This window comes from uncultured Deefgea sp. (assembly GCF_947072475.1).
In the GTDB taxonomy this organism is placed as follows: domain Bacteria; phylum Pseudomonadota; class Gammaproteobacteria; order Burkholderiales; family Chitinibacteraceae; genus Deefgea.
In genome coordinates, this window is record NZ_CAMTIA010000002.1 from 57,672 (window position 1) to 114,885 (window position 57,214).

Annotated in this window: 60 protein-coding genes and 1 other RNA gene (2 of these 61 only partly in view); 27 read left to right on the forward strand and 34 right to left on the reverse strand. The window is 46.6% G+C overall.

Annotated features, from left to right (window positions below; genetic code table 11):
- Together Q0V82_RS01475 and Q0V82_RS01480 are read right to left on the reverse strand one after the other, a co-directional pair.
- Positions 1–482, reverse strand: the 5' portion of a protein-coding gene (locus Q0V82_RS01475) for a Tim44 domain-containing protein (protein ID WP_297572095.1). 448 nt of this gene lie to the left of the window's left edge; 482 of the gene's 930 nt are visible here — the first part of the coding sequence; the start codon lies at positions 480–482; the stop codon falls past the left edge of the window.
- A gap of 153 nt (positions 483–635) precedes the next feature.
- On the reverse strand, positions 636–992 hold the full coding sequence (locus Q0V82_RS01480; RefSeq protein ID WP_182076633.1) for a dihydroneopterin aldolase: 357 nt from the start codon (positions 990–992) through the stop codon (positions 636–638).
- A 92-nt stretch (positions 993–1,084) separates the two neighbouring features.
- On the opposite strand from Q0V82_RS01480, the gene plsY reads away from it, so the two are divergent.
- Positions 1,085–1,717, forward strand: coding sequence for a glycerol-3-phosphate 1-O-acyltransferase PlsY (plsY, locus tag Q0V82_RS01485; protein ID WP_297572096.1), 633 nt, complete (start codon positions 1,085–1,087; stop codon positions 1,715–1,717).
- Between the two features lie 67 nt (positions 1,718–1,784).
- Here plsY and smpB read toward each other — a convergent pair whose 3' ends face one another.
- Positions 1,785–2,240 (reverse strand): SsrA-binding protein SmpB, encoded by a 456-nt coding sequence (gene smpB, locus Q0V82_RS01490; RefSeq protein WP_221022451.1) that lies wholly within the window; start codon positions 2,238–2,240, stop codon positions 1,785–1,787.
- A gap of 38 nt (positions 2,241–2,278) precedes the next feature.
- Between smpB and Q0V82_RS01495 the strand changes: the two genes are divergently transcribed.
- From Q0V82_RS01495 to Q0V82_RS01520, 6 genes are all read left to right on the forward strand, one after another.
- A complete protein-coding gene (locus Q0V82_RS01495) occupies positions 2,279–3,256 on the forward strand; it encodes an asparaginase (protein ID WP_297572097.1) in 978 nt (325 codons plus the stop codon).
- 39 nt (positions 3,257–3,295) lie between these two features.
- Positions 3,296–3,393: signal recognition particle sRNA small type (gene ffs, locus Q0V82_RS01500), an RNA gene on the forward strand.
- A gap of 229 nt (positions 3,394–3,622) precedes the next feature.
- Positions 3,623–4,165, forward strand: a complete 543-nt coding sequence (locus Q0V82_RS01505) for a septation protein A (RefSeq protein WP_297572098.1) — start codon at positions 3,623–3,625, stop codon at positions 4,163–4,165.
- Between the two features lie 25 nt (positions 4,166–4,190).
- Complete coding sequence (locus Q0V82_RS01510) at positions 4,191–4,493, forward strand: YciI family protein (protein ID WP_226763571.1); 303 nt, start codon at positions 4,191–4,193, stop codon at positions 4,491–4,493.
- 9 nt (positions 4,494–4,502) lie between these two features.
- Positions 4,503–4,769 (forward strand): BolA family transcriptional regulator, encoded by a 267-nt coding sequence (locus Q0V82_RS01515; protein ID WP_297572099.1) that lies wholly within the window; start codon positions 4,503–4,505, stop codon positions 4,767–4,769.
- A gap of 36 nt (positions 4,770–4,805) precedes the next feature.
- On the forward strand, positions 4,806–5,594 hold the full coding sequence (locus tag Q0V82_RS01520) for a peptidylprolyl isomerase (protein ID WP_297572100.1): 789 nt from the start codon (positions 4,806–4,808) through the stop codon (positions 5,592–5,594).
- Between the two features lie 57 nt (positions 5,595–5,651).
- Here the strand turns inward: Q0V82_RS01520 and Q0V82_RS01525 are convergent, their stop codons facing one another.
- Positions 5,652–5,996: a helix-hairpin-helix domain-containing protein gene (locus Q0V82_RS01525; RefSeq protein ID WP_297572102.1), complete on the reverse strand. Its 345-nt coding sequence runs from the start codon at positions 5,994–5,996 to the stop codon at positions 5,652–5,654.
- Between the two features lie 119 nt (positions 5,997–6,115).
- On the opposite strand from Q0V82_RS01525, the gene hpnC reads away from it, so the two are divergent.
- The 4 genes from hpnC (at position 6,116) to Q0V82_RS01545 (ending at position 10,272) form a co-directional block, all read left to right on the forward strand.
- Positions 6,116–6,970 carry a squalene synthase HpnC gene (hpnC, locus tag Q0V82_RS01530; RefSeq protein WP_297572104.1) on the forward strand — a complete coding sequence of 285 codons (855 nt, stop codon included), beginning with the start codon at positions 6,116–6,118 and terminating at the stop codon, positions 6,968–6,970.
- Positions 6,967–7,551, forward strand: coding sequence for a thermonuclease family protein (locus Q0V82_RS01535; RefSeq protein ID WP_297572105.1), 585 nt, complete (start codon positions 6,967–6,969; stop codon positions 7,549–7,551). The genes hpnC and Q0V82_RS01535 overlap by 4 nt, the downstream gene beginning before the upstream one ends.
- A 304-nt stretch (positions 7,552–7,855) precedes the next feature.
- Positions 7,856–8,989: a tetratricopeptide repeat protein gene (locus Q0V82_RS01540; RefSeq protein WP_297572107.1), complete on the forward strand. Its 1,134-nt coding sequence runs from the start codon at positions 7,856–7,858 to the stop codon at positions 8,987–8,989.
- Positions 8,990–8,997: 8 nt separating this feature from the next.
- Positions 8,998–10,272, forward strand: a complete 1,275-nt coding sequence (locus Q0V82_RS01545) for a murein L,D-transpeptidase family protein (RefSeq protein WP_297572108.1) — start codon at positions 8,998–9,000, stop codon at positions 10,270–10,272.
- A gap of 117 nt (positions 10,273–10,389) precedes the next feature.
- Here the strand turns inward: Q0V82_RS01545 and fabG are convergent, their stop codons facing one another.
- Together fabG and Q0V82_RS01555 are read right to left on the reverse strand one after the other, a co-directional pair.
- Complete coding sequence (fabG, locus tag Q0V82_RS01550) at positions 10,390–11,130, reverse strand: 3-oxoacyl-ACP reductase FabG (RefSeq protein WP_297572109.1); 741 nt, start codon at positions 11,128–11,130, stop codon at positions 10,390–10,392.
- Between the two features lie 103 nt (positions 11,131–11,233).
- Positions 11,234–11,533 (reverse strand): DUF3579 domain-containing protein, encoded by a 300-nt coding sequence (locus tag Q0V82_RS01555; protein WP_374758513.1) that lies wholly within the window; start codon positions 11,531–11,533, stop codon positions 11,234–11,236.
- 210 nt (positions 11,534–11,743) lie between these two features.
- Between Q0V82_RS01555 and argF the strand changes: the two genes are divergently transcribed.
- The 7 genes from argF to Q0V82_RS01590 all read left to right on the forward strand — a co-directional run bounded on the left by argF (position 11,744) and on the right by Q0V82_RS01590 (position 16,123).
- Positions 11,744–12,658 carry an ornithine carbamoyltransferase gene (argF, locus tag Q0V82_RS01560; protein WP_297572110.1) on the forward strand — a complete coding sequence of 305 codons (915 nt, stop codon included), beginning with the start codon at positions 11,744–11,746 and terminating at the stop codon, positions 12,656–12,658.
- Positions 12,659–13,282, forward strand: a complete 624-nt coding sequence (gene leuE / locus Q0V82_RS01565) for a leucine efflux protein LeuE (protein WP_297572111.1) — start codon at positions 12,659–12,661, stop codon at positions 13,280–13,282.
- Between the two features lie 43 nt (positions 13,283–13,325).
- Positions 13,326–14,549, forward strand: coding sequence for an argininosuccinate synthase (locus Q0V82_RS01570; RefSeq protein ID WP_297572112.1), 1,224 nt, complete (start codon positions 13,326–13,328; stop codon positions 14,547–14,549).
- Positions 14,550–14,711: 162 nt separating this feature from the next.
- Positions 14,712–14,912, forward strand: coding sequence for a DUF2788 domain-containing protein (locus Q0V82_RS01575; protein ID WP_297572165.1), 201 nt, complete (start codon positions 14,712–14,714; stop codon positions 14,910–14,912).
- 22 nt (positions 14,913–14,934) lie between these two features.
- Positions 14,935–15,246: a pyrimidine/purine nucleoside phosphorylase gene (locus Q0V82_RS01580; RefSeq protein ID WP_297572113.1), complete on the forward strand. Its 312-nt coding sequence runs from the start codon at positions 14,935–14,937 to the stop codon at positions 15,244–15,246.
- 86 nt (positions 15,247–15,332) lie between these two features.
- Positions 15,333–15,827 carry a YajQ family cyclic di-GMP-binding protein gene (locus Q0V82_RS01585; RefSeq protein WP_297572114.1) on the forward strand — a complete coding sequence of 165 codons (495 nt, stop codon included), beginning with the start codon at positions 15,333–15,335 and terminating at the stop codon, positions 15,825–15,827.
- A 131-nt stretch (positions 15,828–15,958) separates the two neighbouring features.
- On the forward strand, positions 15,959–16,123 hold the full coding sequence (locus tag Q0V82_RS01590; RefSeq protein ID WP_297572115.1) for a DUF3149 domain-containing protein: 165 nt from the start codon (positions 15,959–15,961) through the stop codon (positions 16,121–16,123).
- A 97-nt stretch (positions 16,124–16,220) separates the two neighbouring features.
- On the opposite strand, the gene Q0V82_RS01595 is transcribed toward Q0V82_RS01590, so the two are convergent.
- The 18 genes from Q0V82_RS01595 to Q0V82_RS01680 form a co-directional block, all read right to left on the reverse strand.
- Positions 16,221–17,846 (reverse strand): glycosyltransferase family 39 protein, encoded by a 1,626-nt coding sequence (locus tag Q0V82_RS01595; RefSeq protein WP_297572116.1) that lies wholly within the window; start codon positions 17,844–17,846, stop codon positions 16,221–16,223.
- A 92-nt stretch (positions 17,847–17,938) separates the two neighbouring features.
- Positions 17,939–18,148 (reverse strand): 50S ribosomal protein L31, encoded by a 210-nt coding sequence (rpmE, locus tag Q0V82_RS01600; RefSeq protein ID WP_173533498.1) that lies wholly within the window; start codon positions 18,146–18,148, stop codon positions 17,939–17,941.
- An 88-nt stretch (positions 18,149–18,236) separates the two neighbouring features.
- Entirely contained in the window at positions 18,237–19,493 is a 1,257-nt protein-coding gene (gene rho / locus Q0V82_RS01605) for a transcription termination factor Rho (protein ID WP_297572118.1), read from the reverse strand.
- A 130-nt stretch (positions 19,494–19,623) separates the two neighbouring features.
- Entirely contained in the window at positions 19,624–19,950 is a 327-nt protein-coding gene (trxA, locus tag Q0V82_RS01610; protein WP_297572119.1) for a thioredoxin TrxA, read from the reverse strand.
- Positions 19,951–20,060: 110 nt separating this feature from the next.
- Entirely contained in the window at positions 20,061–21,416 is a 1,356-nt protein-coding gene (radA, locus tag Q0V82_RS01615) for a DNA repair protein RadA (protein WP_297572120.1), read from the reverse strand.
- A gap of 61 nt (positions 21,417–21,477) precedes the next feature.
- Complete coding sequence (gene flgL, locus Q0V82_RS01620; RefSeq protein WP_297572121.1) at positions 21,478–22,821, reverse strand: flagellar hook-associated protein FlgL; 1,344 nt, start codon at positions 22,819–22,821, stop codon at positions 21,478–21,480.
- Between the two features lie 24 nt (positions 22,822–22,845).
- Positions 22,846–24,867, reverse strand: coding sequence for a flagellar hook-associated protein FlgK (flgK, locus tag Q0V82_RS01625; protein ID WP_297572122.1), 2,022 nt, complete (start codon positions 24,865–24,867; stop codon positions 22,846–22,848).
- Positions 24,868–24,897: 30 nt separating this feature from the next.
- A complete protein-coding gene (flgJ, locus tag Q0V82_RS01630) occupies positions 24,898–25,845 on the reverse strand; it encodes a flagellar assembly peptidoglycan hydrolase FlgJ (RefSeq protein WP_297572123.1) in 948 nt (315 codons plus the stop codon).
- A 289-nt stretch (positions 25,846–26,134) separates the two neighbouring features.
- Complete coding sequence (locus Q0V82_RS01635; protein WP_297572124.1) at positions 26,135–27,223, reverse strand: flagellar basal body P-ring protein FlgI; 1,089 nt, start codon at positions 27,221–27,223, stop codon at positions 26,135–26,137.
- Between the two features lie 19 nt (positions 27,224–27,242).
- Positions 27,243–27,926 (reverse strand): flagellar basal body L-ring protein FlgH, encoded by a 684-nt coding sequence (locus Q0V82_RS01640; RefSeq protein WP_297572125.1) that lies wholly within the window; start codon positions 27,924–27,926, stop codon positions 27,243–27,245.
- A gap of 10 nt (positions 27,927–27,936) precedes the next feature.
- Positions 27,937–28,722, reverse strand: coding sequence for a flagellar basal-body rod protein FlgG (flgG, locus tag Q0V82_RS01645; RefSeq protein WP_297572126.1), 786 nt, complete (start codon positions 28,720–28,722; stop codon positions 27,937–27,939).
- A 24-nt stretch (positions 28,723–28,746) separates the two neighbouring features.
- Positions 28,747–29,487 carry a flagellar basal-body rod protein FlgF gene (gene flgF, locus Q0V82_RS01650; RefSeq protein ID WP_297572127.1) on the reverse strand — a complete coding sequence of 247 codons (741 nt, stop codon included), beginning with the start codon at positions 29,485–29,487 and terminating at the stop codon, positions 28,747–28,749.
- A gap of 9 nt (positions 29,488–29,496) precedes the next feature.
- Positions 29,497–31,014: a flagellar hook protein FlgE gene (locus Q0V82_RS01655; protein WP_297572128.1), complete on the reverse strand. Its 1,518-nt coding sequence runs from the start codon at positions 31,012–31,014 to the stop codon at positions 29,497–29,499.
- Positions 31,015–31,029: 15 nt separating this feature from the next.
- Positions 31,030–31,722, reverse strand: a complete 693-nt coding sequence (locus tag Q0V82_RS01660; RefSeq protein ID WP_297572129.1) for a flagellar hook assembly protein FlgD — start codon at positions 31,720–31,722, stop codon at positions 31,030–31,032.
- 11 nt (positions 31,723–31,733) lie between these two features.
- The gene (gene flgC / locus Q0V82_RS01665; RefSeq protein WP_226763544.1) at positions 31,734–32,147 is read right to left on the reverse strand and encodes a flagellar basal body rod protein FlgC; all 414 of its coding nucleotides are present in this window, start codon (positions 32,145–32,147) and stop codon (positions 31,734–31,736) included.
- Positions 32,148–32,158: 11 nt separating this feature from the next.
- Entirely contained in the window at positions 32,159–32,563 is a 405-nt protein-coding gene (gene flgB / locus Q0V82_RS01670; RefSeq protein WP_297572131.1) for a flagellar basal body rod protein FlgB, read from the reverse strand.
- A 211-nt stretch (positions 32,564–32,774) separates the two neighbouring features.
- The gene (locus Q0V82_RS01675; RefSeq protein WP_221022426.1) at positions 32,775–32,993 is read right to left on the reverse strand and encodes a hypothetical protein; all 219 of its coding nucleotides are present in this window, start codon (positions 32,991–32,993) and stop codon (positions 32,775–32,777) included.
- 337 nt (positions 32,994–33,330) lie between these two features.
- Positions 33,331–36,021 carry a bifunctional acetate--CoA ligase family protein/GNAT family N-acetyltransferase gene (locus Q0V82_RS01680; protein WP_297572132.1) on the reverse strand — a complete coding sequence of 897 codons (2,691 nt, stop codon included), beginning with the start codon at positions 36,019–36,021 and terminating at the stop codon, positions 33,331–33,333.
- A 261-nt stretch (positions 36,022–36,282) separates the two neighbouring features.
- On the opposite strand from Q0V82_RS01680, the gene ppa reads away from it, so the two are divergent.
- The gene (ppa, locus tag Q0V82_RS01685; RefSeq protein ID WP_226763541.1) at positions 36,283–36,813 is read left to right on the forward strand and encodes an inorganic diphosphatase; all 531 of its coding nucleotides are present in this window, start codon (positions 36,283–36,285) and stop codon (positions 36,811–36,813) included.
- Between the two features lie 457 nt (positions 36,814–37,270).
- Here ppa and Q0V82_RS01690 read toward each other — a convergent pair whose 3' ends face one another.
- The 6 genes from Q0V82_RS01690 to Q0V82_RS01715 all read right to left on the reverse strand — a co-directional run bounded on the left by Q0V82_RS01690 (position 37,271) and on the right by Q0V82_RS01715 (position 40,991).
- Entirely contained in the window at positions 37,271–37,759 is a 489-nt protein-coding gene (locus tag Q0V82_RS01690; RefSeq protein ID WP_297572133.1) for a dihydrofolate reductase, read from the reverse strand.
- A gap of 101 nt (positions 37,760–37,860) precedes the next feature.
- Positions 37,861–38,538 (reverse strand): murein hydrolase activator EnvC, encoded by a 678-nt coding sequence (locus Q0V82_RS01695; protein WP_297572134.1) that lies wholly within the window; start codon positions 38,536–38,538, stop codon positions 37,861–37,863.
- Positions 38,538–39,089 (reverse strand): DUF1415 domain-containing protein, encoded by a 552-nt coding sequence (locus Q0V82_RS01700; protein WP_297572135.1) that lies wholly within the window; start codon positions 39,087–39,089, stop codon positions 38,538–38,540. The genes Q0V82_RS01695 and Q0V82_RS01700 overlap by 1 nt, the downstream gene beginning before the upstream one ends.
- 256 nt (positions 39,090–39,345) lie before the next feature.
- Positions 39,346–40,164 carry a flagellin gene (locus tag Q0V82_RS01705; RefSeq protein WP_297572137.1) on the reverse strand — a complete coding sequence of 273 codons (819 nt, stop codon included), beginning with the start codon at positions 40,162–40,164 and terminating at the stop codon, positions 39,346–39,348.
- Between the two features lie 120 nt (positions 40,165–40,284).
- Positions 40,285–40,452: a hypothetical protein gene (locus tag Q0V82_RS01710; RefSeq protein WP_297572138.1), complete on the reverse strand. Its 168-nt coding sequence runs from the start codon at positions 40,450–40,452 to the stop codon at positions 40,285–40,287.
- Complete coding sequence (locus Q0V82_RS01715) at positions 40,449–40,991, reverse strand: hypothetical protein (protein ID WP_297572139.1); 543 nt, start codon at positions 40,989–40,991, stop codon at positions 40,449–40,451. The genes Q0V82_RS01710 and Q0V82_RS01715 overlap by 4 nt, the downstream gene beginning before the upstream one ends.
- A gap of 237 nt (positions 40,992–41,228) precedes the next feature.
- Between Q0V82_RS01715 and Q0V82_RS01720 the strand changes: the two genes are divergently transcribed.
- Positions 41,229–41,834, forward strand: coding sequence for a YitT family protein (locus Q0V82_RS01720; protein WP_288842311.1), 606 nt, complete (start codon positions 41,229–41,231; stop codon positions 41,832–41,834).
- Positions 41,835–41,899: 65 nt separating this feature from the next.
- On the opposite strand, the gene panC is transcribed toward Q0V82_RS01720, so the two are convergent.
- The 4 genes from panC to pcnB all read right to left on the reverse strand — a co-directional run bounded on the left by panC (position 41,900) and on the right by pcnB (position 45,671).
- On the reverse strand, positions 41,900–42,742 hold the full coding sequence (gene panC / locus Q0V82_RS01725; protein WP_297572140.1) for a pantoate--beta-alanine ligase: 843 nt from the start codon (positions 42,740–42,742) through the stop codon (positions 41,900–41,902).
- Between the two features lie 163 nt (positions 42,743–42,905).
- Complete coding sequence (gene panB / locus Q0V82_RS01730; protein WP_297572141.1) at positions 42,906–43,697, reverse strand: 3-methyl-2-oxobutanoate hydroxymethyltransferase; 792 nt, start codon at positions 43,695–43,697, stop codon at positions 42,906–42,908.
- A gap of 128 nt (positions 43,698–43,825) precedes the next feature.
- Positions 43,826–44,323 carry a 2-amino-4-hydroxy-6-hydroxymethyldihydropteridine diphosphokinase gene (gene folK, locus Q0V82_RS01735; RefSeq protein ID WP_297572142.1) on the reverse strand — a complete coding sequence of 166 codons (498 nt, stop codon included), beginning with the start codon at positions 44,321–44,323 and terminating at the stop codon, positions 43,826–43,828.
- A gap of 4 nt (positions 44,324–44,327) precedes the next feature.
- Positions 44,328–45,671 carry a polynucleotide adenylyltransferase PcnB gene (gene pcnB / locus Q0V82_RS01740; RefSeq protein WP_297572143.1) on the reverse strand — a complete coding sequence of 448 codons (1,344 nt, stop codon included), beginning with the start codon at positions 45,669–45,671 and terminating at the stop codon, positions 44,328–44,330.
- 212 nt (positions 45,672–45,883) lie between these two features.
- On the opposite strand from pcnB, the gene Q0V82_RS01745 reads away from it, so the two are divergent.
- From Q0V82_RS01745 to Q0V82_RS01775, 7 genes are all read left to right on the forward strand, one after another.
- Positions 45,884–46,708 carry a PhzF family phenazine biosynthesis protein gene (locus tag Q0V82_RS01745; protein ID WP_297572144.1) on the forward strand — a complete coding sequence of 275 codons (825 nt, stop codon included), beginning with the start codon at positions 45,884–45,886 and terminating at the stop codon, positions 46,706–46,708.
- 621 nt (positions 46,709–47,329) lie between these two features.
- Positions 47,330–48,724, forward strand: coding sequence for a glutamate decarboxylase (locus Q0V82_RS01750; protein WP_297572145.1), 1,395 nt, complete (start codon positions 47,330–47,332; stop codon positions 48,722–48,724).
- Between the two features lie 132 nt (positions 48,725–48,856).
- Positions 48,857–50,128: a carbohydrate porin gene (locus Q0V82_RS01755; RefSeq protein ID WP_297572146.1), complete on the forward strand. Its 1,272-nt coding sequence runs from the start codon at positions 48,857–48,859 to the stop codon at positions 50,126–50,128.
- 70 nt (positions 50,129–50,198) lie between these two features.
- Positions 50,199–51,743: a putative glutamine/gamma-aminobutyrate antiporter GadC gene (gene gadC / locus Q0V82_RS01760; protein ID WP_297572147.1), complete on the forward strand. Its 1,545-nt coding sequence runs from the start codon at positions 50,199–50,201 to the stop codon at positions 51,741–51,743.
- Positions 51,740–52,678, forward strand: a complete 939-nt coding sequence (glsA, locus tag Q0V82_RS01765; RefSeq protein ID WP_297572148.1) for a glutaminase A — start codon at positions 51,740–51,742, stop codon at positions 52,676–52,678. Before gadC ends, glsA begins: the two co-directional genes overlap by 4 nt.
- A gap of 150 nt (positions 52,679–52,828) precedes the next feature.
- On the forward strand, positions 52,829–54,034 hold the full coding sequence (locus Q0V82_RS01770; protein ID WP_226763525.1) for an efflux RND transporter periplasmic adaptor subunit: 1,206 nt from the start codon (positions 52,829–52,831) through the stop codon (positions 54,032–54,034).
- A 12-nt stretch (positions 54,035–54,046) separates the two neighbouring features.
- On the forward strand, positions 54,047–57,214 hold the 5' portion of the coding sequence (locus Q0V82_RS01775) for an efflux RND transporter permease subunit (RefSeq protein ID WP_297572149.1). 6 nt of this gene lie beyond the right edge of the window; 3,168 of the gene's 3,174 nt are visible here — the first part of the coding sequence; its start codon is at positions 54,047–54,049; its stop codon lies off the right edge, out of view.

The following is a 57,214-nucleotide window of genomic DNA, read 5'->3' on the forward strand; positions in this document are numbered from 1 at the left end:
CGATCTTGCTCAACAGGTGCAGTCGGTGCCGCTGGCATTGGAGACATGCCGGCATAATTCATCGCGTTCGGACGTACCGCTTGCGCTTGAGCCTGTTGACGACGACGCATCCACATCACACCACCAGCAGTTAATGCTCCAAGCAGCAACAATGTGCCCCACGGAATACCGCCATCACCTTGGGCAGAACCCGAGGCGTTACCGCTGTTACCAAACATATAACCCAATAATGAGCCCGCAGCCAAACCACCTAATACGCCGCCCATCATGCCCATGCCGCCTGATTTTTGTTGGGCGGGTGCGGCCTGCTGCTGTCTTGGTGCTTGTTGCTGTTGCATATTATTGCGCTGTGGCGCTGGCGCGGCTTGACGCTGCATACCACCAGAGCGGCCACCGCCAACCCGTTTTGCTTCTGCCATATTGGCAGTAAACAAAGCCGTACTCATCATGACGACCATTAAAGTGTTCGCAAAACGCGCCATTTTAAAATCCTTAGTTAATTAGTAACTTTGTTTAGTTAGTTGGGGCAAAGTGCAATAAGTTCAATCTATTTAAAAATATTTACTGAAAAAACAAAGTCTATTGCCAAAAAATCAAAGTGTTATCTTCAATGCTAGTTACTTTCAACTGACCACTTAAGCACGCTGCCCACGCTCAATCGTGACGCCAACGCGAGCGACTTCTTGCAAAATACCTAATTTGGTCACCGAAACTTTAATCCACGGGGCACCAAAATCATTCAGTACAATATTAGCAATATGCTCGGCTAAAGCTTCAAGCAAAAGAAAATGTTTTTCGGTTAAATCTTGCCGAATCTGCGTGACCACTTTATCGTAATCAATCGTGTCGTTTAAATGATCAGAAACACAAGCTCGTGCCGAAGGCAGGCCGATTTCTAAATCGAGTTCGACCACTTGTGACTGTGTGCGCTCCCAGTCGTACCAACCCAAAACGGTGCTGGCACGCACTTGCTGCAAATAAATAATATCCATGTAATCTGTTTACCGTCGGTGTACGTAACCGGTTTGAGGATGAAGCCGGTTTAGCTTAGAATCAAAACCCCTCAATTGTAGTGGAAATTTAGATGTCGCTGCCAATGTCATTGCTGATTATCGCCGCCTATTTACTCGGATCGTTGTCTTTTGCCGTGATTGTATCTAAAACCATGGGCTTGGCTGATCCACGCACCTATGGTTCAAACAATCCAGGCGCTACCAATGTTTTACGTTCCGGCAATAAAAAAGCGGCTGCGCTCACTCTGCTCGGTGATGCGCTTAAAGGTTGGGTCGCTGTTTTTGCCGCACAATCAATTGCGCCGCTCATCGGACTTGGAGATGCCGGCTCGCCCAGTTACACCCTCGCCATCGCCGCAGTGATGATTGCGGTGACGGTAGGTCATATGTGGCCGATTTTCTTTAAGTTTAAAGGTGGCAAAGGCGTTGCCACTGCGGCGGGTATTTTATTGGCGCTCAACCTCTGGCTCGGGTTGGCCACACTCGCAATTTGGGTCTTTGTGGCTAAAGTCTTGAAAATCTCATCGTTGTCAGCATTGATTGCTGCTGCTGCAACACCTTTACTCACGGCTTTACTATTACCCAATCAAACGGTTTATCTGGCTGCCGTCACGGTGATTGCTGTTTTATTAATCCAGCGACACAAACAAAACATCATTGGCCTAATGAAGGGAAAAGAAAGCAAAATCGGCGGCAACCAGTAAAACTTAAGTACGCAAAAAGCTAAAAAGCCGAATATGTACATTCGGCTTTTTAGTTTCTCAAAGTCAATCAGCCTTGTTTGGTCGCATCACGGACAATCCTGGCTTTTTCTCGTACCCATTCACGATCTTTTTCTGCTTGGCGTTTATCGTGTTGTTTTTTACCTTTTGCTAAACCGATCTCCACTTTGATAAAGCCATTTTTAAGGTGCATATTGATCGGCACCACGGTATAACCTGAGCGATCCACTTTCATCGCCAGCTTATCGATTTCGCGTTGCTTGAGTAATAATTTGCGCGTACGGACTACATCCGGAACAACATGCGATGACGCATTCAGTAGCGGTGAAATATGGCAACCAAACAAATAAAAATCGCCATTTTTATGGATCACATAAGCTTCTTTGATTTGCACGCGGCCAGCTCGAATGGATTTCACTTCCCATCCTTCGAGCATAATGCCCGCTTCTAGCTTTTCTTCAATAAAGAAGTCGTGAAACGCCTTACGATTATCGACGATAACCATGATGCGTCTCCTGTACGGAAAAAAGAAAGGATTCTAGCATGCCCGCGCAACACAAAGCACCTCAACGCATTCTTTGCCTCTATACCGGCGGCACCATAGGCTGCGTGCCGACGCCTTTAGGTTTAGCACCTAAAGCAGGTATTTTACGCCCAGTGATTGCCGACTTACTTACGCAAGAGAACAACCTAGGCATTACACTGACTTTACGCGAATACGCTGAGGCGCTCGACTCATCGAGCATGCAACCGGCGGATTGGCTAAGAATCGCCCAAGATATTAACGCGGCCTACCATCAATTTGATGGATTCATTATTTTGCATGGCACGGATACTTTAGCCTGGACCGCGGCAGCATTGCACTGGCAACTGAGTCAAATCGACAAACCCGTGGTCATCACCGGTTCACAGCGCCCGTGGCTTGAAATGGGGAGCGATGCACCGACTAATTTTCAACGGGCACTTGAGGCAGTACAAAGTCAACGCCACGCGGTGATGGTGGCATTTGACGAATTCTTACTTCCGGCCTACGCCGTAAAAAAACTCGACGCCGATGCCGATGCCGCATTTGCCGCCCCCAATTGGCAAGGGGAGTGGCCAAGCATTAAGCCCGGTAAATATCAGTTTTGCCCAGTCGATCCAAGCTTAAACATTCTCAGCATTAAGCTTTACCCAGGCTGTGAGACTTGGTTAGCTTCCAGCATAAATACGCAGGTATTTGCTGCTATCGCCATAGAAACCTATGGCAGTGGCAATATACCCAATCATTTTTTATTAAAAAGCGCCCTAAAAAATGCGGTTCAAGCAAACAGCCTAATTATAAATTGCAGCCAGTGTATTCAAGGTCAAGTGCGCCAAGGGCATTACGCCGCAGGTAGTTTCTTACAAGAAATCAACGCATTAGCTGCAGGTCGTTTAACCATAGAGGCCGCTACAACTTGGCTTTACACAGCACTAGCAAAAAAAACAGACCATGATTCATTGCGTCAGGCATGGCAAACTGCAACACATATGGTATAGTTGCGCCCTATCGTTATTTTGCATGCCAAAATACTCGACGGCGGGCCTCCCCGCATAGCTAGAAGGTGAACTTGGTCAGGTCCGGAAGGAAGCAGCCACAGCTTTTGATGCTAGTGCCGGGGGTCGGGCTCGCCACCTCACCCATACGCTTTTGCCAAATTAACAATCAAAGTCCGCCAGACTTTGATCGACATCAACGCACGCCTTTACGAAAAAAAACATAATGGGTTTCGCAAGCTGATGCTTCGTGTATCTCCAGTGGTATTTTAGCGCCATTCACCAAAAACGGTTGAATGGCGTTTTTTTCACCTTGAATCCCTGCCCACTCCCCTGCATAATCGCGCAAATCCATTTTGGGCGCACAGCATGAAATTTCTTTTTGATCTATTTCCTATCCTGTTGTTTTTCGGCGCTTATAGCTACACCAACGATATTTTTCTCGCCACGGGTGTCACCATTGCCGCCACTTTTGCACAAGTAGCCTACAGCTGGATTCGTCATCGACATGTCGACAAAATGCTGTGGATGAGCTTGGTATTGATTACCGTCATGGGCGGCCTCACCATCGTCTTTCACAACAAACAATTTATTATGTGGAAGCCAACCGTTTTATATTGGTTATTTACTCTGGTACTCGTTGGCGCTTGGCATCTGAAGCAAAACAATTTAATTGAAAAACTGATGGGCGCACAAATGAATTTACCGCGTCCGATTTGGACGCGATTAATGTACGCTTGGGCCTTGTTTTTTCTCGCGATGGGCGCACTTAATATCTTCGTATTTCATAGCTTTGACGAAGCCATTTGGGTTAAATTTAAAGTGTTTGGCACCTTGGTACTCACGCTGGTTTTTGTCGTGGCACAAAGTGTTTATTTGTCCAAACATATTCAGCCCGAAGAAAAAGATTAATTAAGCCACCGCAAGGATTGTTTAAATGCCTTTATACGCCATCATCGGAACCGACAAAGCGGACTCACTCGCCGATCGACTTGCCGTTCGGCCAGCGCATTTAGCACGCATGGAATTACTTAAAGCTGAAGGTCGTTTAGTCCTCGCAGGTCCATTCCCCGCCATTGACAGTGTGGATCCGGGACCCGCAGGCTTTAGTGGCAGCTTAATTGTGGCTGAGTTTGAATGCCTGACAGATGCCAAAACATGGGCGTCAGCTGATCCATATGTAACGAATGGAATTTTTACCGACGTGTCAGTGAAACCCTTCCGACATGTACTACCCTAAGAGTCTGGTATGATAAGCATTACCGAAGAAATCCGCCTGCGTTTAGCTGTGCTAGAGCCCGAAAACCTTGATATTTTCGACGATAGTTCAGCGCATGCAGGACATGCCGGAGCCGCCAATGGCGGCGGTCATTTTGAAGTGACCATCGTTTCACCTGTATTTGCGGGTAAGAAATCGCTACAGAGGCACCGTATGGTGTACCAGTATTTAGCTGACTTAATTCCAACACAAATACATGCACTCAGTATTCGAGCGTTAACGCCGGATGAATTTTAAAATAGAATTAGCCGACTCATAGAGGAAACACTGCACATGTTTAAAGTAAACCGTTTGGTTTTGGCAATTGCCGCAGCCACTCTAAGCACTAGCGTTTTTGCCGCGCCTGCCGGCACTTTAGCCACAGTGAATGGCGTTGCTATTCCAAACAGCAAAGCGGAGCTATTCATTAAAGAATTAACCGCGCGTGGCCAAAAAGACACGCCAGAATTGCGTGCGCAAGTGAAAGATGAACTCATTAAAAATGAAGTAATCTATCAAAATGCATTGAAAAAAGATCTGGCAAAAAACCCAGAAGTTCAAACGCAAATGGATATGATGAAACAGCGGATTTTGATCGGCGCTGATATTAATGCATTCGTGAAAGCCAACCCAATCACAGACTCTGAATTACGCAAAGAATACGACAAAATTAAAGTCAATTTTGCTAGCAAAGAATTCAAAGCACGCCATATCTTGGTACCCACTGAAGCCGAAGCCAATGCCATTGTTGCTGACTTGAAAAAAGGCAAAAAATTCGATGAATTGGCTAAAGCCAAATCAATCGACAAAGGCAGCGCAACCAATGGCGGCGATTTAGGCTGGGCTAACCCAAACAATTTCGTTAAAGAATTTGGTACGGCATTAGCGGCTTTGCCAAAAGGCAAAATGACTGACAAACCTGTTAAAACCCAATTTGGTTACCACATCATCAAGCTGGATGATGTGCGTGAAGCCAAGGGCCCAAGCTTTGAAGAAGCCAAAGGCGAGTTGATGCAGCAAATGCAAGCACAACAAGTGCAAAACTATGTCAACGAATTGGTTAAAAAAGCCAAAGTCGATTAAGCATTGAAAGGCAAAAAAAAACCGGATCAATGATCCGGTTTTTTATTTATCGTGAATTTATTTTTTAACTGGCGCACTGGCTTTCATTGGCATACTGGCTTTCATGGTTTTATCCATTTTAGCGGGTGCAGCAGGCGCGGCCATTTTGCCACCAACTGAAATCTCACCTTTGATTTTAGTGTAAGTGCCTTCTTTAATACCAGGCACTTTCATCACGTCTTCTGCTGCTTTAAAAGGCCCATTTTTAGTACGAAAATCAATAATGTCCTTGGCTTTACTCGGGCCAATTCCTGTTAATGCTTCCAATTGCGCTTGGTTTGCCGTATTTAAATCAACCGCTGCCAAAGCCATGCTCATCAAAGCAAAACTAGCCAATACCGCAAGAATAAGTTTTTTCAGCATCATCTAATCCCAATCAAGTTTAAAAAATACCAACATTGCGTATCATGCGATACGTGTGGCAACTATAGCAGGCCATCTCAATAATTCCATATTTTGTCAGCCAGCAACAAGGAAACCGTATGAAGGGCATCACCTCGCAACACACCGTTGAGCATTATGAGAATTTCCCAGTGGGTTCTTTTTTGCTACCAAAGCAATATCGCCCGGCGGTGGCGGTGGTGTATCACGTGGCCCGTTATGCGGATGATCTGGCCGATGAAGGCCATGCCAGTGCCAGCGAGCGCCTCGCTGCGCTTGATGAATGCAGTGCAGAACTACAGCGAATTGAACGCGGCGAGACGGCGCTGACGGCACGATTTCAAGCGCTCGCCCCAGTCGCACAGCGCTACCGAATTCCATTACAACTGTTTGAAGACTTGTTTTGTGCTTTTCGCCAAGATGTGGTTAAAAATCGCTACCAAAATTTTGGTGAAGTCATCGATTACTGCCGCCGCTCAGCCAATCCAGTCGGGCGTATCTTGCTGCATATTTTTGATCAAACTGATGCACGCCAATTGGCTTTGTCTGACGGAATTTGTTCGGCACTGCAGCTGGTCAATTTTTGGCAAGACGTGGCCATTGATTGGCAAAAAGATCGAGTTTATTTACCGCAAGACGACTTACTTCGCTTTGCCGTGACTGAGCAAGATTTAGCCAATGGCATTGCCACACCCGCCTTCAAACAATTAATGCACTTTCAATGCGATCGGACTCGACGTATGCTGCGCGCCGGCTCACCGCTGGGCGTGCAATTACCGGGTCGAGTCGGCTTAGAAATTCGCACCATCGTCCTGGCCGCAGATCGGGTTTTAAGTAAAATACACACCGCACAATACGATGTATTTAATGCCCGACCCACCCTCAGCCGAGGCGATTGGCCGGCTATTTTATGGCAAGCGCTCAAGACCGGAATCACCAAAAAAACCGCCACATGAAACAAAAAAATCAACGCGCCTTAATCCATTTATTGACTGCTCGCTCATGGCCCGCACGCATTTCAGCCATCGTCATTCTGAGCATTGCCGCCTTCAGTTGGTGGAATGAACGCAGTGTTACGCCTGGCCAGCTGGCAAAAGGCAGCACCATCGAAGGCCAAGTGGTTGCGGTGGCCGACGGCGACACCATCACGCTACTGGATGCCAATCAGCAGCAATATAAATTACGTTTGGCCTATATCGATGCGCCCGAAAAGGCGATGCCTTTTGGTCAAGCCGCCAAAACGAATTTATCTGACTTGGTATTTAAGCAAAATATCAGCGCACACATTGATGATGTTGATCGCTACGGACGAGGTGTCGCCAGAATTAGTAAAAATCAACAAGATATTAATTTGGCACAAGTGAACTCAGGCTTTGCTTGGCACTACACGACCTACGCCAAAAAAGCTCAATCCGCAGCCGACTTTGCTGACTACGCCAACGCCCAGCAAGCAGCAAAATCCGCACGACTCGGTTTATGGCAAGACCCACAAGCAATGCCACCATGGGATTGGCGTAAAGCCAAGCGGAGTGAATGAGGTATTGCCAGCTAGCCAATATTAAATATTACATCTAGAGCAATACCCATTGTGAAAAACACAATAATGACAATCACACACGACATCAGTATCTTGCTGCATCACAGAGAAGGAAAACACCTGAGCAAGCGACAGCTCGCCGCTTTAAAACGTCCATACACAATGACAGTGACCGCTCAAATTTCGCAGCATTGTGAAATAACACCTGTAACGTCGTTGTCGCTCAGTTCAGCAAGGCCAAATCACTAAATATTTGGTAGAATTGCGCCAAATTTATCGTTGGTCCTCACCGCCTGGAATCAAAATGTCTGTAGCTCGTATTACTTTCGCCGCTGTTTTTTCTGTGATGACCTGCATGGCCTATGCCGGTGAAGCGGAAGATCTGCAGCAACTCTTACGTGCACGACAATTTGCGCAAGCGGTAGAGCGTGCGGATAAGTTTCTCGCCAAAACCCCGAAAGACGCGCAAGTTCGATTTTTACGTGCCATTGCATTAACCGAAATGGGTCGCAACGAAGAAGCCATCAAGGCGTTTAATAAACTGTCTGAAGACTATCCACACCTGCCTGAGCCTTACAATAATCTCGCAGTGCTATACGCCAATACCAAGCAATTTGACAAAGCCCGCACTGCATTGCAAATGGCGATTCAAACCAATCCAAGTTACGCCATCGCTCATGAAAACATGGGTGATTTGTATGCCCGCCTCGCCTCGCAAGCATATGACAAAGCATTGCAAATCGAGAACAGCAATTCGCAGCTACAAACCAAACTCAAATTAGTTGGCACCCTATTTAATCCAAATCAAGCCCCGGCAACGCGAGTCGCTGCGGCACAAACGACAACCATACCATTAGCAGCAAAAGTGCTGCCTGCGGCCAACAAACCCCAAGTGAGCGCGCCGACCAATATTGGCATTATTACGCCACAACCAACGCTACCTGCGATTGTGCCGACTAAAACCGCTACGCCAAAAGCAACAGCCACGGCACTGGCCAGCATCAGCCCAACAGTAGCGCCAAAGAGCACCCCAACTGCAACGCCAAAGAGCACACCAACGACAACACCCAAGGCAACCAGTACGCCTAACGCAGACAAAGAACAGCAACAGCAAGTCATTGCCAGCGTAGAAGACTGGGCCAATGCATGGAGCAAGCAAAACGTTGGCGCTTACGTCAATAGCTACGCCAAAGCATTCAAAGCCCCAGGTGGACGTGCGGCGTGGGAGAAAGACCGTCAAAGCAAAATTGCCGGCCCCAAATCGATTGAGGTCAAAGTCAGTCGCGTCAAAGTCAGTATGCTTGACGAAAACAATGCCAAAGTCACACTACGTCAATCGTATAAATCAGATCGCTTGTCTAGCAACACCACCAAAACACTCCTCATGCAAAAAAGTGGCAACCGTTGGTTGATTCTTGACGAACGGATTGGCGGATAAAAATCAGCATGTTACGTTTATCTCCTTGGACCAAGCGTCTATTGTGCTTGGCGGCATTACTTTGCTTAGCGCCTGCCGCCACGCCGCGCTTTTTTGAATTTAGTGATGCGCCGTTCGAGCTGAGCAGCGAAGCAAAAGGCGTGGCGCATACCGGTAGTCACGAAGAACGAATCATCGCCGCACTCGATGCCATTCGCAGTGGCAATATGGCCGATGCCCGCGCTACGGTCGACGCGCTGATTGCCGAGCAACCCAATTATCGTCTGGCCCAATTATTACGTGCCGACCTTTACGCCATGCGCGTGATGCCGCTATCGACCATCGGCGGCGGCGTCGCTAGCGCACCGAGCAATGTGCTGGACGATTTACGCAAAGAAGCCTTGGTGCGAATCGCCCACCGCAATGACAAAATGGATGCTGATCGCTTACCGGCCAATATTGTCGCTTTTGCGCCGCAGCAAAAATTTGCCATTCTGATCGATGCCGCTACCTCTCGGCTGTATGTTTTTGCCAATGACAATGGACGCCCCAAACGCATCAAAGATCATTACGTCACCGTGGGCTTATTGGGCGTTGATAAAAAAGTTGAGGGCGACCAACGCTCGCCACTTGGCGTTTACTTCGTTACCAGCCACCTTCCTCGCGAACAGCTGGATAAAACCTATGGTTCACTGGCTGACTTATATGGTGTTGGTGCTTGGCCGATTTCTTACCCAAACGAGCTCGATCGCAGTCAAAGCCGCACCGGACACGGCATCTGGCTGCATGGCAGCCCAGCAGCCACGTATGCTCGAGCACCACAAGCCTCCAATGGCTGCGTCGTGCTGACTAACGAAGAAATGCTCGATGTGGCCCAATACCTACAACCGGGCAATACGCCGGTGATCTCAGTGCCAGCTATCCAATGGGTGAGTGCGACGCAATGGCAGCAACAACACAATGCCGGACTAGCCCTACTTGCGCAATGGAAAAACAGCTGGCAAGCACTCGACACCCCACAATATTTGAACTTCTATTCGACTGACTTTCGCAGTGGAGAAGGACAAAATCTCGCCATGTGGCGCGAACAAAAAACCGCAGTCAATACCGGAAAAACCTGGAGCAAAATTCAGCTCGAGGATGTCTCTATTTTTGCCGCAGGCCCTCAAGCCAGTCAAATGGTCGCAAGCTTTAATCAAGACTACCGCAGTAACAACTTAAACAATCGAATGAAAAAACGCGTGTATTGGCAGCAAGATGCCGCAGGCTGGAAAATCGTTTGGGAAGGCAACGCTCTAAATTAGTAGTAAGCGCTCATTAAGGGTATTGCTTCAAAGCCCATACCCAAAATAGCTTACAGATATATACCCAATAAAAAACCCGCAATACATCGCGGGTTTTTTATTGGGTCACATAAAGACTTACAAGGTCAAGCCACCGGTCACTTCAATCACTGCGCCATTAATATAACTGGCCTCATCCGACGCTAAAAATGCGTAGACGTTAGCAATTTCAGCAGGCTGCGCCAAACGGCGCATAGGGACTTTTTCTTCCATCGCTTGAATGACTTTTTCTGGCATCGCATTCAAAATCGGCGTTGCCACAAAACCAGGGCAAATGGCATTGGCACGAATGCCTTTTTTACCGAGCTCTTTAGCCCATGTTTTTACAAAGCCAATGACGCCAAATTTAGAAGCGGCATAATTGGTTTGGCCAAAATTACCGTAAATCCCCACCACTGACGATGCATTGAGAATCACGCCAGATTGTTGCTCAATCATGGTATCAACGACCGCTTTCGTGCAGTTGTAGACACCCTTTAAATTAATATCAATCACCCGATCAAACTGATCTTCAGTCATCTTAAATAACTGCGCATCCATAACGATGCCCGCATTATTCACCAAGACGTCAATCCGCTGATACTTGTCCTTCACGGCAGCAACCATCGCAGCAATCGTATCAGTTTTGGTGACATCGACCACAAAACCAACCGCATCAGCGCCGCTCGCAGTTAACGCGGCAACCACCGCGGCAACGCCAGCTTGATTGACATCACACACGACCACTTTTGCGCCTTCAGCGGCAAATTTAATCGCCGTAGCTTCGCCGATACCGCTCGCAGAGCCCGTGATGATCGCCACTTTATCTTTCAATCTCATAACATACCCCTACACGCTGTCAGATACCCATACGGGCTACATCTGCAGCATAGAACAAATGCTGCATCGCAACAACCGGTTTACGTCGATTGAATGTCTTGCGTCAGAGATCACTATCTTGAATTAAGGAACGACAGTCGACCACCCGCAAATCATTATCGCGGGCAAACGTCATAATAAATTCAAAGACCCGTGGATCGATTTTTTCTAATTGCTTATCAACCGCCACACAGCGCACATTGTTATGCACCATAGGTCGAACAAACGGGGCGTAAGACAGCTTTTGATCAACACCAAAAGTGGAGAGGATGCCTGAGAGACGCTCAGCCCAATCACTGGGGCGAAATTCACGCCCGTTGCTGGTAATGCCTTGAATAATGATTTCGTAGGGATTGCAGATCATGGGGCGGGTGCTTTATTTAATTCGAGAACTGACATCAGTATAACACTCCACTTAGAGTCCAGCGCATGAAAATGTAGCCCCCTTCTGAATAAGTACACAGCCAACAGATCCAGTAAATGACTTGCCTATATAGGGCAAAACATTGAATAATGTTCGTTTTTTCAGCCATTTGGTCACCCGCTTTAAGCGAATCGACCAGGACAAAATCTGATGCGCCACTACCTTAAGTTTAGCGATTTTACTTTAGAAGAATATCAATACTTATTTGAACGCACGGCAAAACTAAAAGCCCGTCTCAAATCAGGCGCACTCTACCAACCTTTACCGGGCAAGGTATTGGGGATGATTTTCGAAAAATCATCCACTCGTACCCGAGTCTCTTTTGAAGCCGGCATGTATCAGCTGGGTGGTCATGCGATGTTTTTACAATCAAAAGACACGCAACTCGGCCGTGGTGAACCCATCGAAGACGTCGCCAAAGTCATGAGCCGAATGGTGGATATCGTCATGGTTAGAACGTTCGAGCAAAGCATTATTGATCGCTTTGCCGAAAACTCACTGGTGCCGGTCATTAATGGCTTAACCAATGAATACCATCCTTGCCAAATCATGGCCGATATCTTCACTTATATCGAACATCATGGCCCAATTGAAGGCAAAACGGTTTGTTGGATTGGTGACAGTAATAATATCAGCCGCACTTGGCTACAAGCGGCAAAAATCTTTAACTTCAAGCTCAATTTAGCCTGCCCACGCGGCTATGAAATGACCGTCCTTGACGGTGAAAGCTATAGCACGATCAATTTCGAAACCTTTAATGATCCTTACTTAGCTGCGATTGGTGCTGACATTGTGACCACCGACGTATGTACGTCGATGGGTTATGAGCGCGAAACACTACAGCGTAAAAAAGATTTTATTAATTACAAAGTTTCCGAAAGCTTAATGCAGCAAGCCAAGCCCAACGCGCTATTTATGCATTGCTTACCAGCGCATCGTGGCGAAGAAGTCGACCCCGAAGTGATTGATGGACCGCAATCGGTGGTTTGGCAAGAGGCAGAAAATCGCATGCATACCCAAAAAGCGGTGATTGAATTCTTGCTACTGGGTCGTGTGGACGACTAAATGCTAGGCATCACGGATCTTTGGGCGTATGTATTGGGGACGGTACTGATTATTTTAGTGCCTGGCCCCAACTCACTGTTTGCACTGACCATGGCCAGCACCCGTGGTCGTAAGGCGGGCTTTGCGGCTGCAGCGGGCATTGTGGTGGGTGATTTAATTTTAATGCTGGCGGCCAGTTTAGGGGTTGCTTCTTTAATGAAGGCCAACCCGATTGCCTTTGATATCGTGCGTTATTTAGGCGCTGCTTATCTGACGTATATCGGTATACGCGCTTTATTTTTTAAGTCTCAGACAGATACCCCTGAGGCTAGTCGCCCTCAGCACTCGGCAAAAAAAGCCTTTCGCTCAGCGCTCGGTATTTCATTGGTGAATGTCAAAGCGATTTTATTTTTTATGGCGTTTTTTCCGCAGTTCGTGAACCCCAACTACCCACACGTTTGGCATACTTTTGCCGCGCTCGGGCTCATCGTGCAATTGGTCAGCATCAGCTATTTGACCACTTTAATCTTGGTTGGCAGCAGCCTAGCACGCCGACTTTCAGCTAAAATCTGGCTGAAAACCGTATTGAATAAATTAGTAGGCACTTTGTTTGTCAGCTTTGGGCTGCGCTTGGCACTGAACTGATTGAGCAATTATCTTTCTTGAACTAAAGACTAAGGCAATATGTATGTCCGATATTAATAAAGTAGTTCTCGCTTATTCCGGCGGCCTTGATACTTCTGTGATTTTGAAATGGCTGCAAGACACTTATCAATGTGAAGTCGTCACCTTTACTGCCGATCTTGGCCAAGGTGAAGAGCTAGAACCTGCCCGCCAAAAAGCACTGCAATTTGGGATTAAGCCAGAAAATATTTTTATCGATGACTTACGCGAAGAATTCGTGCGTGACTTTGTTTTCCCAATGTTCCGTGCCAACACCGTGTACGAAGGCGAATACCTACTTGGCACTTCAATTGCCCGTCCATTGATCGCCAAACGCCAAATTGAAATCGCCAATCAAACCAACGCCGATGCGGTATCGCATGGCGCAACCGGCAAAGGCAATGATCAAGTTCGTTTCGAATTGGGTTACTACGGCTTGAAACCCGACGTTAAAGTGATTGCGCCTTGGCGTGAATGGGATTTGTTGTCACGCGAAAAACTGCTGGCCTACGCAGAAAAACACCATATCCCAGTGGATATGAAGCACCAAAACGGCGGCGCGCCCTACTCAATGGATGCCAACCTATTACACATCAGCTTTGAGGGCCGTCACCTCGAAAACCCATCGGCTGAAGCAGAAGAAACCATGTGGCGCTGGAGTGTCAGTCCAGAAGCTGCGCCAGATGCTGCTGAATACCTCGATGTAGAGTTTGAAAAAGGCGACATCGTGGCACTCAATGGCGTGCGTATGTCACCAGCAACCGTACTAACCAAACTCAATGAACTCGGCGGCAAGCATGGCATTGGCCGTTTGGACTTGGTTGAAAACCGCTACGTCGGTATGAAATCACGCGGTTGCTACGAAACACCCGGTGGCACCATCATTTTGAAAGCGCATCGCGCGATTGAATCGATCACGCTCGACCGTGAAGTGGCGCACTTGAAAGACGACTTAATGCCGCGTTATGCCAGCATGATTTACAACGGCTTCTGGTGGGCCCCAGAGCGTAAAGTATTGCAAACACTGATCGATGCCACACAAACCACCGTCAACGGCTGGGTTCGCATCAAGCTCTATAAAGGCAATGTGATTGTGGTGAGTCGCGACTCAAAAACTAATTCGCTATTTGATATGAATATCGCGACTTTTGATGATGATGGCGGCGCTTATAATCAAGTCGATGCCGGCGGCTTTATTAAACTAAATGCCTTGCGGATGCGAATTGCGGGCCGTTTAAATCAAAAATAAGCTCGTCGCCTACACCGTGCTTTCTTTAAACAAAGCACGGCGTAGACGCAAAAAGTAGTACAACACAGCAACAAAATTACTTATCGACTTAACGGCTCGGAATATTCTGAGCCGTTTGTATTCCTTTAACCGAGATCACAAATGCTAGATGCCTTATTAGCCATGGATGAAGAACTGTTCACCACGCTGTCGGTGACCATTTTATGCAGTGCTTTAATCATCTATATGGGTTTTATCATTTACAATTTGGCCAAAGAATCAAAAGCCGGTAAATACGGCACCATTGTATTGTTCTTTGTGCTTGGTTTTGGCATGCTCGGTTTTATTGCTAAAGAAATTCTATCTAAAGTATTACTCAAATAAATTTTTCACTTAGGAAGTCACTATGAGCCAATTTGATCAAGTTTCTGTTTTAAAACAAGGCAATGTCTATTTTGATGGCAAATGCGTCAGCCATACTGTTTTGTTTGCCGATGGCAGCAAAAAAACCATCGGTGTTATTCAGCCCTCTACCCTTACTTTTAATACCGGCGCGGCTGAAATCATGGAAGTTGTCGCTGGGGTATGTTCAGTGAAGCAAGCCAACGAAAGCACTGCAACAACATACTCTGCCGGTCAATCATTTAGCGTTCCCGCCAATTCAAGCTTTGATATCGAAACCATCGAAACACTGCATTACGTTTGTCATTTCGCCTAATTCATAGCATGCATCAAGTGAATCAACACTTGATTCACTTGAACTTCAAACCTATTTTATTTATTCATCATCCTGCGAGCCTCATTATGCCTTCTTTCGACATTACCTCTGCCACCGATATGGTCGCGCTAAAAAATGCGATTGACGTGGCGGCAAAGACCATTATTAATCGTTACGACTTTAAAGGCACCAGTGCCAAAGTTGAACTGAATGAGAAAGATAAACTGATCACTTTACATGGTGACTCTGATTTTCAACTCGATCAAATTAAAGATATTGTTTTCCCTGCCCTAGAAAAAAAAGAACCCGATAGCAGTAAACGCCTAGAACAAGGCGATGTGCAAAAAGTATCTGGTAATAAAGTCAAACAAACACTCACCATTAAAGATGGTATCGATCAAGAATTAGCCAAAAAAATTACTCGTATTATTAAGGATTCAAAACTGAAAGTGCAAGCGGCAATTCAAGGTGATGAAGTCCGCATTACCGGCAAAGATCGCGATGTATTGCAAAGCGTGATTGCCTTAATGCGTCAATCAATCAGCGACTTTCCTTTGCAATATCAAAATTTCCGCGACTAAAACCTCAATAAAGGTGTGGCATAAATCGTGGCTTGTCGTGAAAATCTAACCCAAACAAGCCACGTTTGACCCTGATCAACATCAATGACATAACAATACGTTTAGATGGTGTTCATCACGTGGAGAACACTATGGACAACACACCGATTGCCAACATTCTAACCTCGACCATTGGCCTGCTGAGCTTATTTACGATCGGCTTTATTATTGCAATGGCCATATACCTATATATTTATGTGCAACGCCATATTAATACTGAAATTGCCGAGCAAAATGCCAAGCAAGATAAAATCTAGATTGCTCGATTTTTATCAAACCTATATGTCAAACCCATAAACAATGCCGAGTTCTATTTAACTCGGCATTGTTTATTGCGCAGCACCCAAAGACAAATCAGCGCGAGTAGAGCGAAAAGACTTCGCGATGTTCTCCCAAACGATTCCCCGTCCAAAGCAAATCTTTAACATTCTGCTTGGCGTCATTTTGCTGCAAAGTAAATGAGCAATGATTACCTGCTCTCGCATCAAACTGCAGATCAGTAAAATAGACCATCGCAGAAATCGGATCTTTTGATAGCTGAGAAACATCAATGCAAGCCTGTGGATAAGGCTTCATAGCTTTAACCAAACCATCCGCAACTGGGCGATACGACTTACCAGCATCAATCCAAGTCTGAAACAACCCCACCATCAAACCAATCACTAACGTTAGACCACAAGTCCAACTCACTAAGGCCCGACGACCAATCGGTCGCTTACGAAATAACATTCGGCCCCACAGCAAAGTCACCACAATCGCAAATAGCAAACCCAGTCCCATAGCAGGCATTGGCGTCGAGCTGTATTTTTGCAAATACGCCCCCACCCCTGCAGGAAACCCGGTGACCAATGCCACCCACGCAACCCACACCAGCAAAGCGGCAAGACCCAGCGTCAGCGAGCTAAACCAATTTAGAGCTGCGGCAGCACCTCGCCTTAACTCATCAACACCGGCACTTGCAATCAATGCCAGCGTCACCAATAACGGCAAAATCAATGGCTCGCTCGCCTTTCCCGACAAAACAATAAAGCCAAGTTGAGCAATCAACATGGTTAATAGTAATTGCCAACGCGGCTGCAGCAGCTCATATCGAAACAAATAAATAGACCATGCCGCAAGTGGTAATGCAGGCCAAGCAAACCACACTAAAACGGCAGGCAAGAAGCCAAACTCATGCCCGAGCGCAAATGAACGAGCACCGCCAAAGACACCCCATGCATAATAGCGCCACCACGTTTGAAATAATTCACCAGAAAGGTTTTGTAGCGAATAGCCCCACAAAGCCGCAAAAGGCAGTGCAATAATCAAGGCCGTAATGAGTGTCACGACATAACTGATTTTACGCCATTGCTTAAAGAGCAAGAGTAGCGATGAAATCAACACTGCCAATAGGGCATCCGCCCAGCTAGCGCCAGTCAACAAGACTAAAAACACCAGTGCCAAGATCACGCCAGCACGCAAAGGGCGCTTCATCGCCAAGGTCAAGGCATAGGCCAGCCATGCAAATGCAGCCAATACCACAACCGCAGGTGACACATGATGCCCCCACAAAGGTAAGCCCAAGCAACCCAATAAAATAATGACGGCCATACGACCAAAACGTCGACCAAATAAGTCACGAGCGGCTAAGCCCGTTCCCCACATGCCCAACCCCATCCATAAGCCAGTACTCAATCGAGCCGCATCGTGAGCGGCAACGCCAAACCAAGATAGGGCATTGGCCAATAGTGTGGCCACCCAATAATAAAGTGGCGCCTGACTAAACTGCGGCACTTCGGCAATCGACGCAATCGTCCAATTGGCATTGCGCATAAAATAGGCAACAATCGCCATACTGGTATTTTCATCCGGCTTCCATGGATCATGCCCAACCAGACCAGGAATAAGCCAGAACAGGCAAAGCAATAACAAAAGCCAAGGCTTGTCTTGGTTTTGTGCCGCAGCAGAGGGAGATTTTAGGTTCGCTTGATAGGTCAGCATGTCATATTCAATCAATTTTTCGAAATAATTTTGGCATAAACCAATAAAAAAAGGCAGCTAAAAAGCTGCCTTTTTTTATTTCTAAATCTAAATTAACGTGTAAAACGCGCAAATTTAGAATTGAATTTCTCGATACGGCCTGCCGTATCAACGATTTTTTGCTTGCCAGTGTAGAATGGATGGCATTCAGCGCAAACCTCAACGTGCAAGTCTTTGCATAAAGTAGACTCAGTCTTAAATGCATTGCCGCAAGAGCAAGTCACGTTGATTTCTTCGTAATTAGGGTGGATACCAGCTTTCATGATTTTTTCCTTAGGTTATCGGGCGCCGGGGTTTTGCCGACGCTGCAAAGCATGGGATTATCGCAAAACAATCCCTAATCTGCAAGAATTAACGACGCATCGAGTCAAAAAAATCTAAATTCGTTTTTGTTGACTTGAGTTTATCCATCAGAAATTCCATCGCTTCCAAATCATCCATCGGATAGAGTAATTTACGTAATACCCAAATACGCTGCAGTTGCTCAGGCTTAATCAGCAGCTCTTCACGACGCGTGCTCGATTTATTGATGTTAATCGATGGGAAAATTCGCTTCTCTGCCATTCGGCGATCAAGTTGAATCTCGTTATTACCCGTCCCTTTAAATTCTTCGTAGATCACATCGTCCATACGACTACCGGTATCAACCAAAGCCGTCGCGATGATGGTCAAACTACCACCTTCTTCAATATTTCGAGCCGCACCAAAGAATCGTTTTGGTCGCTGCAAAGCATTCGCATCAACCCCGCCGGTTAACACCTTGCCCGATGACGGTACCACCGTATTATAAGCACGCGCTAACCGGGTAATTGAATCGAGCAAAATAACGACGTCTTTTTTGTGCTCTACCAAACGTTTCGCTTTTTCAATCACCATCTCAGCAACTTGCACATGGCGTGTCGCTGGCTCATCAAACGTCGACGAAACCACTTCGCCTTTCACTGAGCGCAGCATTTCGGTCACTTCTTCAGGACGCTCGTCAATCAGTAGTACAATCATCACCACTTCAGGGTGATTTGCAGTAATTGCATGTGCAATATGCTGCAGCATGACCGTTTTACCGGTTTTAGGCGGGGCCACCAATAAAGCGCGCTGCCCTTTACCGATCGGGGCCATCAAATCGATCACTCGACCGGTGATATTTTCTTCAGCTTTAATATCACGCTCTAACTTCAAACATTCAGTCGGAAATAAAGGCGTCAGATTTTCAAACAAAATTTTGTGCTTAGAAGCTTCAGGCGCATCGCTATTAACACGATCGACTTTCACCAAAGCAAAGTAACGTTCGCCATCTTTAGGAATTCGAATTTCGCCTTCAATCGAATCACCCGTATGCAGATTAAAGCGACGAATTTGGCTTGGACTGACATAAATATCATCCGGCCCAGCCAAATAAGATGTATCTGGACTACGCAAGAAGCCAAATCCATCAGGCAGCACCTCGAGCGTACCTTCGCCGAAGATACTCTCCCCTTTTTTTGCACGATTTTTAAGTAAAGCAAAAATTAAATCTTGCTTACGCATGCGATTGGCACCGTCAATTTCAAAACTAATCGCCATTTCGACTAATTCAGTGACGTGCAGATGTTTTAGGTCAGACAAATGCATAAATAATTACGCTTAAAATAATATAAAAGGGGAGGTATTACGGAAGTTCTAGAAGGGGTAAACAGTGATGTGATCAGATTTAACACATCACTGCTACTTTTTTGAAGCGTATATGTATTTAGCTGTAGTGTCAAATATTACTATCAATAAATGCAGTCAACTGCGATTTAGACAACGCACCAACCTTGGTGGCTTTAACTTCCCCACCAACAAACAGCATCAGCGTTGGAATACCGCGAATGCCAAACTTAGGCGGTGTCGCTTGATTTTCATCGATATTTAATTTCGCTACTTTCAACTTCCCCGCATATTCAAGCGCAATATCATCCAAAATTGGCGCAATCATTTTGCAAGGGCCACACCATTCAGCCCAGTAATCAACCAGCACTGGCTCTTGAGCTTGCAGCACTTCAACATCAAAACTTGCATCAGTAACGTGTAGGATATGTTCACTCATTAGGATTCTCCAATTTCATAAAAGCATTTAAGCTAAGTAAAATAGTAACAAATAACAGCAATTGATTCTTTAGTTAATGCGGTCGAAAGTCATAATTTCAAGCATTTTTATCAAAAAGCAGCAGCAACCGCTTCATCTAAGCGCTCAACAGCAATCACCGTCATCCCATCAATCGGCTGCCGAGGTCGATTGGCTTTAGGCACAATCGCCTGCGTAAATCCCAATTTAGCAGCCTCTTTCAGGCGCTCTTGACCACGCTGTACGGGACGCACTTCACCTGCCAAGCCAACTTCACCAAAAACGACCATTTTTGCAGGCAAAGGCCGATTTTTCAATGACGATACAATGGCGAGCAACATCGCTAAATCGGCTGCGGGCTCAGAAATCCGTACTCCGCCCACCGCATTAATAAATACATCCTGATCAAAGGCGACAATGCCTGCGTGGCGATGCAATACCGCCAGCAATAAAGCCAATCGATTCTGCTCAACGCCTACTGCCAAACGCTTTACCTGTGGTGAATGGGCATCATCCACCAAAGCCTGCACCTCCACCAACATCGGCCGAGTGCCTTCTTGCGTCACCATGACACACGATCCAGCGACAGGTTCGGCGTGCTGACTTAAAAACATCGCTGATGGGTTAGAGACTTCGCGCAAACCTTTATCGGTCATCGCAAAAACGCCCAACTCATTCACCGCACCAAATCGATTTTTAATCGCCCGAATCAAACGAAAGCTCGAATGCGTATCGCCTTCAAAATACAACACCGCATCCACGATATGCTCAAGCACGCGTGGACCAGCAATGGCACCGTCTTTGGTCACATGACCAACGAGGAGCACTGAAGTGCCATGTCGCTTGGCAAAGCGAGTCAGCTGCGATGAACATTCTCTAACTTGCGCCACGCTACCCGGGGCACTGGTTAAGGCTTCAGTAAACATGGTTTGAATCGAATCAATCACCACGACTTTAGGTACTTCGGCAGTCAGTGCCAATAATATTTTTTCCAAACTGATTTCAGGATAAAGCCGCACCTTAGCCGTTGGCACCCCCAAACGACGCGCCCTTAAAGCAATTTGCTGCGCCGATTCTTCACCACTCACGTACAAAACCGCCTGAGTTTCAGAAAGCTTGGCCAAAGCCTGCAATAACAGCGTTGATTTGCCAATCCCTGGATCGCCACCAATCAACACCACGCCACCGGGCACCAAACCACCACCCAAAACACGATCGAGCTCTTCCATTTGCGTTGGAATTCGCGGCACTTCTTCGGCATTCACTTCCGACAGGTTTTTAATCGCGCCATCGGCAGCTAATGATTGAAAGCGCCCTGTTGCCGCTTTATTTTCAACCACACTTTCTTCCAGCGTATTCCAGTCGCCACATTGCGGGCATTGCCCTTGCCACTTTGGGGACGTACCGCCACAAACTCGGCATACAAAGGTTGTTTTTACTTTACTCATAAGATCCAAACTAAAACGGCCCGCACTGCGAGCCGTTCAACAATTCACAAAAAAGAAACCATTAAATGTATTTGAACAAACTTAAGTCTTGCACCTGAGCAAAACTTTTACGCGTGGCATCAAGCACCATTTGATTTTCGGCAAAATCACTAATGGCAGCAGCATAATCAAGCCCTTCGAGCGCAGAGAGCGTCTTAGTGTATTGCAATTTCATATCTTCAGTAGTGTCTTTTACTGAATCGGTTTCATTCATCCGAGCACCAAGATAGGCCTGACTCGTCACCACACTACCCAGTGAGTTCGATAAATTCGATAAGGCGGTATTCAATTGATTTTGAAATGCAGCCTGCCCTGTTGGACCGGATTGATAGGTATTTAAAGCACTTGATAAGGCGCCCAAGGTAGCAAACAAATCCACATTGGTGCTGGTTTTAACGCTAAAACTATCGTTTGTGGTGGCCGTCGCTGCAGGAACACCTTTGACATTGGTTTTAACACCATAGTCCCAAGCCGGCACGACAGGGATGGCAACTGGATCCGTAGCTAATTGTTTAAACTCAATATCCGCACCTTCAGCATAAGCTCGCGGGAACGCCGTACCCGCAGCACGTGGCATGGCAGCACCATCAATCAAAGAGACGCCGGTGGTGGTATTCACCAAATCATACGTGGTTATATTTTTTGTTATATTGGCGGGGTCAGGTAAGACTTGAAACCGAATACTAAAATCACGCGGCGCGGGGGCCAACGCCCATTTATTCGGGTCTGTCACCTCACCGGGGCCCACAATTCCTGAGCCAGTATTGGCCGCGTTATACGCGGTGACAAAGGTACCATTACCATTTTTAATTTTCTGAAAAATATCGCTACCGGCTTCAGAAATCGGCAATTGTCGACCATCCGAAATTTGCACCAAACGCTTGCCATCATCACCTTGGTAAGTGACTTGACCAAAAGCAGCTTCAGTAAAAGGTTTAACGTCGCCCTTAAAGCCAGAAAATAGATAATTTCCCTGACCATCCGTGGTATTGGCCAAGCCCAGCAGCTCTTGATATCGACCTTGCAACTCAGCATCCAGTGTTTTCTTTTCACTGGCGGTTAAGGCTGGATTACCAGCTCGCACTGCGAGCTCCTGAACGTTTTGTATCGTTGACGTCACTTGCTGCAAAGTCGACTCACTCAAACGCATAAATGAATCCGCAGTCGCGCTATTGGTGCCATATTGACCATTAATTGACTGGGCTTGCGCCAAATCCAAAATACGTGCTGACGCAATCGGATCATCCGCCGGGGTTAAGACACGCCGATTAGCGGACAGCTGCGCTTGTAATTTAGCCTGAGTACTTTGATGCATTTGCAATGCATTACTGCCAAGGCTAAATATAGTCGTCGTTGCGATGCGCATAATATGAACTCCTCTGAAGCGATCTTATCGGCCTAAATTAACGATTTCTTCAAAGGCCTTTTGAGCGATTTGAATGACCTTACTTGAAGCCTGATAAGCCTGCTGATAGCGTAATAAATTAGCCGCCTCTTCATCCAAATTCACCGCAGAAACTGAATTGCGATTGTTTTCAGCGCTAATCAATAACTTACTTTGTGCTTTACCCATAATGGTGGCCTCACTGGTTTGCGTGCCTACCGTTGCCACCATACGGCCATAAGACTCTTGGTACGTCGCGGTACTGCCATCCAAAACTCGCGTCGTTTGCAATTTACCCAAAGCCAAAGCATTGCGATTGTCTGAGTTAGCAGTGCCCGCATTTTTTTGCACCGTGACGCTATCACCACTCGCCGGCTTACCGTCAAGCTTCATCGTCCACCCGTTATAGCTAATCTCATTCCCCGCTTGATACGGAATATTGCCAGCTACGGCAGGCACCGCCCCGGTCACGGTATAAGCCATCCCAGATGGAATGACCGAAGCATCGGGTACAAACGTCAAGGTCACGGGCGTAAATAAATTAGCATCTATCGAGGTATCGGTCGTCACGGCAGTCTGGGGCTTCACGTCAGGCTGATACACCTTTAAAGTCCCAGTATTCACTACTGCAGGCGCTTTGGGCTCAACAGCCGCCACCGGCCCAGCGGCGGCAATTTCACGCGGATCACTCACATTGACCTTCATTTGGTCAATAAATCCTTTCAAAGGCATGATAGTAAAGCGATCACCCGCTGCTGGCGTGGCAGTCAGCGACAAAGACAAACCTGCAGAGCTGGTAAATCCTGCTGGCGTGATTAAAGCGGCGGCCTCGGCGGCATTTAAAGTGTATTTAGTACCATCGCTTAAATTACCCAAGGCGTAATTCGTGCCGTCAAAACTGAGCTCATAATTGCTGGTCGTGACCTTAGAAATATCTTGAATATACCCAGACAATGCCGCAGTCGCAGGCACAGTGTTATTGGTATTGGGTCGAATCAAACCCAACTTCGGCGCATCAATGCCTGGTCCTAAATTGGTCGTTGGAAAAGCCCAAAATGCTTTGCCCATATTGCCATTTAAATCTTGCCCGGCCTGATGCTGCTGATTAAACGTACTTAACAAACCCAATGCAGTGCGCTCTAAGCTATTTTGTGCCAAATCAAGCGATTGATTGCGGTAATCCAATAAAGCGCCCAACTGCCCACCTGTCACTAAGCTATCGGGCAATAAAATTGAATTACCATTTTGCTCATAACTAATTGAAAGACTCTCTGGATTAGCAGGATTGGGCACCGCGCCTAAAGTATAGGTTTGTGAGCCCACCACCAAGCCTTGGCCATTACCAACAAACAAATTAATCGAACCATCGCTTAATGGCAATGACGTGGTTTTAATCAAGGTATTTAAATCTTTCACCAACAAATCACGTTGATCGAGTAAATCATTGGGCGGCTGGCCACTACTTTGCGCGACGACGATCTTGCCATTTAGATCGGCCACTTGCGCTGCATAGGCATTAATCGTTCCCACCGTATTGGAGATCTCGCCATTGAGCGAGGCACGCTGCTCATTTAAGCGCTGAGAAAAAACCTGGAAGCGATTCATTAACGTTTGTGCGCTTGACAGCATGGCTTGGCGCGACGGCGGATTACTTGGATTGGTCGCGACATTTTGTACCGAAGCAAAAAACTCTTGTAATGCCGGAGATACCCCCGCAGTGGGATCGGCAACAATATTATTAATTTCAGCCAAATGCGCTAAGCGGGTTTGCTGGTAGCTCGATTGGGTTTGCGCAATATCGACGGCACGCGTCAAAAACTGATCGTACACGCGCTTAATCGAGTCGACCTGCACCCCCAAACCATTAAAACCATTACCGGTTAGCAAAGGATAAGGCGCGCTTTGCTTAATCGTTTGCCGAGAATAGCCATCGGTATTGACGTTGGCAATATTATGCCCAGTGGTGGTTAAGCCTAAATTAGCGGCATTTAAGCCCGAGACGCCAATACCAAATACCGATGAGGCCATGATGAAACTCCTATACTGATGCTATCGGCGTTAAGCGCCCAATCTTGAATTTTGAGCACCTAAGCGCGCCACCACGCTGTCGGCAACGCGCGCGAATTTTTGTGCATATTGCGGATCGGTAGCATAGCCCTCTTTGGCCAAGGCCTTACCAAAACCCAGCGCATCGCTGCCTTGCTCTAAAGCATCGCCAAAGCGTCGCTTCATTACACTGGCATAGTCAGCAAACGCATCTTGATATGAATCGTAAGCACGAAATTTTTCCACCCGTTTTTGCGCCGCGCCATCGACAAACTCAGTCGTCAACACATCAACGGTTTTTCCTTTCCAGCTACTTCCCGCCTTAATACCAAATAAATTAAATGAATCATTCCCAGCGGCATCATTCAGCGTTTTTTTACCCCAGCCGGTTTCTAGCGCAGCATGCGCCAGCAATAAATGCGGCGCCACGCCCAATGTGCTGGCGGTACTTTGCGCCGCAGCGCTGATTTTTTTGATAAAGTCAGCCGCGCCAGACCTTGCGCCATCGGCAAGATCAGTCGGCATAGCGGCAGTTTTTGCCGCGACCGCGCTTGCCGCCAGCGGAACGGTTTTAACGTTCCGGTAATCCAAGCCCTGATCCATCAATGGATTCACACCACGATGCAGTGGTTGCTGTAATAAAGCGGGATTTTGCTGTACTTGAATCTGCCGCATAATCACCTCGGCCAAACCCACCCCACCCTGATTGGCCCACATTTGCGTGAGCTGCTGATCGTGCATGCCCCGAAACATCTCAACGCTGCTGCTGTCATTCATGCTATCGGTCGGCGCAGCCGAACGCATCGATGACAGCATTTGCTGCATCAAGAGCGCCTCAAATTGCTGGGCCACCGCTTTTGCGCCCGCCGCCGAGTCAGCTCGATTGGCCACGCGCAACTGATTCACCGCTTTAGGATCAATGGCAAGGGTGTTTTGAATAGCATTACTGGCTGAGTTCACAGTCGGCTCCGAGTACATCAATAGCTTAGGTTATTAACCCATAAGCAAAGAGTATGCCGATTGGTATTGAGAACTGATTTTGTGAGGAAAAAGATATAAAGCACCAAGCGCAACAAGATCACGCTGCCTTCATTTTTTGTAATTTTTTTTGGGAGTGGACTGTTATCACTGGGGGGGTGATTTTTATAGCAACGCTTAAAATAAAGTTGGGTATATGCGCGCAGGCTTTACATATAAATGCCAATACACATATACCCAGATGTAAATCGCAGACTCATACCGCAATAGACTAAATCACTTCAATCACCGCATTTAATGCACCGGCCGCTTTCATGGCTTGCAAAATGGCCAATAAATCTTGCGGCGTTGCGCCGACGGCGTTCAGCGCCCTAACCACTTGATTCAGCGAAGTAGCCTTCGGTACCCTTACGATGGGCCCCTTACCGGTTTCAATTTGAATTTCGGCGTTTTCAATTCGCTTAGTCGCGCCACCCGCCAGTGCATTAGGCTGCGCCACGGCATTTTCTGCCAATATCGTCACGGTTAAATTGCCATGTGCAATCGCACACGCCTCAACCGTGACCGCTTGGTTCATCACAATCGACCCCGTTCGTGCATTAATAATCACTTTGGGATTACTTTTGGCTGGCGTCACATCGATAGTTTCTAAACGTGCCAAAAAAGCCACGCGTTGATTGGGATCTTGCGGCGCGCGCACCTGAATCACCCGACCATCGAGCGCAGTGGCCACCGCGCCAATTTGGCCATTAATCGCATTCACCACACGACTTGCTGTTGAAAAATCAGTTTGCAATAACTCAAGCTGAACAAATTCGCCATTGCCCAATGAAGTCGGTACGGCTCGCTCAACGGTTGCCCCTGCTGGCACCAAGCCAGTTGCCAATTGATTCACTTGCACGCTAGTACCAGCCGCGGCAGCACCAGCACCAGCGACAATTAAATTGCCTTGCGCCATGGCATAAATTTGCCCGTCCGCACCTTTGAGCGGTGCCATTAATAAAGTGCCGCCGCGCAAACTTTTGGCATTACCAATCGAAGAAACCACCACATCCAAAGGCTGACCTGGCCGCGCAAACGGCGGCAAAGTGGCGGTCACCATCACGGTGGCGACGTTTTTTAGCTGCAAATTGCCGCCCGTAGGCACTTGCACGCCAAGATTGGTGAGCATGTTTAGGATCGACTGCACTGTAAACGGCGTTTGCGTGGTTTGATCGCCAGTACCGTCCAAGCCAACGACAAGGCCATACCCCACCAATTGATTGTTTCGTACGCCGGCAAAACTAGCGAGCTGCTTTAACGGCTCGGCCATACTCAACATCGACGTGCAACACAGCAAAACTAGCAATAAATGGCGCATTATTTTCCTTTAAACCCGCTTAAAATGGCCAAATCGACATAAAAGCACGCTGCATCCAACCCATGGTGTTAGCGTCAGCAATCGCGCCTTGACCGACTTGTTCAATGCGCGCATCAGCCACCCGAGTCGACGAAATCGTGTTGCCCGCCCGAATATCGTTTGGATTAACGATACCCGAAAAACGAATCAAGCTGGTTTGCCCATTCACGGCAATCTGCTTTTCACCGCCCAAGACTAAGTTTCCATTGGCCAATACATCCACCACCGTCACCGCAATCGTGCCTTTAAAGGTGTTGCTACTATTGGTTTGACCTTTGCCAGCAAAGGTATTTTCAGACGTGATGTCGGCTTTACCAGACAGTAGTTTTTCAATCGCTCCGGGCATATACGGCAAACTCGTCGACCCACCCAATGACAAAGTACCTGAGCGATTAGCACCACTATTGGCCGAATTGACTGCAGATAGGTTTTCTTCGATGGCAATAATTAAGATATCACCAATGCGCCGCGCCACCGGCTCTTCAAACAGCAATTTGGCCGTACCCGATTGAAAAATCGCGCCATTATTGGCTTGCGTGAGTACATTTTGTTGCGGGCGAGCGCTGACTGGCTGCGTCACAATCGACTGCGGCGCAACGCAAGCCGCTAAATTCAATAATAAGCATCCAGCCAGTAGGCTGCGCAGCTGAGTCAATTTAAACAATATCGACACCTTACAAAGTACCCAGTTTTTGCAGCATTTCGTCCGACGTTCGCACAGAACGAGAATTCATTTCATACGCCCGCTGAGCTTGAATCATATTAATTAATTCTTCGGTCACATTCACATTCGACGCTTCAACATAACCTTGATTGAGCGCGCCAAGACTATTAGTGCCGGGCGTACCCACTGTTGGCGCACCACTGGCCGCCGTTTCTAGATATAAATTACCGCCAACCGCCTGCAAACCCGGAGGGTTAATGAAGGTAGCCAATTGAATATTGCCCAATTGAGCTGGCGCGGCGGCATCATTATTAATGATTGCCGTCACAGTACCATCTTTGGCGATCGTCACCTTAGTTGTTCCCAAGGGAACTTGCAGCGCCGGTTCTAAAGGATAACCATTGGAGGTCACCACCGTACCTTGGTTATCGACTTGAAAACTACCGTCGCGGGTGTATGCCGTTTTACCATCCGGCATCGCAATTTGAAAAAAACCAGCGCCATTAATCGCCATATCCAATGGCCCATCGGTCAACTGCAGATTACCTTGCATAAAAATACGCGCAGTCGCGACTGGGCTCACCCCAGTGCCGACATCCAAACCCGTTGGCAATTGAGTGGATTGGCTAGTGGCAGCCCCGGCCTGACGTAAATTTTGATAGAGCAAATCCTGAAAAACCGGACGCTCTCGCTTAAAGCCGGTGGTACTCACATTGGCTAAGTTATTCGAGATCACATCCACATTAAACTGCATGGCGTCCATGCCGGTTTTTGCGGTCAATAATGAGCGAAACATGAGGCTTTATTCCTTATCGAATACTTAACCGTTCAACGATAAAATCGAAGCGGCAGAACGTGAGTTCTGCTCGGCAGTTTGTAATAATTTAATTTGCATATCGTAATGGCGTTGCGTGGCAATCATCGTCACCAATTGATCCACCGCATTCACATTACTCCCCTCGATACCGCCCACAGCCAAGCGCACGTTGGGATCGGACTGTCCAGCTTCGCCATTGCGGCGGCGAAATAAACCATCCAGGCCTTTTTCCATTTCTGCCGCTGCGGGATTGACCAACTTTAAGCGGCCAATTTCCACCGCTTGCGCCGGATTGGCCAAATCAATCGCCGACACCGTCCCATCGGCCGCAATCGAGGCTTGGGTGTTTTCTGGAATGGTTAACGGACCACTATCCCCTTCAACGATCAAACCGGTATAGGTTTTGAGCATCCCGCTGGCATCAACCACAAAATTACCATTGCGGGTATACGCTTCGCCAGAGGCACTTTGTACTGCAAACCAGCCATCGTCGTTAATTGCCGCATCCAGCTCACGGCCGGTTTGCTGAAAAGAACCTTGGCTTAAATCAGAACCCGTACTTTGCTCAACAGCAAATGCGCGTGTGGCCAAACCGGGGCCGCCAATCACCGGAACCGCACGAAACGCCGCTAAATCCGCCCGAAAACCGGTGGTATTGGCATTGGCCAAATTATTCGCCACGGTCGATTGCCGATTTTCGGTTTGCTTAGCGCCGGTCATTGCCACGTAAATTAAACGATCCATATCTCTCTATTAACGCAAGTTAACGATGGTTTGCAAAATGGTATCTTGCGCTTTAATCGTTTGTGAGTTGGCTTGATAATTGCGCTGCGCAGTTATTAAATTCACCAATTCACTGGTTAAATCGACATTCGAATCCTCAACAGAGGCGGACTGCAGCAAACCGGTACTGCCTGAACCCGGCGCATTAGTGAGTGGCTGACCTGAAGCCGACGACTCCGCCCAGCGATTGTCCCCTAATGGCTGCATACCCTGCACATTGGTAAACGAAGACAACACAATCTGCGCCACATTACGCGTTTGGCCATTGGAATAACGACCTTGCACCATCCCGTCTTTATTGACTGAAATCCCAGTCAAAATACCATCGGTATAGCCATCTTGCGTCAGCGTACTCACCGAATACGGGCTACCAAACTGCGTTGATTTATCAAAATACATTTGAAAATTCAAGCCGTTTGAACCGTTATTAAGCCCCGCTGCAGTCACGGTAAAATTCGTGCCGCCAACCGGCATGCCTATTGGGCGGCCATTGGCATCAAATGTAATTGAACTCGATGAATACAGCGCAGAATTCGCAACTTGTGCAGCGGCCAAGACCGAAGCGGGCGTTGCCCCTGCCGCAGCTGCTGCCGTTGCAGCGGCGGTCGCCACGGCGGTCGCACCGGCGGTATTATCAGTCGCCACAGCAGCTTGAATTGCAGCATTCACCGACGCTGCCGTTGCTGGAGGTACGGTCACCGCCGCAGCTGTAGTGCCAGCTTTCATTGTTGCTGCCGCTTGCGCACCTAAAGTGCCATCCACATTGACGTCTTTACCATCTAAAGCGTAATGCACTTGCCAAGTACTCGTTGGTGGTACGGTCGGCGTAGCTGGCGGTACATTTTTACGGAAATAAAACGTTTGCGTGTGGGTGCCGCCCAAAGAGTCGTACACCGTTGCTGACGTTGAGTAATTGTAAGTGGTTGGATCAGTCGATGAAAAAGCGGTTGTTGCTGGTAACACTTTATCGTTAGCGTTGAGGTTTAAACCCAAGTTCAAACCAGCCCCCGTCACGCCAGAGCCGCCCGTTTGGCGCGCGCCGATATTCGAAAACTGCAACTGAATCGGTTGTGGGGTCGAGCCCGCCAATACTTGACCCGTTCCACGATCCACCGGCCAACCGGTTAGTAACTGGGCATTATTGACAATAAAGCCATTTTTATCTAATTGAAACTGACCATTACGGGCGTAACTAATCGTGCCAGTTGGATCTTGCATCCGAAAAAAACCATTGCCGGTGATGGCAATATCTAAGGGGTTATTAGTCGACGTGGTATTGCCTTGACCAAATTGCTGCGCAATCGTTTGGTTCTTAGCACCGATACCGGCAATATTGGACGAAGAGCCAAAGGTACTGGCATAAATATCGGAAAACTCAGCGCGAGCGCCCTTAAAACCCACCGTATTGGCATTGGCCACGTTATTGCCGATCACATCCAAGCTTTTTGCCGATGCGCCCAAACCACTTAAACCTTGTTGAAAGCCCATGATATTCCCCTACTTTTATGCGTTATTGCTGCTACCAGCGGCGCGAATCTGAATCACATCACCAAAACCCGTTTTATTGCCATTGGCCAAATACACACCAACGCCAGCACTACCGAATTCAACTGATTTAGCGACTTGCCAAGTTACCGTATCTAAAGCAATTTCCTTGCCATCTTTTTGTCCCTTGGCGGCTACCGTATATTCACCAGCGGGCAATAAGCTACCATCGGCTTTTTTGCCATCCCATTCCACCTGTGCCAAGCCCGGCGTGGTGCTGCTGGAAGGGATTTTGGCCACTTCAACGCCATCTTTATTAAATACACTCAATACTGCACCACTCGCACCATCGGGAATATTCATCCGCAAATCCACCTTGCCCGCACCGTCAAAATGGAAGCCTTTGCCGGGGGTAAGGACTTCTTTGCCGATCAGATTTGCCGCTTGCATCACTTGCGTTCCAGCATATAGCGATTGCATCTGCATCATGGTTTCATTGAGCTTGCCAATCCCGGTTACGGTATTGATCTGCGCCATTTGACTGGTGGTTTGCGCGTTATCCATTGGGTTCATCGGGTCTTGCGTTTGCAATTGCTTCACCAGTAACTTCATAAAGCTATCTTGCTGCTCTTCAGCCGCTGTTTTGACTTTATTGTTTTTGGTATTTAAAGAGGTGTAATCAAAATTATTATTAACAGGTGCCGTAGCCATGATGATTCTCCTTAAGCTTGACCGATCGACAAGGTGCGCATCAGCAAAGTTTTTGCTGTATTCATTACATCGACATTGGTTTGATACGAGCGTGACGCTGAAATCATATTGGTCATTTCTTCGATCACACTGACATTGGGCATGGCGATATAGCCATTGGCATCGGCAAACGGACTCTTCGGATCGTAAACCAAGCGCGGTGGTGATTGATCTTCGATCACCCCAGCAACTTTTACACCAACGGATGCCGCATTGTGGGTATTGCTCTGCGCAGCTTGAAATACAACCTGTTTAGCCCGATACGGTTGCCCATCAGAGCTGGTGACTGAATTGGCGTTAGCCAAATTGCTCGCCACCACATTCAAACGCGCCGACTGCGCATTCATGGCTGACGATGCAACATCAAAAACACGAAACAGAGACATTAATGTATTCCTTATTGGCCCGTTAACGCGGATTTCATCGACTCAATCCGCCGCGTCAGAAACGTCACTGCGGCTTGATAGCGAATAGCGTTATCGGTAAATTCTTTCATTTCGGTATTCATATCAACGGTATTGCCATCAATCGATGGTTGCTGCTCATTGCGATACAGCCGCTCTGGCGCAAATAAATCAACGGTTTGACTCGCCTGCAAATGGCGTGGATTACTGGTTTGCAACAGCGTCGGCGCAGACGGCGCACGCGCGGCGTCAAAAGCCGCTTTAAAGTTAATATCCCGCGCTTTGTAATTGGGCGTATCGGCATTGGCGATATTGGAGCCCAAAATTTCTTGGCGGTAACTGCGCAATTTCAATGCGGTTTCTTGACTGCGAAAATAATCGTCCAGACGGCCTAACATATCCACACTCCATGATGTTCGAATAATCATAAGCAGGAAACGTGCCAACGAAAAAAGCCAAGCAAATGCTTGGCTTTAAGAGGTGATTTACGTCTTGATGAGTGCCGCGACTCAGTGGCAACAGCGGGAAAATCCAACGCTGGACTGCCGATTTGAGTGTGCTGGGTACGACAAATAAATCATGATATTGGCCACGATGGCCAAACAATCATTAATGAAACTGCGATTGAATTTGCTGACGCGCAAGCGCTGCGGCACCTTGTAACACCGAATGCACAGTGGCACGTTGCGCTAACGGCGCAGGCTGCCAATCGGTAACGGGTTTACGCGCATTGCCGTGGCAAATTACAATTTGAAACCAACCTTCCATCTCGGCAGAACGAGTGGACGGGCGAGCTTCTACATCAAAATCAAACATACGATTAGTCATTTATGGAATCCAAACTATGGGGCTCGGCTAACCTTGTTGACGGTTGCTAAGCCAATTTCCGCCCAAAAGCCGGACGGTAAAGCACCAATAGAAGAGCACCACGTTTCGAGGAAACTTTGCAGATAAGCTGAGGAGGCTTGCTGGGGAGGAACTACTAAACACTTGGCGATCATCACGTCGAGGTGAAGTCGCATTCAATGTGCTCAATCAAATTAGTGCCGCGAATATACGGCATGAAAAATCAAAAGTCAACGCAATTGTCAAGATAATGACTAAAAAAAGTAACAAGCTTTTGAATTTGCAAGTTATTTCAACAAAAAACCCCGCCCAAAGGCAGTTAAACTGGGTCCTGTAAGCGCTTCACCACCCACTTCAAGCTATCATCCTCCGCATGGCGGGTAATACTAAATCCCATATGCTTCATAAAGGTGAGCATGGTTTTATTGCTACTTAACACCTCGCCTTCAATCAGCGATAAGCCCATATCTCGCGCAGCGATAAACAAGGCATTCATTAAGCGCACTCCCAAGCCCATTCCTTGCCACTGATCACTAATCACCACCGCAAACTCGCAACTATCTCGATCCGGATTGGCATTAAAACGGGCAACGCCAATGATTTCAGTGCCCACGCCGGTTTCAACCGTCGCCACAATCGCCATCTCTCGGGTGTAATCGAGCTGGGTAAAACGCGCCAGCATCGCTTGGGGTAATGATTTTAACGTGCTCATAAAGCGGTTATAGCGACTCTCTTCAGACAATTTACTCACAAATAAGGCAATCAAATCAGCATCTTCAGGACGAATTGGCCGCAAAACCAGCGGTAAGCCATTTTTTAATTGCGTAATCTGCGCCAAATGCGCCGGATAAGGGTGAATCGCCATATGGCTATAGCGACGCGCATGCTCAGCCAATGGCGCCAAAACAATCCTTGCATCGACGGCAATGACGCCATTTTCATCGGCAATCAGCGGATTAATATCCAGCTGCTGAATTTGCGGAAACTCGCACACCATCTCCGAAACCCGCAGTAAAACCGCCTTCACCGCCGCCATGTCCACGCCGGGCAAATTGCGAAATGGCGCGAGCATTTTTTTGACACGCGTGCGGCTAATTAGATTTTCTGCGAGGTATTCATTGAGCGGCGGCAAAGACACTGCGATGTCATTAAATACCTCAACAGTCACCCCACCATAACCAAAAGTAATCACCGGACCAAACGCCCGATCACGGCCAACGCCAACCATCAGCTCGCGGCCAGATTTTTTGCCATGCATAGGCTGAATCACCAAGCCACGCACATTCTCGGCGCCGAGCCGCTCTTGCGCACGCGACAACATTTTGCTGGCTTCGGTTGCCACCTGCACCAAGCTATTAAGGTTAAGCACCACGCCATCGATATCGGTTTTATGCAATATGCCTTTGGCGTCGATTTTCATCGCCACCGGCAGGCCCAAACCCATTGCGGCCGACACGGCCTCGTCGACCGATTGCGCCCGAATGGTCAGCGTAACTGGGATATGAAACGCGCGTAAAATCGCTTTTGATTCGACTTCATCGAGTACTTCACGACCACTGGCCAACACGGTGCTAATAATCATTTGCGCGGTTTCGAGATCTGGCGCTTCCATTTCGCCCAAAGGACTTGGCGTTTGTAGCAGCAATTGCTGATTGTATTGCCATGCGGCCAGCGAATAAAACACTTCAACCGCGCTTTCTGGCGCATTAAAAAACGCCATTTGCGATTTGCCGAGTAATTTTCGGCTGGCATCGATTTTTTTACCGCCCACCCAAGCCAATAGCAACGGTTTATCGGTGGTCTTCTTTAGCGCAATCATCGCCTCGGCCGTCGCCATATCGTCAGTGCCGACTTGCGGGGTAAACACCACCAACACGCCATCGATATTCGGGTCTTTAATCACCAACTCAGTAGCGAGTTTAAAGCGCTCGGCATTGGCATCGCCCAACACATCCACCGGATTGTGAACGCTGCTTTGCAGCGGCAATAGCTCCCGCAATTGGGCAATGGTGGCCTCGGTCAATTGCGGCAATGCAATATGCAAATCGTTGGCGCGATCAACCGCCATTAAACCGGCACCAATCCCGTTGGTAATAATCGCCAGACGCCGGCCTTTGGTACGGTAAGAGCCGTCCATCACTCGAATCGCGGTGAACAATTGATTGATCGAGCGTAAACGCAACACCCCCGCGCGTTTCAGCGCCACATCAAACACATCATTGTGATTAATTAAGCGCTCGGAATGCGTGCGGCCGACTTTAATTTCTTGCTCATAACGCCCGACTTTTAACGCCAAAACCGCTTTGGATCTTGACGCTGCGCGTAGCGCCGACATGAATAAACGCGCGTCTTTTAATTCTTCGATATACAGCAAAATGGATTTGGTTTTTGGGTCGGCAACCAAATAGTCGAGCACATCACCCACGTCGATATCGGATGCGGTGCCTAAAGAAACCACCGAAGAAAAACCAACGTCGTGTAATTCAGCCCAATCTAAAATCGCCGTGGTCACCGAAGACGATTGCGAGACCACCGCCAAGCTGCCACTTTTAATTTTGCCTTTAAAATTGGCCGCCAATAATTTACTCGATACGCGGCAATAGCCAAATACCGATGGCCCTAAAATGCGAATATTGAGCGATTTGGCCAGCTGTAGAATTTTATTCAGTAGCTTTTGGCTGGCTTTATCTTGGCCAACAAAATCGCACGACATAATCATTACATGGCGAATATTTTGCTGAGCACACGCTTCGATCAATTTCAGTAGCGTACGACTGGGTGTCGTCAGAATGGCCAAGTCCACAGGATTAGTAATCTTACTGAGCGTTTTTACTGCCGGCAAACCCTGCACCGTTTTATGCTTGAGATTCACCGCATACAGCGCGCCAGCATAACCCCCATCCAAAATATTTTTCGTCACCGAATACCCAACTGAGCCAACCGTATCTGACGCGCCCACCACCGCAACTGAGTTAGGATCAAACAAAGGGGCAAGATAGTGGGGTTTCATCGCGAGCAACCTCAAGGAGTAATAATCAATTGTAGACTGGGCAACAGTATGCCACGCCCTTATTGCAGTGCAATATTTGTACTTTCCCTACATTTTCCGTTCAGCAAACTATCAAGAGCTTCAAGGGAAAGATATAATCTAACGCTTTATATCAATCCAAATTTGAAAACTAATCGTCAACCCATTGTATTGCCTAGCAAGGACAATGATGACGGCATGCTGTTGGTTTTCTTTCGCTTCATCTACTCAGGATAATCCATCATGGACATCAGCAAGATCCCCGCCGGCAAAAATCTGCCAGAAGACTTTAACGTTATCATCGAAATCCCAGCCAATGCACCGCCAGTGAAATACGAATTTGACAAAGAATCAGGCGCGATCATCGTTGACCGTTTCGTTGGTACTTCAATGTCATACCCAATGAACTACGGTTTTGTGCCACACACTTTATCGCTCGATGGCGATCCTGTTGACGTTTTAGTGCACACACCATTCCCACTCGCCCCAGGCATGGTCATCAAATGCCGTGCCATCGGTGTTTTGGGCATGGAAGATGAATCTGGCTACGATGCAAAAATCATTGCTTTGCCAGTTGAAAAAGTATGTGCCATGTATGCACACATCAAAACTTTGGCTGACTTGCCTGAATTATTGCTAGCGCAAGTGAAGCATTATTTCGAAAACTACAAAGCGCTCGAAAAAGGCAAATGGGTTAAAGTACAAGACTGGGGTGACAAAGCCGCAGCTGAAGCTGAGATCATGACCAGCTATGAACGCGCGCAACAAAAATAAGCACGCCCTAATACAGTAAAAAGCCGATCATTGATCGGCTTTTTTTATGTCAACAACGACAATGATTTGGCTTAGTCTGAAATAGTATTTCGGATTAATTAATGGGTATATCGACCAAAGTATTGCAAATAAAGGCCTAGCAGCATATACCATTACAAAAAATGCGGCATTCAGATTTGCTGTTGATGCTGTGCCGCGCTCGTCGAGCTGGGGCTTAAAATCCCGTTCAAGCGCACCGAGTGCGGAAGGGAGACAAACGGTTTTATCGTTTGGCTCACGACAATCGAGGGCACAGCGGAGCTGGGCGCGCTCGGGGCGCCTTTCTTTCCCCCTCTTTCTTTGGCGAGTCAAAGAAAGAGGGTCCCCGTCGCGGACTGCGACTGTAAAACAATGTGCCGCAGGCACTTAAAACCAGCAACACGTAATCTGAACAGCACCACAAAAAATACGGCCTGAATTATTTTAGCTTTTTATAACACACAAAAGCATATTCAATCCCCTTGCTCGACAGCCCCGGTTCCCTACTTTGCTCTTGCCACTGTTGCAAAGAAAACTCAGGAAAGAATGCGTCTCCTGCGGGGCTTAATGCCACTTCGGTCAAATACAGCGTATTGGCCAGCGCCAAGCTTTGCTGATAAATCTCACCGCCACCAATCACAAACACCCGTTCATGCCCCGCTGCTTTTGCCGCATCAATTGCCTCATGAAGCCCAGCAAATACCGTTGCGCCTTCAGCAGACCATTGCGAGTTACGACTAATGACCCAATGCGCTCGGCCTGGCAATAAGCCCGGTAAAGACTCAAATGTTTTACGCCCCATGAGCATCACGCTCCCCATGGTCAACGCTTTAAAATGCTTTAAGTCTTCTGGCAAGCGCCAAGGTAATTGATTATTGATGCCAATTACACGGTTTAGGCCTACCGCCGAAATCACTGCTACTTGCATTTCGCACCTCAATGTACACAGAAACACGCTGCCTTAAATTGACGAGCGATCTTTAATCTAAATGAAATTTTTTATCGTTTTATGCGACCCCAAACTGGGCATTAACGACTCGGCAGCGCACTCACCGGATTGATGGTTTTGCCTTGATAACGCACTTCAAAATGCAGTTTCACACGATCGGTGCCGGTTTTACCCATTGCTGCAATCGCCTGACCTTGCTTCACTTGCGCACCTTCTTTCACCAAGAGCTTTTGATTATGTGCATAAGCGGTCAAATAGCCTTTCGCATGCTGAATAATCAGCAACAAACCATAACCCCGGATCCCGTCACCGGAATACAGCACTTTGCCATCGGCAACGGCGACAATCGGCGCGCCTAAAGCGCCCCCGATCCCGATGCCTTTCACGCGAGGCGGGGCATAAGCATACAATAACGGTCCTTGGCTGGGCCAAACCATCTCGATTCCCACATTACTCGGTGGTTTTACCTCCGGTAACCGAGGCCGCGCCTGAGTCGGTCTAGGCTTACTCGGTGCACTTACACTGCCCGCTGGCGGCGTCAAACGCAAGAGTTGCCCCGCTAAAATATCATCGTTTTTGGATAGGCGATTCCAGCGCTGCAACTCGGCAACGCTTTGATCATTATTTTTGGCAATTCGATACAAGGTATCGCCCGATTTCACGCGATAAAAACCAGCAGGTGTCGGCCCCGAAACCGAAGCTGGATTACTGCCACAAGCGACCAAGAAAAGACTAAAAATAACCAGCCAAATTCGCATTATTGACCGCTGGCTTTTAGGCCCAAAGCCAACCAACCGGCGAGACCGATTTTTTCCAAGGTGGCGATATTGCGCTCAAAAATAACATCGGGATTGGGAAACGCCGCCACCGCTTTCGCAATACTGTCTTCACGAATCAAATGCAAGATGGGGTACGGCGCGCGATTGGTGTAGTTACTAATGTCATTGGCCTCGGTGCCTGCAAATTGAAAGTCCGGATGAAAACTCGCAACTTGCAACACGCCATCGAGTTCATGCTCGAGTACGATGTCTTCTGCCTGCGCCTGAACATCGTTAAAAATTTCAAAATCCGGAAATAAACTCGGATGAATCAATAAAGTGGTATCGACTTCATCGGCCGGTGTGTGTTGCAAAAAGTCCAGTTCACGATCCAAATCATCCAAAAAACCATCCAAATGCTTTGCATCGCTCACCACGTAGCGAATTTGATTTTTGACATAGACGGATTTTGCAAAGGGGCACAAATTCAAACCAATCACCGCTTGCTCGAGCCAATGCTGTGTTGTTTGAATGATTTCGGCGTGGGACATGATGTTTCCTCAAATGAAGCGGCAATTTTACCTGTCTGCGCTCATTTTGGCTTGTTACAAACACCATTGATGATTTAAGCCATTAAAAAGGGCCGATTCAGATCGGCCCTTTTTGTCGTAAGCGATATCAAGCTCATTATGGCTAAGGATTGGCAATCTCATACCCACCCCACTCAACGCTGCAAACTTGATATATAAACATTAAGGTATAGACCCACAATGCTTATAATCTCTGACCTGTATTCAAATACCCAAACTATCGTAACAAACTCAGCACTTGTCCCGCACTCGCCCGCGCCTGAACTTGCATCGCCAAATTCGCGTTATTACGCACCTTATCCTGTGTCCATTGCGATGTTGTTGCTGCGTAATCGGTATCGGCAACACGACTTTTGGCAGCAGATAAATTTAAAGCACTGGTTTGCAAATTTTGAATGCCACTGTCAATTCGATTTTGAAAAGCGCCCAGTTGCCCCCGCTGTCCAGAAATCAGCTCAATATCACGATCCAGCAAAGAGAGGCTGCTATTGGCAGCACTGGAACTCGATAAATCAAGTAATCCGGCAGCACTCGCCAAGCCATTTGCACCATTTAAGCTTGGATTATTCAGGCTAAGTAAATCATTGGCATTGGGCCCAGCTTGAAAATTAAATGCGCCACCTTGCAAAAGCGCCTGACCATTAAATTGCGCGTTATTAACAATATCCGCATTGCTTTGCGACAATGCATCGGCCTCAGCCTGCATTGCCTGTCGATCACTCGCCGACAAAGTACCGTTGCCCGCAGCCACTGTTAATTCACGCAATCGATCGGTATTGTCCGAAATTGAACTCAAGGCCCCGTCAGCGGTTTGCGCCAAAGAAATACCATCGTTCAGATTTCTCACCGCCTGATTACTGCCTGCGATTTGCGCGGCAAACTGCTCAATTAAAGCGCTGCCTGCCGCATCGTCTTTGGCGCTATTGATGCGAGTGCCACTGGACAAACTTTGCAGGGTTTTCGCTTGTGTTGCTTGCGCCAAAGCCGCGCTACTTTGCAGCCCCAATGCCGCTAAATTAGAAGAGACATTCATCATCAACTCCTCACGCATCAATATACTTAGTTTCAGATTACGCCAAATATAAGCAAAAGCGAATATAAACGACTGGCGGCACACTATGTCGCCAGCGTAAACTTACGTTCCAATTAAACAAAACTACTCATGTGCCTTGATATAGCTCTCGGATTGATCGGCTTTCGGCGGATGCACAATATAGGCATCATAAACACCATATAAAGTCCCCTCACCGATCACTTTCCCCGTCATGGCCGTGAGTAATTCATTATAAAAATATCCAGGTTTTAAATTTAAAGGACGATTCAAAGCAAATACTTTGATGGTGTATTTATGCGCAAATCCCACTGGCACCATCCCACCATCCCACCATACGCTGCAGCTTGCGCAGCGGGCACATCAAAGCCTTTCATTGACGGCATATTAAGCATCACACCATCAGAATAACTATTCACGCCCTGTACCATATTATTGGCGTGAGAACGACTGGCATTGGCCGGTAACGAGGTCATGGTGGCTGGAACAACCGTCAGCCAATGAATCCACGGAAAACCAATAATGGGTGAGGTATCGTAATCAACAATCGTGGTCACATACGCTGCGGTTGATTTTGGCCCTTTGGACCACTGCAATGGAATTGACTCTAAAGGCATTGCGCCTAATTTATCTTTGGATGCCGCGCCATATTGAGCATCAATAATGCCATTATTAATACCAGAAGAAGAAAGGCTGAGCTGAATGAAGGGGAGATAATGTGTGTTTTTATCGACTTTATCAGTACTGGCCACAACAGGAACAAACAAAAAAAGTTGTAAAACGACAATCGAAATACTTTGAGCTATTTTCATCAATCAGCACTCCATTTTTCAAAATTTAACAAAACATTTCATGTTTTTATGAAACTATAAAAACATTTTCAGCTTGAATTTCTAGCTCACACCAATTTACAATTCAATTCAATTCAATGTTATTAAATTAAATGATGAACGTAAATCCAATTTCATTGCGGCACGATGTAATTTCATTACAGCCAATCACCAAGAAAAACGCTATGCTGCAAGCCACTTTCAATTGAATGATTCTCTATGTCACAAACACACCTCTCCCACTCGCTCATCGACGATTTACAAGGCATGCTCACCGGCGTGATTTTTGTCGCACTCGCCATCCAATTGTTTAAGCATGCAGGACTCATTACAGGGGGTACCACTGGGCTCGCCTTTATTTTGTTTTACTTGGGAGATATACCCTACGGCTTAATCTTATTTGTATTAAATGTACCTTTTTACCTATTTGCTTACAAAGTGCTGGGCAAGGAGTTCACGCTCAAAACGTTTGCCTGTGTCGCCAGCTTGGCACTCATCACCGAGTGGATGCCACATTGGATTAGCTTTGGCAAACTCAATCCTATTTTTGCGGGTTTAATGGGCGGTTTAATGGCGGGAGTGGGGATATTGATGCTGATTCGACATAAAGCCAGTTTAGCCGGTGTAACCGTATTGGCTTTATATTTACAAAAGACCAAAGGCTGGCGGGCTGGGCATGTTCAATTGGTCGTCGATTTAGTTATTTTGGCGATTGGTGCCGCAATTGTCAGTTGGCAACAATTGATTATTTCAATCATTGGCGCTTTTGCACTTAATTTAGTGATTGCAACTAACCATAAAACTGGGCGCTATATGGGAATGTAAATCAGAAAAAATAAAAAAGTCATCGATATATAAAATATCGATGACTAAAAAGTACGAATCCCGATTTAATCCAGATTGACTTCAATATTATCGATCAATCGAGTATTACCGAGCCGAGCCGCAATTAATATCACTAATTTTTGATCGGTACTTGATGCAGGTTTTAAGGTTTCAGCATTACGGGTATCGACATAATCAATATCATGCCAGCCGCGAACGCGTAAATCAGTGACGGTTTGTACCGCCAATTTGGAATAGTCTTTTTCGCCCGCTTCAATCGCGGTTTTCATTCGGCTCAAATGATAGTGTAAACGCGGCGCTTCAGCGCGCTGATCGGCATTTAAGAACGCATTGCGTGACGATAGCGCCAAACCATCCTCAGCACGCCCTGTATTGACCGGTAGGATTTGAATATGCATATTCAAATCTTTAACCATGCTTTGAATCACAAATAATTGCTGATAATCTTTTTTGCCAAAACAAGCCATATCGGCCTGAACAATATTAAATAATTTCGTGACCACGGTAGCGACACCACGGAAATGTCCAGGACGAAATGCGCCACACAATTCGTCGGCAATCGCCGGTGGCGTAACCTGATATTGCTGAATCACATTGGGATACAGTTCATGCTCATCAGGGGCAAAAATAACATCAACACCGCCCTGTTCTGCAATCAAAGCGGCGTCGTTTTCTAAGGTGCGCGGGTAGCGGTCAAAATCTTCGCCTTGGCCAAACTGCAGGCGATTGACAAAGATACTCACGACGGTATGTTCCGCTGCGGCTTTTGCAGCATGAATGAGCGACATATGCCCCGCATGCAAGCTACCCATTGTCGGCACAAAAGCCACCGTGCCAACGGTTTTGCGCCAAGCGCGAAGTTCTGCAATGGTATGGATGATTTTCATGGTGTTTGAGAGCTGAGATTTGGAGGTAGATAACAATGACTAGAACACGAAAGTCAGGAAAGTCCGAGTGCAATCAGAAAACTACAGGTAAGACGCAACAATTGGCCGATTAAAACGCTAGATTATGTTTTATTTCGGCCTGTTCGTCGTGTTCGATATTGAATTAAAACGAATGCTCTTCAGCCGGAAAAGTTAAGCCCTTCACCGCTTTCACATACGCCTCAACCGCGCCCTGAATACTATGGCTGCCAGTCATAAAGTTCTTCACAAAACGGGCTTTCTTACCGGGATACACGCCGAGCATGTCGTACAGCACCAGCACTTGTCCGTCGACATCAATGCCGGCACCAATGCCAATGGTGGGTACCGACAGCGATTCGGTAATGGTTTTGGCGACCGACGCTGGCACCATTTCCATCAACACCATACTGGCACCTGCGGCTTGCAATGCCAATGCATCGCGCACCAGCACTTCGGCTTCTGATTCAGTTTTGCCTTGGACCTTATAACCACCATACACATGCACCGACTGCGGCTGCAGACCAATGTGTGCGCAGACTGGAATACCGCGTTGCACCAAAAATTGAACGGTATCGACCATGATTGCACCGCCTTCAATTTTGACCATTTCAGCACCAGCAGCCATCAACCGAGCGGCGTTTTCATAGGCTTGAGCGTGTGAAATTTGATAACTACCAAAGGGTAGATCAGCCAAAACTAGACCCGTTTGCGTGCCGCGAGCCACCGCCTGTGTGTGGTAATGCATATCGTCCATGGTCACCGGCAAGGTTGAGCGATGCCCTTGGATTACATTGCCAAGTGAATCGCCGACCAAAAAAATATCCACGCCAGCGGCATCCAATAGCGTCGCAAAGCTGGCATCGTAGCAAGTCAACATGGCTATTTTTTGGCCATCTTGTTTCATTTTTTGTAATGTAGTCAGAGTCGTCTTCATTGTTCGGTATCCATGCAGTTAAAAAGATCAGCACTTTTGGTGCTGCTGCGGTGCTGCGATGACGGCAAATTGGGCCGTCCCGCAAAGTGCACCAATCCTAATGGAGATAGATCAGAAAATCGATACATTTAAGCCGCAAGCGTGGCTTTCTGAGGAATGCGCGTCAATACTTGCTCGGCTACGGTAGCAAGAAAGTGCTTCGCTGGGCCAAGGTGTGGCATTTCAATTTCTGGCGCGATTTCAAGCAAGGGTTGCAAAACAAAAGCCCGCTGCTGCATCCGTGGATGTGGCACTTGTAAGTTGGCTAAGTCGTATTGCTCTTGGCCGTACAAAATCAAATCCAAATCCAAGGTGCGCGGTGAATTTTTAAATTCACGCGCACGGCCATTTTGAGTCTCAATCGCAAGCAACGCAGCCAAAACCTCAAGCGCGGTCAGCTCGGTGTCGATTTCGCAGACCGCATTCACAAAATCAGGTTGCTGGGTATAACCCACTGCCGCGCTACGATAAAAAGAAGAGCTGCGCACCAGCGTCATTTTTGGCCAAGCGGCTAAGCTGGCCAATGCCACATTGAGTTGGGCGATTGGATCACCCAAATTAGCGCCTAAAGCGACAAATATTTTCATCGTTTTAGTTTCCAGACGGCTTGGCTGCGGCGGGTTTACGCGGACGACTACGTTTACGGCGCTTGGCGGGGGCATCACCCGATTGGCCATTTTTGGTGGCCAAGTCAATCATTGCCGTCCGTTCTGTTTCTTCACTGACTTGAAATTGCGTCCACCAATCGGCTAATGATTTTTCCACTAAGCCGCAGTCGGCACGCAATAACAAAAAGTCATACGCCGCTCGAAACCGTGCTTGCTCTAATAGTCGGAACGGGCGCAAACCAACGCGTTGCTCAAATCGCGGCTGCAATAGCCAAATTTCTTTCATTGCCGCACTGTAGCGATTGGGCACTGCTAAACGTTTGCTGACTTTACTTTCAACTTCATTCATCGCGTCGATCAAGGCGGTGATTTTAGTTTCACCGGCAGCAAGGCGTTTTTGCCACAGCGCTTCGACTTCATGCCAGAGCAATGCCGCAAACAAAAATCCTGCCGAAACCGGCTTGTCATCGGCTAAGCGCTGATCAGTATTTTCAAGGGCTTTTTGTAAAAACTTGGCGGTTTCTGGCTGAGAAAGTAGTTTGTCTAGCAATGGAAACAACGGCTGATGTAAGCCATGCGCTCGCAACGCTTGCATACAATCCCATGCCTTGCCTGACAGCAATAACTTCATCATTTCGTCGAACAATCGCGCTGAAGGGATGTTCTCCAGTAAAGCGGCATGTTCACGAATGGGCTTGCGGGTATCTGGCGCAATCGCCAAGCCCAACTTGGCCGATAGCCGTGCAGCACGCAGCATCCGTACTGGATCTTCGTGATAGCGTTTAACTGGATCGCCAATCATCACTAGCTGCTGCTTTTCTAAATCTTCGATGCCATGGTGAAAATCGATAATTTCTTCGGTATTCGGATCGTAATACAAGGCGTTGACGGTAAAGTCGCGGCGATCGGCATCTTCAGCAATCGTGCCATAGACATTGTCACGGATAATTCGCCCGCTGGCATCGGTGGGTGACTCGGCACTACCACGGAAGGTGGTGACTTCAATGATCTCTTCACCGCCGCGATCATAAAATGGCACATGCACAATCCGAAAACGGCGGCCAATAATGCGCGAACGATTAAAAATATGCCGAACCTGCTCCGGCGTAGCGCTGGTCGCCACGTCAAAATCTTTGGGTGACTTGCCGAGCAATAAATCACGCACCGCTCCGCCCACGATATAGGCCTCGTAACCCGCCGCTTGCAGACGATCACAGACTTTCAACGCACCTGAGTGCAGCTGATCACGGCGAATACCATAGTGCTTGGCGTGCACAACACGCCGTCCCGGGCGCCGTAGCACCTTGCCGATAAATTTACGAATCATGGAGTAATTTTGCAGCTGCAAAGAGGCGAAACCCAATATTATACAAGCGGAGTGCTTCATGCAGTGGATGATTTAAGGACTACCTGATGATTCCAGAACAAAAGCGGACTAATCACACCGATGAATCAATCTAAAAAAATATTAAATTTACTAGGTATAGCCACCTAAGCTACGTATTTAATAACTTAGATTCATATACCTAAGAGAAAATAATGAGAAAAATACAATATCAACTCGTCAATGTTTTTACTACCGAACACTTGTTTTCGGGTAACCCACTCGCGGTTTTCCCCCACGCGAGCGATATCACAGCAGCAGAAATGGCCGCATTAGGCCAGCAGATGAACCTGTCTGAAATCACTTTTGTCACGCCAAGCGATCAAGCAGATGCCGCTGTGCGTATTTTTACCCCTAGTTATGAAATGCCATTTGCGGGCCACCCCACGCTTGGCACAGCCTTTGTGATCGCTCAAGGCCGCTCACATCTCACGCTGCAAATGAAAGCCGGATTAATCCCTGTGCAAGTGAATGGTCATCAAGTCACGCTCACCGCCAATCCACCCAGCTATCGCGATGGCCCCGAGCGGACTGAACTTGCTAGCGCCCTTGGTATTAGCAGTCATCACATTATTGAACAGCCGCTGTTTGTTCATTGCGGCACAGAACAATTGATTATCCAATTAGATAGCGCTGACAGCGTCTCGGCTTGCCAAGCTAATTCGGAACAGTTCATGCAAGTGGCAATTAATGTGGATGGACGAGCAGGCGCCTTGGTCTGGGCTTACGATGGAGAAACAGTCATCGCGCGTTATTTTTGGAATCAAAATGGCGTCTCTGCTGAAGATTTTGGTACCGGCTCAGCCTGCGCCAACTTAGGCGGCTATTTGCTCGCACAACATAAACCAACGCCCTTTAGCCTCATCATGGAACAAGGCCACCGCATCAAGCGTATTGCGCGCTTGCAACTAGATGTAGATACCACGATTCAAGTCAGCGGCAAAGTAAGCACGATCGGCCAAGGTGAGTTTTGGATTTAACTCGTCCTTAGCCCCCCCCATCGCGCTCAGACCGGCCTCGCTGAGCGCAAATAAGCGTGATGCACTCGCTGAATCAATGACCATCGCCCACAACGCTGACAAAAAAAACCAAAAACTTACAAAGTAAAACACAAAAAATACAGCAAATGTAAAAATTACCAACGCCAATCTCACCACTTCACAAAAACCCAAAAAAGATACATCAAGCAATTGTTTTTTAACTAAAAAAACACATCCCACGCCTATATCGACCACCAGCACAACCACTGTGATTCTTACTAAAAATCAATTTTTTTCTGAATAAAACAACAAGCAGTTAATTGTCATTTAATTCAGACATACACACAAAACCCTTAAAAAACAAAGCCTAAACCAACATTCCCGCAACAATAACCACCACATCCATTGACTGAGTAAAAAATAAATAACCAATACTACTTACATAAAAAATTTATTACTCTACGTACAATGAAAGCATCAAAAATATCTACGTAAGTATTTAATTCCACTATGTAGAATTGAATGCAGGCTTGAATTTCTGATCTATAAATAAGCGCTAAGTCCATTTTAACTGGCGGTTACTTAGCCATAAGCTATGAATCATCACCTAGAGGATAAAAAATGCTACATGAGAAAAACGCAGTACGAGGCGATTTACTGGATGAGGTTTTTGCCTCTAATGATCTATCAGTCGCTTTACCAAAATACAAAATTCCCGATCAAGAGCACGAAGCTCGCCATGTACTGCAAGTCGTTACCGATGAACTGATGCTCGATGGCAATTCACGACAAAATTTAGCCACATTCTGCCAAACATGGGCAGAGCCTGAAGTCCATCAAATAATGGATATGACGATCGATAAGAATATGATCGATAAAGATGAATATCCACAAACGGCAGAAATAGAAGCTCGTTGTGTGCATATGATCGCAGATCTATGGAACTCACCCGATGCCAGCAATACCCTGGGCACTTCAACAACCGGCTCCAGCGAAGCGGCGATGCTGGGTGGACTAGCACTTTTATGGCAATGGCGTGCTAGACAAAAAGCAGCGGGCAAACCTTATGACAAACCTAATTTAATCACTGGTCCAGTACAAATTTGTTGGCATAAATTTGTTCGCTACTGGGACATTGAAATCCGTGAAATCCCAATGGATAACGGCCGTATTGTGATGAATGCGGCAGAAGTGCTTCAGCGTTGTGATGAAAATACCATCGGCGTAGTGCCTACACTGGGTATTACCTTTACCGGTCAATATGAACCGGTAAAAGAAATCAGCGATGCTTTAGATCAATTGCAAAAAGACACTGGCTTGAATATCTCAATGCACATTGACGGTGCTAGTGGTGGTTTCCTTGCGCCATTTACTTATCCAGAGCTCGTATGGGATTTCCGTTTACCTCGCGTGAAATCAATTAATGCTTCTGGCCATAAATTTGGTTTAGCACCACTCGGTGTAGGTTGGGTGATTTGGCGTGATAAAGCAGATTTACCCCAAGATTTGATTTTCAATGTGAATTATCTTGGCGGTCAAATGCCCACATTTGCCTTGAATTTCTCTCGGCCTGGCGGACAAATTGTTGCGCAATACTATACGTTATTGCGTCTTGGCAAAGAAGGCTACCGCAAGATTCATCAAGCCTGCTACGACACCGCGATGTATTTATCCGATGAAATTAGCAAAATGGGCCAATTTGAAATCATTTATAACGGCGACCCTAAGCAAGGCATTCCAGCGCTAACTTGGAAATTAAAAGACGGTATTGAGCATGACTTTACTTTATTTGATCTTGCCGATCGACTGCGCATGCGCGGCTGGTTAGTGCCTGCTTATACCTTACCGGCTCATTTAGAAAATATCCCAGTGCAACGCATTTTAGTTCGCCATGGTTTTAGCCGTGATCTCGCAAGCTTATTAATTAAAGACTATAAGGAAGCCGTTGCACATCTCAGCAAACATCCTGTTAGCGTGCCGTTATCCGAGCAAGAAGCCAGTGGTTTTAAACATTAAACTGAATACGATGATTTAGAGAGCCATCAGCAGTCGCCAAGCATGAATTGATTCATCTTGGTACTGCTGATGAATGACTTTGAAATCTAGCCGATTGATTTTGTAGCATCCTTTATCAATTAGGGGAAGATTATGCGAACACGTCGTAATCATTTCGTAATAAAAATTACCAGTGGAATTGCTTTAATGAGTGCGGCTCAAATTGCATTAGCTCAAAGCGATACATCAAGCACTGAGCCTTTAGATATCAGTAGCGTCAGTAAAATCAGTCGAATCCAAGACAATATTGATCGCGCAACAGCAAGGCATTCTTTATATAGCGACGCAAGCGATCTCTATGGCGAATATTCAGCATTTAAAACCAAAACAGCAAAAGAAAACGGTATTTCATGGTCAATGGATTTGAGTTACTTACAACAATGGGGGCGCTCAAATGGTGGCAGTCCAGCGGGGCAATGGCTAGCAACGCCATCGCTAGATTGGAATTTATTTCAAAATGACAGCATTGGTACAGGCTCTCTGCAATTTGCCTACACTTGGGTTCGTTATAGCACCAATCAAAATGGTGCAGACATCCAAAACAACCTAGGGTTGCTGACGCCCAATAACGATTTTGGAACACGGCAAAATACATTTTCCCAATTGACTTACACTCAAGCATTACCCGGTAATCAAGTCTTGATCTCTGTAGGGCAATATCCTTTTTATAATTTTGATGGCAATCAGTATTTAAGTAGCCAACAACAAAATTTTAATAATGATATTTTAAGTCAAAATGGTACATCCACTTATGCCACTGCTGGTTTAGGTTCTTATATACAAATCAACCCAAGTAGCACCCTGCAATTTGCAACTGGTTTTCAAAGTGCCGACAACATCAGCGGGTCAACATTATCAACCAAGCATTTTGGTGATGGTGGCTATTCATGGTTTGCCTATGCCCAATGGACACCGAAATTTGAAGGCCTTGGGAGCGCTCAATACTCGATGACTTACTACCAAGTGCCTAGTGTTCGATTGCAATCGCCCAAGAGCCATGGCTGGTCATTTAATGCCGTTCAAAATTTAAATGATTCATGGGCCGTATTTGGTAGAGCGAACCAAGCCTCTGGCTATACCACAGCCATCAAAAGCTCTTACGCATTAGGTGCCGCACTCAATAATCCTCTTCAACGTAGTCCTACCGATCAGATTGGTTTGGCTTTGGGTTATAGCGATGTAGCAAAATCTTCATTAAATTCAAATAATTTGCGTAACGAGCAATTAATAGAATTGTACTGGAACTGGACCATTGCCAAAGGGTTGCTGATTACACCTGATGTGCAATATGTACGTAATCCTGGTGCAAATCCTAGTAGAGATAATGCTTGGACACTTTCATTACGTTCAACATTAATGTTTTAAGTAATAAATGTAATTTCAATAAATTTTTTGACTTCTAAATTTTATTAGAAAAAAATAATTGGAGAAACCTATGACTACCGCAGCTCCTGCTAAAAGTGGCACATTACGCAAAGCTACGCTTGGTGTAATGACACTAGCAATTATGAACATCACGGCGGTTGTGAGTCTTCGCGGACTTCCAGCTGAAGCAGAATATGGATTGACCTCTGTTTTTTACTATATCTTTGCCGCTATTTTCTTTTTAATTCCGGTTTCAATTGTTGCTGCTGAATTGGCAACTGCATGGCCACAAAAAGGTGGGGTTTTCCGCTGGGTAGGCGAAGCGTTTGGACCTCGCTGGGGCTTTGTTGCTATCTTTTTATTATGGGTTGAATCAACGATTTGGTTTCCAACCGTTCTCACCTTTGCTTGGGTTTCACTCGCCTTTGTCGGACCAAATCAAAAGTGGGATGTGGCACTTTCAGCAAATATGGTCTACACCATCATTGCCGTTTTGGTTGTTTATTGGGGCGCAACATTAGTCACGTTACGTGGCGTAAAATCATCCTCAGCTATTAGTAAATGGGGGGGGCTGATCGGTACCATCATTCCCGCTGGCATTTTGATTTTACTCGGTGCAATTTATTTAATTGAAGGCCGGCCAGTTCATATTGATTTAGGCTGGGATAAACTCATTCCTGATTTCTCTAAATTTGATAACTTGGTTTTAGCTGCTGGTATTTTCCTTTTCTACGCGGGTATGGAAATGAATGCCATTCACGTTAAAGAAATTGATAACCCAAGTAGAAATTACCCATTAGCAATTTTAATTTCATCATTAGCGACTGTGGCTATTTTTGTGCTCGGAACACTTGCCATTGGCCTTGTCGTACCACAGAGTGAAATCAATTTAACGCAAAGTCTGCTAGTTGCTTACAACGACTTTTTCCACTTTTATGGCATCCCATGGGCTGGTTCTATTGTTGCGTTGGCACTATTTGCCGGAGTTATCGGCGGCGTAACTGTTTGGGTTTCAGGCCCATCTGCCGCCATTGCGGTTGTTGGCCGAGCTGGTTATTTACCGCCGTTCTTCCAAAAACTGAATAAAAACGGTGTTGCGTCAAATCTTTTGATTTGCCAAGGCTTAATCGTTACTTTCTTAGCCATCATGTTTGTCGTTTTGCCATCGGTACAAGCGGCCTATCAAATATTAAGCCAATTAACCGTTACCCTTTACCTCATTATGTATTTCTTAATGTTCGCTGCCGCAATCCATCTGCGCCACACCGAACCAATCACCAAACGTCCTTATGTGGTGCCATTTGGCAGTGCTGGGATGTGGATTTTTGCCGGAGCAGGCTTAGTTGGTGCAATGATCGCATTTATCTTGTCATTCGTACCTCCATCACAAATTTCGGTCGGTAGCCCAAGTACCTATATTGGTATTCTCATCGCAGGCAATGTCATTTTTGTCGCAATTCCACTGTTAATTTACGCCAACCGTAAACCACATTGGAAAACAACCGAAGGCGCCAGTGATTTTGAAGCATTTGGTTGGGAATTAGAAGGCCGTAATCCAAGCGAAGTTCAAACCAAAGTTGTGGTCGTAGACGAAAATAAAGGGGTGGCACAATGAGCTTGGATCACGCAAAAATAGCCGCAGTAGTCAAAGAAGCTTACGATAAATTTTCACAAGCAGCGGGAGGTGAAAATGCAAGCTACATTCCTTATCTCGCATCAGTACCGTCTTCACTTGTAGGTGTCACTGTTGTGACCAAAGATGGTACGGTTTTTGAATGCGGCGATTCAAATTATGAATTTGCTTTAGAGTCTATCTCCAAAGTATTTTCATTAGCACTCGCACTTGAAGACGTTGGCGCTGAGGAAGTACATAACAAAATTGGGGCGGATCCAACGGGTCTACCTTTCAACTCCGTAATGGCGCTTGAGTTACATGGTGGAAAACCACTCTCACCACTCGTGAATGCGGGTGCGATGGCAACCGTGAGTTTAATCAAAGCAAGTAACCCTGAAGATCGTTGGTCACGTATTTTAGGCATGCAAAGTCAACTTGCAGGACGACAGATTGCACTTAGCGAAGAAATTAATCGCTCAGAACAAACGACCAATTTCCATAACCGCGCGATTGCTTGGCTGCTTTATTCTGCGGGCACTATGTATTCCGATCCAATGGAAGCCTGCGATGTCTACACTCGACAATGCTCGACGTTAATTTCAAGTAAAGATTTGGCCGTGATGGGCGCAACACTAGCGGCTGGCGGTATCAACCCTTTAAATAAACAAAGGGTATTAAAAGCTGAAAATGTACCCCATATTTTAGCCGCAATGACAATGGAAGGCCTTTATGATAGTTCTGGAGATTGGGCCTATACAGTGGGATTGCCTGGAAAAAGTGGCGTAGGTGGTGGCATTTTAGCCGTTGCGCCTGGGCAATTAGCCATTGCCGGGTTCTCCCCTCCCCTTGATCCGATTGGCAATAGTGTTCGAGGTCAGTTAATGGTTGCTTTCATTGCAAAAGAATTAGGTTTAAACCTATACGCTGTCAATTAAATTAACGCAATAAAAAGGCATGACCTATTTCAAAAACAGGTCATGCCTAATAATTATTAATACCATGTAAATTAAAAATTTTAAAATGAGTGCAATAAACAGTCTAATTAAAATTAAAGCTGCTTCACTCAATATATATCGGAGAGAAATATGAACTGCATGACTCAGCGTAATATTCATGCAAGATGGTATAGCAGCCTCTTTATTGCAACCCTCATTACTTTGTCTGGCTGTAAAAAAACAGAAGATTCGCCCCCTCCAGCAACTGCAGTTACAGCAATGACCATTGCAGCACAAGATATACCGGTTGATTTTCCTTTTGTGGCACGTGTCGAAAGCTCGCAAAATGTCGACATCCATGCTCGAGTCTCTGGTTACCTTGATAGTAAGAGTTATACCGAAGGTGGCAAAGTCAGCAAAAATCAAGTTTTATTTAAACTTGATCAACGACCATTTCAAGCGGCCTTAGACGCTGCACGTGCTCAACTAGCCAGTAATCAAGCTGCCTTAAATACAGCACAACTCACTTTAAACCGATACAACGAATTAACACCACGCGGCGCAGCCTCCCAAGCGGATCTAGATAATGCTATAGGCACCCACCAACAAGCCAAAGCCAGTGTGAGTCAAGCAAAAGCCAATGTAACTCAAGCCGAATTAAATTTAAGCTACACCGTGATTACTTCGCCAGTGGATGGCATCAGCGGGATGGCTATTCCCTCGGTTGGCACTTATATCGACGCTAGCAATAGCAAAATGACCACTGTCGCGACATTGTCACCAATGTGGATCAATTTTAGCGTTTCTGAGAATCAGCGCCAAAGCCAAACAGAAGCAACAAAAAAAGGGTTGCTACGCGCCCCCGCAAACGGCATATATGAAGCAGAAATTTTACTTGGAAATAATCAAATTTATGCACAAAGGGGCAAGCTCACTTTTGCCTCGCCTTTTTATAATAGTAATACCGGTACTTTCATGGTCAGGGCCTCAGTAGACAACCCCAATGGGGCCTTACTACCCAATCAGTATGTCAATGTAGTACTAAAAGGTGCTGTTCGTCCAAACGCCATTTTGTTACCGCAACGAGCAGTACAGCAAGGCGCAGGAACAAATTATGTTTGGGTTGTCGGTAAAAATTCACAAGCCGAATATCGCCCAGTGACGACCGGGCCGTGGCGAGGTTTGGGCTGGTTTGTCAATAGTGGTTTAAATGCGGGTGAACAAGTCATCGTTGATGGCGTGACTACCTTGCGCCCAGAAGCACCACTCAAAGTGACTCCGTTAAGTGCTGCAGAAATGAATAAATCCCTTGGTTTAACTCCGGCTAACGAAGCCCCTTCTGCAGCAAAAAAATAAACGAGGCCAACTATGTTTTCTCGATTTTTTATTGAACGGCCAATTTTTGCCGCAGTAATTTCCATTGTCATTTCAATTGTGGGTGCGTTGGCGCTCTATAGCCTGCCAGTCGAACAATATCCGGTGATTGCACCGGTGCAAATCCAAGTTACCGCAAATTACCCAGGCGCAGATGCACAAACAGTCGCACAAACCGTCGCAGCGCCCATTGAGCAGCAAATTATTGGCGTTGATAATTTACTTTATATGAAGTCAAGCAGCTCATCGAGCGGCACCATTACCATTACGGCTTACTTCAATCTAGAAACCGATCCGGATATTGCTCAAGTTCAAGTACAAAATCGAGTAGATCGCGCATTACCGCAATTACCAGCAATTGTTGCGCAAAATGGGGTCTCTGTAGAAAAACAATCATCGAGTATTTTGATGGTGATTGCTGTCTACGATAAATCGGGAAAAATGTCCTCCGCACAGCTCGATAACTACACCAATATTAATATCATGGATGCGATCAAACGCGTTCCCGGCGCTGGGCAGGCTACCTTATTTGGTTCACCAAACCAAGCGATGCGAATTTGGTTAAATCCTCGCAATATGGCCTCTTTAGGCGTGACCACTAGCGATATTAAATCAGCGATCTCCAGCCAAAATGCGCTGGTTGGTGCTGGACAAATTGGGCAAGCGCCTAACGAAGGCACCGTCGAAATGACGTTTCCTGTCGTGACTGACGGTGCGTTTTCAGACCCAACCATTTACGAAAATATGATTATTAAAGCGTCGCAAAATGGCAATGCAATTGTCCATCTGAAAGACGTCGCAAAAATAGAGTTTGGTCGGCAATATTATTCGGGTGAAAATGTATTTAATAACCGACCTACATCAGCAATTGGCGTTTATCTTCAAGCAGGAGCAAATAGTATTGATGTTTCAAATGCGATACGAGCAACGCTGAGTAATGCAAAAACAGATTTTCCAAGCGGCTTAGATTATACCATTGCCTTAGATACGACCGATTTTGTCCGAGATTCAATTAAAGAAGTTGTTATTACATTGTTTGAGGCGTTATTACTTGTTATTTGTGTAATGTATTTATTTTTACAAAACCTCCGCGCCACAGTCATTGCCACCATCGCAATTATCGTTTCTTTATTAGGTGCGTTTATTGGTTTAGCCGCTATGGGGTTTTCGGTTAATTTATTAACTTTATTTGGCTTAGTACTTGCTATTGGTTTAGTCGTTGACGATGCCATCGTCGTGATTGAACACGTAGAACATACGATGCACGAAAACCCAGAAATGTCAGTAAAAGACGCGGCGATTCTTTCAATGGATGAAGTCTCTGGCGCAGTTTTAAGCATGACACTTGTTCTTTCTGCCGTTTTCATTCCCGCTTTGTTTGTTTCTGGAACAACAGGACAACTCTATAAGCAATTTGCAACTACGATTGCAAGTGGTGTTTTGATTTCTGGCGTTACGGCGCTCACACTCACGCCAACACTCTGCGCTATTTTATTAAAACGAAGCGCCCCGCCAACCAAAGGCTTCTTTGCTTGGTTTAATGATTGGTTTGCTCGACTTACAAAATCATACGGGATTATTTCACATACAATTATTCGTCGCTCGGCGCTTTCTGTTTTGCTATTGGCTGTTATGGTCGCTGGTTTGTGGCAGTTATTCAGAATCGTACCAACCAGCTTTGTGCCACAAGAAGATCAAGGCTATATGCTTGCGGCTTTAATGATGCCCGAAGCAGCTAGTTTACAAAGGACCATTAGCGCTGGCGAACAACTCAACAAAGTCATTCGCGACAATCCAGCAGTCAGCTACAACACCATGATTAACGGCTTTAGTATGCTCGATGGGCAAGTTAAAACCAATGCAGCAACGGCATTTATTGGTTTAAAACCATTTGATGAAAGAAAATCTGCATCAGAATCCGTTTTTGCCGTTACCCAACAAATCGCCAAAGAAACCAGAGGTATGACCAGCGGAGCTGTTATTCCATTAGTTCCTCCTCCTATACCTGGAATCGGCACGTCTGGCGGCTTTGAAATTTGGTTGCAAAACAAAGGTACGGATACACCGGAACAAATGCAGCAAGTGTTACAAAAATTTGTTGCTGCTGCTAGTAAACGACCTGAATTAGGTGGGCTGACCAGTACCTTTAATGCCAATAGCCAACAATTAAAAGTAACGATTAATCGTGAGCAAAGCAATCTGATTGGCGTGCCTATTTCAGATGTTTTGTCTGCTCTACAAGCCCAATTTGGCTCTTTAAGGGTGAGTCAATTTAATCAATACAGTCGAGTTTGGGATGTCACCATGCAAGCTGAAGCACGCTATCGGCAAAAGCCTGAAGACATTGACCAAATTTATACTCGTTCACACAGCGGCGACATGGTGCCTTTGTCTGCGGTTGTGAATATGAGCTTTGTCAATGGCCCAACGATTATGTCGCACTTTAATGGGTTTCCGGCGGTCAACATCATTGGCTCTCCCAACCCAGGTTACAGTTCAGGTCAAGCAATCTCCGCTCTCAAAGAGGTCGCAGCGGCCACATTACCAAGTAGCTACAGCTACGCATGGGCAGGCTTATCTTATTCAGAAACGACTTCGGGTAATGATTCGATTTATATTTTCTTGCTTGGCATCTTAATGGTCTTTCTGATTCTGGCGGCCCTATTTGAATCATGGTCACTCCCCGCTGCCGTCATCTGCGCAGTGCCTTTTGGCTTGCTAGGCGCCTTAATTTTCACTTGGTTACGTGGGCTAGACAACGATGTCTATATGCAGATTGGTTTATTGGTTTTAGTGGGTTTGGCAGCGAAAAATGCGATTTTGATCGTAGAGTTTGCCATCAAGCAACATCAAGCCGGCCATAGTTTGCTCGAATCCGCAGTTGAAGCCGGTGAATTACGTTTACGCGCCATTATCATGACTTCACTCGCATTTATGTTAGGCACATTACCTTTGGCGCTTGCATCAGGCAGTGGTGCTAATGCGCGCCACTCTATTGGTACCGGTATTATTGGTGGGATGGTTTTACTTTCCTCACTGGCTTTAATTTATGTGCCGTTGTTTTATTATCATTTTGAAAGTTGGCGCGAAAAAAATAAACAGAAATCAGCACCCGAAGTAACAGAGCCAAAGTCGGATGCAAGTCCTACAGAGGAGCAGCCA

Excerpts from the sequence above, each read along its gene's own strand:
- Q0V82_RS01480 (WP_182076633.1), bottom strand. The coding sequence starts at position 992 with ATGGATATTATTTATTTGCAGCAAGTGCGTGCCAGCACCGTTTTGGGT.
- plsY (WP_297572096.1), top strand. The coding sequence starts at position 1,085 with ATGTCGCTGCCAATGTCATTGCTGATTATCGCCGCCTATTTACTCGGA.
- smpB (WP_221022451.1), bottom strand. The coding sequence starts at position 2,240 with ATGGTTATCGTCGATAATCGTAAGGCGTTTCACGACTTCTTTATTGAA.
- Q0V82_RS01495 (WP_297572097.1), top strand. The coding sequence starts at position 2,279 with ATGCCCGCGCAACACAAAGCACCTCAACGCATTCTTTGCCTCTATACC.
- Q0V82_RS01505 (WP_297572098.1), top strand. The coding sequence starts at position 3,623 with ATGAAATTTCTTTTTGATCTATTTCCTATCCTGTTGTTTTTCGGCGCT.
- Q0V82_RS01510 (WP_226763571.1), top strand. The coding sequence starts at position 4,191 with ATGCCTTTATACGCCATCATCGGAACCGACAAAGCGGACTCACTCGCC.
- Q0V82_RS01515 (WP_297572099.1), top strand. The coding sequence starts at position 4,503 with ATGATAAGCATTACCGAAGAAATCCGCCTGCGTTTAGCTGTGCTAGAG.
- Q0V82_RS01520 (WP_297572100.1), top strand. The coding sequence starts at position 4,806 with ATGTTTAAAGTAAACCGTTTGGTTTTGGCAATTGCCGCAGCCACTCTA.
- Q0V82_RS01525 (WP_297572102.1), bottom strand. The coding sequence starts at position 5,996 with ATGCTGAAAAAACTTATTCTTGCGGTATTGGCTAGTTTTGCTTTGATG.
- hpnC (WP_297572104.1), top strand. The coding sequence starts at position 6,116 with ATGAAGGGCATCACCTCGCAACACACCGTTGAGCATTATGAGAATTTC.
- Q0V82_RS01535 (WP_297572105.1), top strand. The coding sequence starts at position 6,967 with ATGAAACAAAAAAATCAACGCGCCTTAATCCATTTATTGACTGCTCGC.
- Q0V82_RS01540 (WP_297572107.1), top strand. The coding sequence starts at position 7,856 with ATGTCTGTAGCTCGTATTACTTTCGCCGCTGTTTTTTCTGTGATGACC.
- Q0V82_RS01545 (WP_297572108.1), top strand. The coding sequence starts at position 8,998 with ATGTTACGTTTATCTCCTTGGACCAAGCGTCTATTGTGCTTGGCGGCA.
- fabG (WP_297572109.1), bottom strand. The coding sequence starts at position 11,130 with ATGAGATTGAAAGATAAAGTGGCGATCATCACGGGCTCTGCGAGCGGT.
- Q0V82_RS01555 (WP_374758513.1), bottom strand. The coding sequence starts at position 11,533 with ATGATCTGCAATCCCTACGAAATCATTATTCAAGGCATTACCAGCAAC.
- argF (WP_297572110.1), top strand. The coding sequence starts at position 11,744 with ATGCGCCACTACCTTAAGTTTAGCGATTTTACTTTAGAAGAATATCAA.
- leuE (WP_297572111.1), top strand. The coding sequence starts at position 12,659 with ATGCTAGGCATCACGGATCTTTGGGCGTATGTATTGGGGACGGTACTG.
- Q0V82_RS01570 (WP_297572112.1), top strand. The coding sequence starts at position 13,326 with ATGTCCGATATTAATAAAGTAGTTCTCGCTTATTCCGGCGGCCTTGAT.
- Q0V82_RS01575 (WP_297572165.1), top strand. The coding sequence starts at position 14,712 with ATGGATGAAGAACTGTTCACCACGCTGTCGGTGACCATTTTATGCAGT.
- Q0V82_RS01580 (WP_297572113.1), top strand. The coding sequence starts at position 14,935 with ATGAGCCAATTTGATCAAGTTTCTGTTTTAAAACAAGGCAATGTCTAT.
- Q0V82_RS01585 (WP_297572114.1), top strand. The coding sequence starts at position 15,333 with ATGCCTTCTTTCGACATTACCTCTGCCACCGATATGGTCGCGCTAAAA.
- Q0V82_RS01590 (WP_297572115.1), top strand. The coding sequence starts at position 15,959 with ATGGACAACACACCGATTGCCAACATTCTAACCTCGACCATTGGCCTG.
- Q0V82_RS01595 (WP_297572116.1), bottom strand. The coding sequence starts at position 17,846 with ATGCTGACCTATCAAGCGAACCTAAAATCTCCCTCTGCTGCGGCACAA.
- rpmE (WP_173533498.1), bottom strand. The coding sequence starts at position 18,148 with ATGAAAGCTGGTATCCACCCTAATTACGAAGAAATCAACGTGACTTGC.
- rho (WP_297572118.1), bottom strand. The coding sequence starts at position 19,493 with ATGCATTTGTCTGACCTAAAACATCTGCACGTCACTGAATTAGTCGAA.
- trxA (WP_297572119.1), bottom strand. The coding sequence starts at position 19,950 with ATGAGTGAACATATCCTACACGTTACTGATGCAAGTTTTGATGTTGAA.
- radA (WP_297572120.1), bottom strand. The coding sequence starts at position 21,416 with ATGAGTAAAGTAAAAACAACCTTTGTATGCCGAGTTTGTGGCGGTACG.
- flgL (WP_297572121.1), bottom strand. The coding sequence starts at position 22,821 with ATGCGCATCGCAACGACGACTATATTTAGCCTTGGCAGTAATGCATTG.
- flgK (WP_297572122.1), bottom strand. The coding sequence starts at position 24,867 with ATGGCCTCATCGGTATTTGGTATTGGCGTCTCGGGCTTAAATGCCGCT.
- Q0V82_RS01635 (WP_297572124.1), bottom strand. The coding sequence starts at position 27,223 with ATGCGCCATTTATTGCTAGTTTTGCTGTGTTGCACGTCGATGTTGAGT.
- flgG (WP_297572126.1), bottom strand. The coding sequence starts at position 28,722 with ATGTTTCGCTCATTATTGACCGCAAAAACCGGCATGGACGCCATGCAG.
- flgF (WP_297572127.1), bottom strand. The coding sequence starts at position 29,487 with ATGGATCGTTTAATTTACGTGGCAATGACCGGCGCTAAGCAAACCGAA.
- Q0V82_RS01655 (WP_297572128.1), bottom strand. The coding sequence starts at position 31,014 with ATGGGCTTTCAACAAGGTTTAAGTGGTTTGGGCGCATCGGCAAAAAGC.
- Q0V82_RS01660 (WP_297572129.1), bottom strand. The coding sequence starts at position 31,722 with ATGGCTACGGCACCTGTTAATAATAATTTTGATTACACCTCTTTAAAT.
- flgC (WP_226763544.1), bottom strand. The coding sequence starts at position 32,147 with ATGTCTCTGTTTCGTGTTTTTGATGTTGCATCGTCAGCCATGAATGCG.
- flgB (WP_297572131.1), bottom strand. The coding sequence starts at position 32,563 with ATGTTAGGCCGTCTGGACGATTATTTTCGCAGTCAAGAAACCGCATTG.
- Q0V82_RS01675 (WP_221022426.1), bottom strand. The coding sequence starts at position 32,993 with ATGACTAATCGTATGTTTGATTTTGATGTAGAAGCTCGCCCGTCCACT.
- Q0V82_RS01680 (WP_297572132.1), bottom strand. The coding sequence starts at position 36,021 with ATGAAACCCCACTATCTTGCCCCTTTGTTTGATCCTAACTCAGTTGCG.
- ppa (WP_226763541.1), top strand. The coding sequence starts at position 36,283 with ATGGACATCAGCAAGATCCCCGCCGGCAAAAATCTGCCAGAAGACTTT.
- Q0V82_RS01690 (WP_297572133.1), bottom strand. The coding sequence starts at position 37,759 with ATGCAAGTAGCAGTGATTTCGGCGGTAGGCCTAAACCGTGTAATTGGC.
- Q0V82_RS01695 (WP_297572134.1), bottom strand. The coding sequence starts at position 38,538 with ATGCGAATTTGGCTGGTTATTTTTAGTCTTTTCTTGGTCGCTTGTGGC.
- Q0V82_RS01700 (WP_297572135.1), bottom strand. The coding sequence starts at position 39,089 with ATGTCCCACGCCGAAATCATTCAAACAACACAGCATTGGCTCGAGCAA.
- Q0V82_RS01705 (WP_297572137.1), bottom strand. The coding sequence starts at position 40,164 with ATGATGAATGTCTCTTCTAATTTAGCGGCATTGGGGCTGCAAAGTAGC.
- Q0V82_RS01715 (WP_297572139.1), bottom strand. The coding sequence starts at position 40,991 with ATGAAAATAGCTCAAAGTATTTCGATTGTCGTTTTACAACTTTTTTTG.
- Q0V82_RS01720 (WP_288842311.1), top strand. The coding sequence starts at position 41,229 with ATGTCACAAACACACCTCTCCCACTCGCTCATCGACGATTTACAAGGC.
- panC (WP_297572140.1), bottom strand. The coding sequence starts at position 42,742 with ATGAAAATCATCCATACCATTGCAGAACTTCGCGCTTGGCGCAAAACC.
- panB (WP_297572141.1), bottom strand. The coding sequence starts at position 43,697 with ATGAAGACGACTCTGACTACATTACAAAAAATGAAACAAGATGGCCAA.
- folK (WP_297572142.1), bottom strand. The coding sequence starts at position 44,323 with ATGAAAATATTTGTCGCTTTAGGCGCTAATTTGGGTGATCCAATCGCC.
- pcnB (WP_297572143.1), bottom strand. The coding sequence starts at position 45,671 with ATGATTCGTAAATTTATCGGCAAGGTGCTACGGCGCCCGGGACGGCGT.
- Q0V82_RS01745 (WP_297572144.1), top strand. The coding sequence starts at position 45,884 with ATGAGAAAAATACAATATCAACTCGTCAATGTTTTTACTACCGAACAC.
- Q0V82_RS01750 (WP_297572145.1), top strand. The coding sequence starts at position 47,330 with ATGCTACATGAGAAAAACGCAGTACGAGGCGATTTACTGGATGAGGTT.
- Q0V82_RS01755 (WP_297572146.1), top strand. The coding sequence starts at position 48,857 with ATGCGAACACGTCGTAATCATTTCGTAATAAAAATTACCAGTGGAATT.
- gadC (WP_297572147.1), top strand. The coding sequence starts at position 50,199 with ATGACTACCGCAGCTCCTGCTAAAAGTGGCACATTACGCAAAGCTACG.
- glsA (WP_297572148.1), top strand. The coding sequence starts at position 51,740 with ATGAGCTTGGATCACGCAAAAATAGCCGCAGTAGTCAAAGAAGCTTAC.
- Q0V82_RS01770 (WP_226763525.1), top strand. The coding sequence starts at position 52,829 with ATGAACTGCATGACTCAGCGTAATATTCATGCAAGATGGTATAGCAGC.